The sequence below is a fragment of the Streptomyces sp. NPDC048353 genome (assembly GCF_055587165.1).
Genome location: NZ_JBVJGU010000006.1, coordinates 55449 through 113119, shown reverse-complemented (window position 1 = coordinate 113119; position 57671 = coordinate 55449). Strand labels below are relative to the sequence as shown.

The window sequence follows — 57671 nt, the reverse complement described above, 5'->3', positions numbered from 1 at the left end:
GTAAGCTCAGCTTATGCTCGATGTCCGACGTCTCCACCTGCTGCGCGAACTGGACCGACGCGGCACCATCGCGGCCGTCGCCGAGGCCCTGACCTTCACCGCCTCGGCCGTCTCCCAGCAACTGAGCGTGCTGGAACGCGAGGCGGGCGTACCCCTGCTGGAACGCAGCGGCAGACGGGTGGTGCTCACTCCCGCCGGCCGCACCCTCGTCACCCACGCCGATGCCGTCATCGAACGCCTCGAACGGGCGGTCTCCGAGCTGGCCGGGGCACGCGAGGGCATCGGCGGGCCGCTGCGGATCGGGACGTTTCCCTCCGGCGGCCCCGCGATCGTGCCCGCCACACTGGCCGAACTGGCCCGGCGGCATCCCGCGCTGGAACCCATGGTGAAGGAGATCGACTCGGCGCGGGTCTCCGACGGCCTGCGCGCCGGCGAACTCGACGTGGCCCTCGTCCACGACTACGACTTCGTGCCCGCGTCACCGGACGCCACGGTCGACCGGGTGCCCCTGCTGGAGGAGCCGGTGTACCTGGCCACCGGCGGCGCTCCCGCCACCGGTCGCACCGCCCCCGGCGAAACCCTGGCGGAGCTGCTCGGACCATGGGCCACGTCCCCGTGGATCACCGCCAGGGACGGCACGACCGGTCACGCGATGGCGGTACGCGCCTGTCAGGCGGCCGGTTTCCAGCCGCGCATCCGCCATCAGGTCAACGACTTCCGTACGGTCCTGGCACTGGCCGCCATCGGGCAAGGCGCCGGATTTGTACCGGAGATGGCCACCGCCCACGCTCCCGATGACGTGGTCCTGACCCGGCTTCCCCTCTTCCGCCGCTCGAAGGTCGCCTTCCGCGCGGGCGGCGGCACCCACCCGGCGATCGCGGCCTTCGTGGCGGCGGCGCGCACGGCGGTGGGCGCCACGGCCGTGGCTCCTCACTGATCGCTTCCGTGGTCACAGCCGTGTGCGCCCGACCGGTACGGCAGCCGCGCCGACCCGCCCCGGAAACCGAACGGCGGGGGCCCGTGGTGCACGGGCCCCCGCCGGAGAGCGGACGGGGTGGTGGATCAGCCGTTCCGTGGGGCCGTCGGCCCGCGGTCGGAGGAGCGGGGGGTCAGGGGGTGACGGTCAGCGGCGCGCAGGCCGGGTCGAGCCGCAGCCGGGCCAGATCGCGGCCCGCGAGCGCCCACGCCTTCCAGCCGCTCGGCTCGAACGCGAGCTGCGGATTGGTGTACCAGTCGTCACCGAGACCGGTGGCGAGCAGCTTCGGGTCCGCCAGCCCCGGGCCGAGCAGATGGACGTTGCCGCCGCCGAAGTACGTCGAGGTGAACACCTTGTCCTGGTGCACCTCGATCTCGCCATAGCCGGACAAGGTGCCCTTGTCGAGGACCTTGCGGGTCGCCAGGTCGAGCGTGAACCAGCCCGCGTTGCGCTTGAGGACGCCGTACAGGATGCCGTCGTGCACCTTGATGTCCTGCAGCGTCTGGTTGTTCGCGACCGGCAGGACCTCCCACTTCACGGTCCGCGAGGCCAGGTCGAAGGCGGCCACGGCCGCGGTGGTACGCGTCGGAGGCGTGCCGCCGCCGCCCCGGACGTCACCGCCGAGGTACACCACACCGCCGGGACCGAGGCTGAGGGTCATCAGACTCTGGTCCTTGATCACGTCGGGGTACACCTCGATCTGCGCGGTGTCGGGGTCCACGACCGACAGGGCGCCCTTCAGGGAGGCGCCGAGCGGCGCGCTGGCCACCAGCAGCTTGTCGGTGGCGGGGTCGTACTCGAGGTCCCAGGGGCGCTGCTGGCCGTGACCGAGGTAGCCGAGACTGCGCATCGCGTCGGTCTGCGCGTCGATCTCGACGATCTGACCGCTCGGATAGATCGCCGCGTAGATCTTGTCGCCGCGGCGGGTCAGCGCCTTCGGCTCGCCCGGCACCCAGATACGGCGCTGGGTTCCCGTGGCGGGATGGTGGACCGTCACGGAGAAGTGCCCGCCGACCCAGACCGCACCGCGCTCCGCGTCCAGCAGCATCGACTGGGGACGCTCGGCGCCGCCGGTGAGACCCGCGGCCAGCAGATCGGTGTACGCCGACTGCCCCGTGGTCACGTCCATCGTCCAGACCCCGCCGCTGCCGGCCAAACCGGTGAGCGTGGTCCCGTCCAGGACCATGCCCCGGGTCTCCTCCTGGGAGCGGGGCGTACCGATCTCGACCAGCGGCTCGGCGGTGCGGTAGCGGTACACGGTGCCGTGCGGGCGGGTGGAGAGGTAGGCGGTGTAGTCCGGCGCCAGGCCGATCGAGTCGACCGAGTTCCCGCCCAGGTCGACCTTGCGCAGGTCGGTGCCGTCGGTGCGGACGTCGTACAGCGTGTCGCCGCTGGCGGCCCGCACCCGGGTGCGGCCGACGGAGACCGCGGCGAAGCCGGTGTCCCCCTGCGCCAGGAGGCGCGTCGCGCCGGTGGAGCGGTTGACGGAGACCAGCTTGCCGGTGTCGAGCAGACCGGCGTAGACATGGGTCGCGTCGACGTCGAGGGAGCGGACGTAGCGCTCACCGGCGGCCAGGACACCGAAGTTGCGGACGGCTCCGTTGGCGGGGTTGTACTCCCACACCTTGCCGTCCGGGTACGTCCCCGCGTAGATCTTGCCGTCCGGCGCGGCGGCCATGCTCCAGATGAAGCCGCCGTTGACCCCGAGGGAGGCGAGGCGCTCGACCTTGCCGGTGGCGGGGTCGAAACGGTAGAGGTCGGGCACGGGATAGGTGCCGAGATACACCTTGCCGCCCGACACGGCGGTGGCCCACGCGCCTTCGGGAGAACCCTCGGCGGGGCCGTCGGGTATCGGCGTCTGGCGTACGACCCGGCGCGTGGCGAGGTCGTACTCCGCGAGCACCGGGGGCTTCAGACCCCGGGTCACGACATATCCGCGCCCCTCGTGCACGGCGGCGCCGACGATGGCGCCGGTCACCGAGGCGGCACCGAAGCGCTCCACCCCCGCGCCCCCGCAGTCGGCGGGATCGACGGCGGCCGCGGGTGCGGCGGGCACGACGGGCGCCAGGACGGCGAGCAGTGCCCCGAAAAGGGGCAAGAGCCAGCGGCGTTTCAACAAGGCCTCCAGTAAGGGGAAAGAGTCATCCGTACGGACCCGGTGGGAGTCCGGAAATCGGCGCCGACGCGCGACCGGAACCGAGCGGTGGGCGGCGACCGCGTGCATATTACGGGCTTGATCCTCGAGGCCTTGGCGGCCGGCGCCCGGTGCGGTCGGCGGCCGGCGGGCCGTCGACCGGTCGTCCCGGTCCCGCCACGGCCCGCCCGACCGGCCCGGACGGGCCCGAACCCGCGCCGGACGGTCGTGATCTGGTGTGTCATCATCGCCTGACGAGCACGGGGCGGGCCATCGGCGGGGGGCGGCAGTGGAAGCGCTGGACGGGGCGGACCCGCGGCAGGTGGGCCGCTATCGGCTCCTCGCCCGCCTGGGGGCGGGCGGCATGGGCCGGGTCTATCTGGGCCGCTCGACCAGCGGCCGGATGGTCGCCGTCAAGGTGGTGCGCTCCGAACTGGCCGAGGACCCGGAGTTCCGGCGGCGCTTCGCCCGTGAGGTGGAGGCGGCCCGCAGGGTCACCGGTTTCTTCACCGCGGCCGTGGTGGACGCCGACCCGGAAGGGTCGCCCGCCTGGCTCGCCACCGCCTACGTCCCGGGCCTTCCGCTCGACGCGGCGGTACGCGCCCACGGCGCCTGGCCCCGGCACTCGCTGCTCCTCCTGAGCGCCGGCCTGGTCGAGGCGCTCGAGGCCATCCACGGCGCGGGGCTGATCCACCGCGACCTCAAGCCGTCGAACGTGCTGATCGCAGCGGACGGGCCGCGGGTCATCGACTTCGGCATCTCCGTGGCCACCGAGGCGACCGCGCTGACCCAGGCCGGGATGGTGATCGGCACCCCCGGCTTCATGTCGCCCGAGCAGGTCACGGGGCGAGCGGTCGGCCCGGCCAGCGACATGTTCTCCCTCGGTGCCGTCCTGGCCTTCGCGGCCACCGGAGCCGGGCCGTTCGGCATCGGTTCACCCCACTCGGTCAACTTCCGCGCCGTCTACGAAGAGCCGGACCTCCGCGGCCTGCCCGCCGACACGGAGTTCGTCGCCCGCTGCCTCGCCAAGGAGCCCGGCCGGCGTCCCACCGTGCCCGAACTCCTCGCGGAGCTGGGGCAGCTGCTCGGCGAGGCCGGCGGACAGACCTTCTCGGGGCACCTGCCGCAGGAGACCGACTGGCTGCCGGGGGCGGTGGCCCGGGCCCTCACCTCCCGCCCCTCGGAGCCCCTGGCCACACCCGCCACCCCGGCCACCCCCGCAACGCCCGCCACACCCGACCCGCGCCTCGCCCACCGGGCGGCTCCGGCCGGTGCGGAGGACGACGGCCACGGCTCCGGCGGCGAGGCCGACCGCGGCGGCGAGCCCACGCACGGCGCCGTGGCCGCCCCGGAGACCGTCCCGGTCGACGAGCCGCCGGTCCGCCTCGGCAAGTCACCCGCGCCGGCGCCCACCCCCGCACCGCCGCCCCGGCCCGCCTTCCCGCCCGCCCCGCAGCCGGCCGCCGGACCCCACGCCCCCGCCGCGGAGACCCCGCCGGGCGCCGCCGGCGCGCCGCCCCTCGCGGTCATCGGCCGTCCGGCCGCAACGCCGTTCCCGGACACCACGGGAGCCGGGCCGGCGTCGACCCGGCCCGGGCACCGGACGGGCGCCGGACGCACCCGCCCCCGCGGCCGGCTGGTGGCCATCGCCCTCGCCGTGACCCTCGCGCTCGGCGGCGGCACCGCCGCCGCCCTGTGGGCCGCCCAGAACAAGGACAAGACCGACACCTCGAACGACACCTCGACAGGCGGCGGTTCGGGCGGCTCCACCACCGCCGCGGGCTTCGACGCCGCGGTCGGCAAGGTGGTGAACGCCTCCACGAAGAAGGGCGGCACGCTCCGCCTGTCGACCAGCTACGACGCCGACTCGTGGGACCCCGCCCGCTCGTACTACGGGTGGGTCTGGAACATGCAGCGCCTCTACGCCCGCACCCTCTACACCTACGACGCCGCACCGGGCCGGAAAGGCCGGACCCTCGTCCCCGACCTCGCCGAGGCCGCCCCGGTCTCGACCGACGGAGGCAAGACCTACACCGTCAAGCTGAAGCGGGGCCTGACCTTCGAGGACGGCACGGCGATCACCGCCAAGGACGTCAAGTACGGCATCGAGCGCGTCTTCGCGCAGGACGTCCTCGCCGGCGGTCCGCTCTTCCTGGTCGAGGCCCTGGACCAGGGCCAGGACTATCTCGGCCCGTACCGGGACCCGTCCCCGGACAAGCTCGGGCTGCGCTCGGTGCGGACCGTCGACGACTCGACGCTCGTCTTCACCCTCGCCAAGCCCGACTCCGACTTCCCGCACCTCCTGGCCATGGGCGCCACCGCCCCCGTACCGCGCGAACGGGACACGGGCGCCCGCTACGGCGAGAAGCCGGTCTCCTCGGGGCCGTACCGCTTCGACGCGTACGTCCCGGGGAAGTCGCTCACCCTCGTCCGCAACGACCGCTGGGACCCGGCCACCGACCCGCTGCGCAAGGCCCTGCCGGACAAGGTGGAGCTGACCGTCGCCTCCAGCGGCGACGAGCTCGACGCGCGGCTGCTCGCCGGCAGCACCGACCTCAGTGTGAGCACGACCGGCCTCATGCCGGCGGCCCGGGCGAAGGTGCTGCAGGACCCGCAGCTGAAGAAGAACGCCGACAACCCGCACACCGGCTTCGTCCGCTATCTCGCCCTCGCTTCGAAGGTCCCGCCGCTCGACAACGCGCACTGCCGGAAGGCCGTGGTGTACGCGGCGGACACCGCCGCCCTCGCGACGGTGCGCGGGGGCCCGGTGGCCGGCTCGCGGCAGACCACCATGCTTCCGCCGACGATCGCCGACTCCGATACCTACGACCCCTTCGGACGGGTGAGCGGCAAGCCGCGGACCGACAAGGCGAAGGAGGAACTGCGGGCCTGCGGGAAGCCCGGCGGCTTCACCACGAAGCTCGCCGCCCGGGCAGACCGGCCGGAAGAGCGGCAGTCCGCTGACGCCCTGCGGAACGCGCTCAAGGCGGTCGGCATCTCCGTCACGATCGAGACCTACGACCCCGCCCAGCGCGCCGGGGTCATCGGCACGCCCAGCGTCGTCAAGTCCAAGGGCTACGGCCTGACCTTCCTCGGATGGGGCGCCGACTACCCCACCGGCTCCGGGTTCCTGGAGCCGCTGGTCGACGGCCGCCAGATCCTGCCCGGCGGCAACTTCAACTTCGCCGAGGTGAACGACCCCCGGATCAACACCCTGTTCGACCAGGCCGCTGCCGCCGACGACCCCGCCGAGGCCGCGGAGATCCACCGGCGCATCGACCACCAGGTCGTCGACGGCGCCTACTACCTGCCGATCGTCGCCGACAAGGCTCTCTTCTACCGCAACCCCCGGCTCACCAACGTCTACGTCCACGAGGTGTACGGCACGGTCGACGTCCAGGCCCTGGGCACCGCGGACGGCGACTGACGGGCCGGGCCGGCGCTGCGGAAGCCGCGACGGGAGCGGACGCGCGGCAGAGGAGGGGCCGGCCCGGTGACGGGCCGGCCCCTCCGCCGTGCGCGTCGCGTGCGGGGACGGGGGAGGGGGAGGGGCTAGGGCGTGTTTCGAAAGTCCCGTCTGGCCGGGAACGCCTGGCACGCACTCCCCCGTAGCCCTTCGGGCACGGGAGGTGCCCCCACGCTGCGTTGTCGGTCGTCGGCGCAGCCCGCTGCGCTCTCTCCCCCTGCGCCTGGCGGCGCGGGAGGTGCCCCCACCCTCCGCCTGCGATCGCACGCACCAGACGCCCCCGACCCCGCCCTGCGGGCGGACGACGCTACTTCCGAAACACGCCCTAGAAGCCCTTGATCACCCAGTCCTGGACGTCGGGCGTCGGGCTGCCGTGGGTCCACAGCGTCAGCCAGACGCCGTTGCCCAGGGAGTTGCCCTTCGGCGTGATGGCCTTGCCGTAGGCGTTGACGGCGCTGCCGTCGGCCGACGGAGAGAACCTCTGCACGTCGCTCGACGGGTTGCAGGTCCACAGGGTCAGCAGCGCGCCGTTGGTGTTGGCGCCGTTGGCCTCGGGGGTGATGCACTTCCCGCTCGGCTTGTGGACGATCAGACCGTTCTCGTACTTCCAGCGCTGGGTCTCCGAGCCGGTGCAGGCCCACACGGTGATCGGGGTGCCGTTGGCGGTGCCGTTGCCCTGGGGCGTGGCGCAGACGGAGCCCGCCTGGTGGAAGTTGGTGAGCCAGCTCCAGCCGTCGACGGGCTTGCCGGCGTCGGGCTCGACGTTGAACACCACGCGGCGCGGTCCGCTGGAGTCCACCAGGGCCTCGTTGGCGCCCCAGAGCCGCTTGGCACGGGGGTCCCAGGAGAGGCCCTGGGTCAGCTGCGGCGCCTGGGTGAGGACGTGCGGCGCCTCGCCGGGCTTGGCCACGTGGATGCAGGAGTAGAGCTCGGTGCCGCCCGGCCAGTACGTCGGGCAGGTCCCGCTCATGTAGTAGCTGGTGCCGTCCGTGGCCGTGCCCTGGATGCCCCACACGGGAGAGGTGTAGCCCGTGGTCTCCGAGGCCACCGTGGTCGGCGTGCCGGTACCGAGGGCCGACAGCGGCCAGCGGACGATGCGGGCGCCGGCGCCGCCGCGGTTCTCGACCGAGACGAGGGCCGGCGTGGCGCCGGACCGGTCGATGCTGAGGCTGCTCAGGCACAGCTCGCTGTTGACCGAAGGACCGCAGGCGCGCGGGTTGCCGTTGACGTACGCCGTGGAGACGTTGTCGACCGCGGCGGTGCTGATGGTGCTGTAGCGGGCGACGAGCGGCATGGCCCAGAGGTGGTAGCGGGCGGAGGTCTTGCCCGCGGCCAGCCGGGTGAGGGCGCTGGTGGTGTCGTTCATGCGCCACATCCGCGTCAGGTCGAAGACCTGCAGCTCGGCGCCGTTGGCGACGAACAGGCGGTTGCCGTACCAGGCGACGCCGTCCGAGTGCGAGGGGTACTCCAGCGGCTTGAAGTTGCCGTCGACCGGTTCCACGAGCGCGATGTGCCCGTACTTCACCTGGCCGCCGGCCGACTCCGCGATCGAGACCCTGGCGTAGTCCTCGACGGTCGGCGGCGTGCGGCCCTTGACGTACGTGCCGTGGTACCAGGAGGTGACCGTCAGGGAGCGGCCCGCGTACAGCCCGTCGTCGGTGGCGGCGTGCGATCCCGCGAAGCCCTGCGGCATCCAACCGCCGCCGCTCTCGGCGTAGTTGGACCTGTCGTCGTCATCGTCCCAGCAGAACCCGTCGGGTTTGAGGGCGCCGTTCAGTCCGGTGGCGTGACAGAGCCCCGGACGTCCCGTACGGGTGCCCAGGACGTCGGTCACCGACGCCTTGGCGACTCCGGCGGCCTCGGCGGAGGTGATGAGGTTCGTCTTGTCCCCGTCGACGCGCGTCAGCGAGAAGTTCGCGGCGAACGGGTCCAGGCCGGAGGCGGCCTGGGCTGGCTGGACGGGAAGCAGGACGGAGGCGGCTACGGCCGCCCCGAGAGAGAGCTGGGCGAGGCGGCTTCTTCGTCCGAACATGAATGTCATTCGGCCAGACTAAGCGTCGGGGGAGTAGTCATGATCATCTTTTTCACCGGTTCTTCACGCATGCCGTCCACGTCAGGGGTGCGTCCTCGGGAGCCGAAGCGGATCACCGGGCTGGGCTAAAGCCGAGGCTACAGAAGGGGTTAAATTACGTTAGGGTCCCACGGGGAGGTGGCCGATGCCGACCGAGGAAGAACTGTTCAGCGCGGTGGACGCGCTCCTGGCGGGTGAGCCGGAGATGCCGTCGCCCAAGGAGAGGGCGCGGCTGCGGGAGGCCGCCGGGGTCACGCAGGCGCGCCTCGCGCAGGCGCTGGAGACCAGTACTCAGACCGTGAAGAACTGGGAGAGCGGGCGGAGCGAGCCGCGGCAGCCGCGCCGGCAGGCGTACCGGCGGCTGTTGGAGGGATGGGCCGCCAAGTACCCCGCGCCCGAGCCCGAGGTCATGCGCGCGCCCCCGCCGGAGACCGCCCCCGTCCCCGCCCAGGCCCCGGATCCCGCCCCGGCCCAGGCACCGGACCGCGCCCCGGCCCAGGCGCCCGCCCCCGCTCAAGCACCGGCCCAGGCGCCCGCCCCCGCCTCCGTTTCCGCCCAGGCTCCGGCCTCCGCCCCCGCCCTCGCGTCGCGCGCCCCGCGTCCCGCCGGCCGGAAGGGGGGCGCCCGGCGCGCCCCGGGCAGCGTCGCAGCCCCGGCGGCCGACGAACCCCCCTTCGCCAACGGGCCGCTCGCCGTCGTCGACGCCGACCCCGACGGGCACGTTCTCGCGTACTGCGTCGGCGGTCTCGTCCTGGACGTGCCCGCCACCACCCTGCCCGCCCTGGTCGAATGGACCCTCGCGGATGCGCGCCTCGGCCAGGAGAGGCTGCACGGCGCGGGCAAGGACGCCGACCCGCTGCTCGTCCTGACCGAGACGGCGCTCCGGCGCTACGGCCTGCCGCCCCGCCTCACCCCAGAGGAGCGTCTGGCGGGACGCCTGCCCGACTCCCACGAGGCGGTGCGGCAGATCCTGCGCGCCGACTGGCGGCTGACGCGCCGCGGCCTCGGCCCCTGGGCCTGGATCTACCGCCCCGCCGAGGAGTCCAGGCGCTTCTCCGTCCAGCTGTGCGTCCCCGCCTGGGACGCGCTCGACCCCCGGCACTGGCACGGCGCCGCCCACCTGCCCCCGGCGGACCTCGCCCGCCTCCTCGGCACGTACGCGACCCGCGTGATGACACCGCGCGGCTCCACCGCCGTGACCGGCCTGGCGTTGATGACCGCCCTGCGCCCCCCCACCCGGGCGAGCAAGCCGGACCCCACCGGCAGGCGCCACAGCGAGTACAACCCCGGCTCCCTCGGCACGGACCCCGTCACGTGCGCGCCCTGCGAGGCGCCCGACGGCCACCCGCTCCTCGCCGCCCTGCCCCGCTTCCACCAACGCGGCCCCGACGAGATGCTGATGGAGGAGGCGTACGACTGGGCACGCCCGCTCACGGACGCCGAATGCCTGCGGGGCCACGTCGTCGGCATCGACGTCAACCTCGCCTTCGGCGCCGCCGCCAACGGCGCCCTCGTCGGCCTGACGGGAGACCCCGTCCGCGTGGACAGCCCCGCGTTCGACCCCAAGGTGCCCGGCTCCTGGCTGGTCGACCTCTCCCACGTCGACCCTTCCCGGGTCAGGGTCGGCAAGGAGTGGCGGACCCTCGAAGGCGACCTGCTGCCCAGCCCGTTCACCCCCACCGGGGAACGGCCGGCCGGCCCGGCCTGGTATACCACCCCGACCGTCGCGTACGCGGTCGAACTCGGCTACGACGTCGCACCCCTGGAAGGCCGGCTGCGCCCCACGAGCGGCCGCTACCTCGACGACTGGTACAAACGGCTGCGCCACGCCTACGTCACCACCATGGCCGATCTCGGCGTCACCGAGGACATGACACCGGCCGAACTCCTCACCGCCATGGACGGATACCGGCGGCGTGACCCTGAGGCGGCGGTCGTGCTGTCCGCGATCAAGGCCACCGTGAAAGGCGGACTCGGCAAGCTCCGCGAACGGCCGCACGGCGGCGGCTGGCGCCCCGGCGAACCCTGGCCCGCTCTCGCCCGCCCCAGCTGGCGGCCCGACATCCGTGCCGCCGTCATCTCCCGCGCCCGCGTCGGCATGCACCGCAAGATGCTCGCCCTCGCCGCCGCCACGGGACGCTACCCCGTCTCGGTCCTCTCCGACTGCGCCGTCTACGCCGCCGAGGGCCAGAGCCCGCTCGACGTCCTGCCCTACGCCGCCGACGGCACGACCGTGCCCGGCTCCTTCCGGATCGGGGTCTCCCCGGGCATGGTCAAGCACGAGGGCACGCAGACCACCCTGTGGGCGGAGCACGTCCGCGAGACGTACGGACAGGAACTGAACCTGGCCCGCTACATCAAGACCGGCGAGGTCACCGCCCAGGACGACGGACGGTAGAGCCCACGGACAGCAGACCACAGCCGGCGGTCGAGAGCCGGCGGACGGCGAACGAAGGACAGGAGGAGGCGAGGGCGATGGCATCGGTCGGAGAGGGGCTCGACAGGGCCCTGGAGCGGGTGTTCACCCGCCCCGTTCCCAAGAGCGCGGGCGCGCGCATGCGTTACCTCGTCAAGCAGAGCAAAGGCAGCACCAAGACCGTCGCACAGCTGCTGCGGGTGTCCCAGCGCACCGTCGAGCGGTACGTGAAGGGGCAGCTCAGGACGCCGCGTCCCGATCTCGCCGACCGCCTGGAGCGCGAGGTGCGGAAGCGCTGGCAGCCCCAGGTCCGGGCGAAGGCGAAGAGGACGGCCGCCACCTCCGCCGGTCTCGTCATCGACACCCGCGCCCGCTTCGGCTACACCGCCGCGCCCGGCACCACCGACGACGCCCGCGTCCGCCACCTCACCGTCGCCCTGCCGCCCCGCCACGCCGCGCGCCTCTTCGACGCCCACGACCATGGAGCCGGCGAAGGACGGCTCCAGCAGCTCGCCGCCGAGGCGCTCGGAGAGGTGTACTTCCGCGACAACGGCCGCCGCGCGCACGGCCTTCTGGTGGAGTACACCGACCCCGAGCACATCGAGTTCGACCTCTAGACGAACTCAGGCTGGTGGGCGGGCGGGCGCCGAGGTGGAGGCGGGAAGGTGCGTCGCGGTGATCGCGGTAAGGGCCAGGGCGAACCCGAGGAGTTGGACCGGGCCGAGCGTCTGGCCGAGCAGCACGGCTCCGAGGGCGGCGGCGACCAGCGGGGAGAGCAGGACGAGGAACGCGACAGAGGTGACCGGCAAGGCCGTGATGCCGCGGAACCACAGCACGAAGGCGACCAGACCGCCGACCAGCCCGAGCCACCCGTAGCCCAGGGCCGCCGGCGCGTCGATCGCTGGAGGCGCCCCCTCGGCCAGGAAGGTGAGCGGCAGCAGGAACAGGCCGCCCGCCGTGAGCTGCCACCCCGCGAACGCCGCGGGCCCGGCCCCCGGGGGGCGCCCCCATCGCTTGGTGAGCGTCACCCCCAGCGCCATGGACCCCGCGCCGGCGAGGCCCGCCGCGACCCCCACGACGTCGAGGGCGGCGCTCGGGGATCACCACCAGGCCGACGCCGGCCATGCCGGTGACGCCCCAGCCGAGGCGGCGGACGGACAGCCGCTCGCGCAGGACCGCCACCGCCAGCAGGGCGACGACGAGCGGCTGGGCCGCCGCCAGGGTGGCGGCGACACCGCCCGGCAGCCGCTCCGCCGCGACGACGAGCAGCGGGAAGAGCAGCCCGATGTTCAGCACCCCGAGGACCGCGGCCTTCCACCACCAGGCCCCGCGCGGCAACGTCCGGCCGAGCGCCAGCGCGATCAGCCCGGCGGGCAGGGCCCGCAGCAGCCGGCGAAGAACGGGTGCCCCGCGGGCAGGAGTTCGGTGGTGACGACGTAGAACGTGCCCCAGGAGACGGGAGCGACCGCGGTCAGCAGGAGAAGGGGCGTCGAGCCCCCGGCGCTCCCGCTTCCGGCCGAAGGGAGGCGTACGGGTGGGGGAGAGGTCATGCCCACAGTCTCGATTCGGGGCGATCGATGAGTCCAACACATGCTTGTCATCCCATCGATCGCGAACGACGATGGATCGATGGAACTCCAGCAGATGCGGTACGTCATCGCCGTCGCCGAGACCCGCAGCTTCACGCGGGCCGCCGAGCGCTGCCTGGTCGTCCAGTCCGCCCTCAGCCACCAAGTCGCCCGCCTGGAGAAGGAACTGGGCGCCAGGCTCTTCGAGCGCACCAGCCGCCGGGTGCGCCTCACCCCGGCCGGTGCGGCCTTCCTGCCCGCCGCGCGCCAATGCCTGGAGGCGGCCGGACGGGCTGCCGCCGAGGTCGCCGCCGCGGTCGGTGAGGTACGCGGACGGCTCACTGTGGGCCTGATCCCCACCGTCGCCGCCGTCGACATCCCCGGCGCTCTGCGCGACTTCCGCCGACGCCATCCGGCCGTCCGCGTCGGCCTGCGCGTCGGCGCGAGCGAGGAACTCGTCGAACAGGTCGCGGAGGGCACCCTCGACCTGGCCTTCCTCGGACTGCCGACCACCGCGCGCCCTCACGGCGTGCACGGGCGGGAACTCGCGCGGGACCGGCTCGTCGCCGTGGTGGCCCCGGACCACCCCCTCGCCGGGGAGCGGTCGGTCGGCCTTCGCCGGCTCGCCGCCGAGGTGTTCGTGGACCTGCCGCCGGGCACGGCCGGGCGGACGCAGTCCGATCAGGCCTTCGCGGCCGCCGGCCTTGCCCGGGAGGTCGCCTTCGAGGTGACCACCGCCGACTCCCTGATGGCCCGGCTCGTCGGCGAGGGGCTCGGCATCGCCCTGCTCCCCTCCGCGTACGCACCCCGGCTCACCGGCGTCGTCACCGTCGAGGTCACCGACGCGCCGACCCGCGTCGAGTACGTGGTGTGGAGCCGCGCCGGCCGCACTCCCGCCGCGACCGCGTTCCTCACCTCGCTCGGGATCCCGGACGCGCCGGCCGACGACACCGGTCGCGAGGTCGGCGCTGAGGCGGACGACTCCGTCGGCGAGTGAGGCGGGCGCGAGACGTCGGCCTCGCGGCGGTGGCGGTCGACTCCGGCTCGAACTCGGTGGCGAACAGGTCGCCGCCCGGCGCGGCGGCGTTCGGAGGGATCAACCCGCGCCGACGCGCACGAAGCGCACGCACACGACCGGGGTGGTCGCGTCGACATGGCGGCCCTCGGTGTCCGTCCAGAAGCGGAGGTGGGCCCTTCGCCAGTGCTCCAGGTCGGTGTAGCCCTCGCCTTCCGCCCGGGCGAAGGACCAGGGCACCTCGAGGAAGGGGTGCGTCCGCACGTCCGTGACCTCGAGGACGGCGAGGGCGGCGCCGCCGTTGTCGAGGAGGGCGAGGCGTTCCCCCGGGGCCTCGAGCCCCTCGCCCTCCTCGGTGTACTCGGCCCGCAGGGTGGCGGTCGCCGTCTTCGCGCCGCCCAGGACGAGGGCGTTGAGTTCGTCGCGCAGGGCGCTGGGGCTCCCGAGCTCCAGCGTCCGCATACCGTTGATCCGAGGCCACATGCGGGCGAGCGTACCCGGGGCCCTCACCGCGACCTCCCCCTGTCCGCCGCGCTCACCGCCGCAGGACTCGCGGGTCAGCGCAGGTCGCGGCGCATCAGGATCCGGGGGTGGCCCGCCAGCACCGACGTCGTGTCGGCGGTGTGGACGAAGCCGGCCCGTTCGAAGTTCTTCCGCAGACCGGCGTACGCCATCGTGAGGTCGACCTTCGCGTCGCCGTTGTCCAGGGGGTACGCCTCGACGACCGGCGCGCCCTGGGCGCGGGCGAACGCGACCGCGCCGTCGATGAGGGCGTGCGAGATGCCCTGCTTGCGGTGCCGGGGCGGACGCGGACGCACCACAGGGACCACACCGGCAGGTCGTCGACGTGCGGGATCTTGCGGTTGCGGGCGAACGAGGTGTCCGCGCGCGGTGCGACGGCGGCCCAGCCGACCGGCTCGTCGCCGTCGTAGGCGAGCACCCCGGGAGGCGGCCCCTTCCGGCACAGCTCGGCGACGTACTCACCGCGCGCGGGCCCGCGCAGCTCGTTGTTGAGCTTGGACGGGATCCGGTAGCTCAGGCACCAGCAGACGTTGGCGCCGGGCGACTTCGGTCCGAGCACCGCCCGCAGGTCCGCGAAGTCCGAAGCCGGGCGCACATCGATGGCCATGTCCCCACGATGCCACGAGAAGCGGGGGAGGCGCCGGGACGCCCGACCGGGACGCCCGACCGCAGGCCCCAGCCGGGCGCGGTGTCGCTCACCGTACGGAGTCGCGGCCCTGCTCGTGCCGCTCGATCGCCTCGCGTACGGCGCCGACGAAGCCGTTCCAGAAGTGGGCCTGGTGACCGGTGCCCACGCCGGCGGTCCGCCGCCGGTTGGCGGCGCCGTCGAACTCCCCGAACATGGCCCGGCGCAGCTCGGTGGAGATCTCCAGCTGGGCGCCGGAACCCGTCCGCGTCCGGTTGACGATGTTCGTCGGGTCGTCGCCGTTCAGCGGGCTGTCGACGCCCGCGACGACCACCTTCACCACCAGGTCGGCGTCGCCGTTCTCCGGGGTGAAGCCGTGTGCGGCGAACGCCGCCGCCAGGTTCCGCATCAGCCGCTGGTCCCGGCCGCCGATGAGGATCTGCTTGGCCGGACCCGTCTCCGGACGGAATCCGTGCAGAGAGACCGCGTACAGGTTGTCGCCGCAGACGGCCAGCGCGGCCGGGTCGTCGCAGTGGGTCGAGGTCACGTGGAGGTCGTCATGGGAGACCAGCGCCTCGAACATCCAGTAGTCCCGCTGCGGCACACCCGCTTTCGGCGCGGGGAGAGTGGCCCCGGCGCCGGCGAGTTCGTAACCGGCGATGGCGAGGCACAGCTCGCTGGTGCCGGCCTCGATGCCGCCGCCGTGCGGGGCGATGACCGCCGTGCTGCGGACGGCCTCGCTCGTCCCGCTCGCGTTGTCGAGGAGACCGGGGCGGGCGCCGCTGCGGAAGCGGCGCGTCCAGTCGACGCCCTCCTGGAAGGCGCCGCTGCTGTACAGCGCGGTGTTGGAGGCGAACCGCTCCGCCGCGGCCGTCGTCCCGGACAGCGGCGCGGCGGCGGGCGCGGCGGCGGGCGTGGCGGCGGCGGCGACGCCACCCCCGGTGACGTCGCTCAGCAGCGGCAGGCCCGCGACGGCGGCGACGGAGGTCAGGACGGTACGGCGACTGGTCGGCTTCATCGGGTGATCATCTCCGATGGCCGGTCCGTACCGGAAGCCCCTCCCGGACCCGACCTCGATTCCCCGGTCCCGCCGTCCCGCCGCGGCCGGTGTTCCGCCGGGCGGGTGACTCGCCTTCCGGTGGGGTGGCACAACGGGCAGGCATGAGCGCATCCGGGTGCGAGCCGACAGCCGAAGTAGTGCGCGTGCGCGGAAACGGAACCTGAGGGGAGTGCCATGCTCCGTACGAGTGCGACGGCGGCGGGGAGGACGGCGGCCGCCGCTCCCGCGAACGGCGCCGCCCTCGCCGGCGCGACCGCCGGCGGGACGCGGACCTGCGGTCCACGCACCGCCGGGGAAGCGATCGCGGCCGTCGAGGTCGCCCTCGCGGACCATCTCGACCACCGGGTCCGGGAGGCCCGGGCGATCGACGACGTGTTCGCGGGGGAGGTCGCGCAGCGGGTGGCCGGGTTCGTTCGCGGCGGCGGGAGACGGCTGCGGACGGCCTTCGTGTGGTGCGGCTGGCAGGCCGCGGGCGCGGGCGGCGACCCCGACGGCCCGGTCCGGATCGGCGCGGCCATCGAACTGCTGCAGGCCTGCGCGCTGATACACGACGACCTCATGGACGGCTCGCCCGTGCGCCGCGGCGCACCGGCCGTGCACCGGCAGTTCGCCGAGCTGCACCGGACGGGCCGCATGAACGGTTCAGCGGACGCCTACGCCGCCACCGCGGCCGTGCTGGCCGGCGATCTGGCGCTGGCGTGGGCCGACGACCTGCTCACCGACACGGCCCTCGCGCTGCCCCCGCGCGCCGGACGGCAGGTCCACGGCGAATGGCGGGCGATGCGCGGGGAGATGGTCGCCGGGCAGTACCGCGACGTGCGCGCCCAGGCCACCGGCTCGTCCGCCCTCGACGAGGCCATCGGCATCGCGACACTGAAGAGCGCGCTGTACACCGTCGTACGGCCACTGGCCCTCGGCGCGCGCATGGCCGGCGCCGAGACCGACGACCGGGCCCTGGACGCGCTGCGGGCCGCGGGCCGGTGCGCGGGCCTCGCGTTCCAGCTCCGCGACGACCTGCTCGGTGTCTACGGAGACCCGGCCGAGACCGGCAAGCCCGCCGACGACGACCTGCGCGCGCGGAAGCTGACCTACCTCCTCGCGGTGGCCCTCAAGCGAGCGACGGAGGCGCGGGACGCGGACGCCGTCGACGCCCTCGCACCCGGCCGCGCGCCCCGCTCCGAACCGGACATCGCCCGCATGCGAGCCGCCCTGGAGCGGACGGGGGCCCGCGCGGTGGTGGAGGACGAGATCGCCGACCTGTGCGCCCGCAGCGGGCGCCACTTCGCGTCCACCGGAGCGGGCCCCCGCGTGCAGGCCGAGTTCGCCGCCCTGGTGGCCACGGCCGCGGGCCTGCGCCAGGCGCCGGAGAGGGAGACCAGGGCCGAGCTTCTGCGCCCGGCGGCGGACACGGAGAGCACGGCCGAGCTTCCGCGCCCGCCGGCGGAGAGGGAGACCCCGTGAAGACCGTGTCCGGACCCACGGACCACGTGGTGGTGGTCGGCGCCGGGCTCTCCGGGCTCGCCGCCGCCCTCCACCTCCTCGGCGCGGGCCGCCGGGTGACCGTCGTCGAACGGGACGCGGGGCCCGGCGGCCGGGCCGGCCGGCTCGACGCCGGCGGCTACCGCATCGACACCGGCCCCACCGTCCTGACCATGCCGCACCTCGCCGACGAGGCGTTCGCCGCCGTCGGCGACAGCCTGTACCGCCGTGTGGAACTGATCCCCCTGCACCCCGCCTACCGCGCGCGGTTCGCCGACGGCACCGGCCTGGACGTCCACACCGAAGGCGACGCCATGGAGGCCGAGGTCAGGCGTTTCGCCGGCCCCGCGGAGGCCGAGGGCTACCGCCGCCTGCGCACCTGGCTCGGCCGGCTGTACCGGGCGCAGATGCGCCGCTTCATCGACACCAACTTCGACTCGCCCTTCCAGCTCCTCCACCCGGACCTGGCCCGGCTGGCCGCCCTGGGCGGCTTCGGACGCCTGGACGCGCGGATCGGCGCCTTCCTCTCCGACGAGCGGCTGCGCAGGGTCTTCTCCTTCCAGGCGCTGTACGCGGGAGTGGCACCGGCCCGCGCCCTCGCCGCCTACGCCGTCATCGCGTACATGGACACCGTCGCCGGCGTCTGGTTCCCGAAGGGCGGCATGCACGCCCTCCCCCGGGCGATGGCGGACGCCGCGGCCGACGCGGGCGGGGCCTTCCGCTGGTCGGCCGAGGTGAACGCGCTGGAGACCTCGGCGGGACGGGTGCGGGCCGTGCGCCTGGCCTCCGGTGAGCGGATCGCCTGCGACGCGGTCGTCCTCACCCCCGATCTGCCCGTCGTCCACCGCCTCCTGGGGCGTGCCCCGAGACGCCCGGTGCCGCTGCGCCACGCACCGTCCGCCGTGGTCCTCCACGCCGGCACCGACCGCACCTGGCCGGAGCTCGCCCACCACACGCTCTCCTTCGGCGCCGCGTGGGAGGGGACCTTCGAGGAACTGACGCGTACGGGACGGCTGATGAGCGACCCCTCGCTGCTGATCACCCGGCCGACCACGCACGACCCGGGCCTCGCGCCGCCCGGGAAGCACCTGCACTACGTCCTCGCCCCGTGCCCCAACACCGCGACGGGCCCGTCGGCCGCCGACTGGCGGGACCTCGGGCCCCGGTACCGCGACAGCGTCGTCGCCGAGCTGGAACGGCGGGGGCTGGAGGGCTTCGGGGCCTCCCTCGACCAGGAGGTCCTGGTCACCCCGGCGGACTGGACGGCCCAGGGCCACGGGGCGGGCAGCCCGTTCTCGGTCGCGCACACGTTCGCCCAGACCGGCCCCTTCCGGCCCCGCAACCTCGTACGCGGCTACGACAACGTCGTCCTGGCGGGCTGCGGGACGACCCCCGGGGTCGGCGTCCCCACGGTCCTCATCAGCGGCCGGCTCGCCGCCGCCCGCATCACGGGCACCCCCCGCCCGACCGGCGCGGGCCGCCCCGCCCGGCCGCCGCGCGGCGCGGACCGGGCCGCCACCCCCACGCCAGGGCCGTCGAGCGGCCCTCCCGTGACCGCCCCCGGCACGCCGGGCGGCCCCGTCCCTCCCGTGCGCACCCCCGTCCCGGACCCGAAAGGCATCACATGACCCGTCGTGAACTCGACGCGGCCGGGGTCACGGACCCCGGCCTCCGCGCCGCCTACACCCGGTGCCGGCAGCTCAACGCCCGCCACGGCCGCACGTACTTCCTCGCCACCCGCCTCCTGCCGCTCGAACGTCGGTGCGCCGTCCACGCGTTGTACGGCTTCGCCCGCTGGGCGGACGACATCGTCGACGACCTCGACCGGGCGCAGCCCCCGGCGGAGCGCGACCGGCTGCTCCGCCTGCTGGAGAGCGACCTGGCGCGCGGCCTCCGGACCGGCCACGGCGACGAACCGGTCGTACGGGCGGTCGCGGACACCGCCGAGCGGTACGCCATCGACCCCGGCCTCTTCGCCGACTTCCTGGCCTCCATGCGCAGCGATTTGAGCGTCACCGACTATCCGACCTACGCGGACCTGCACGCCTACATGCACGGTTCGGCCGCGGTGATCGGTCTGCAGATGCTGCCGGTCCTCGGGACGGTCGTCGACCGGGAGACGGCGGCGCCCCACGCCGCGGCGCTCGGGCGGGCGTTCCAGCTCACCAACTTCCTCCGCGACGTGGGGGAGGACCTGGAGCGCGGCCGGGTCTACCTCCCGGCCGATCTGCTCGCCGCCCACGGCGTCCACCGGCCCCTGCTCGAGTGGAGCCGCCGCACCGGCGGGCGGGACGCGCGCATCCGCTCCGCGTTCGTCGAGTTCGAGGCCATGACCCGGGACGTCTACCGGGAGGCGGCGCCCGGGATCGCCATGCTCGAACCCCGGGTGCGGCCGTGCATCCGTACCGCGTACACCCTCTACGGAGGCATCCTGGACGCGATCGCCGCCGACGACTACGCCGTTCTGCACCGCCGGTCCGCCGTCCCGCGCCGGCGCCGGACGGCGACGGCCGCGGCCGGTCTCGTACGGATCCTGGCCGCGCGGCTCCGCCCCCGGGCCGGGAGCGCGCCGACGCGGTCCCCGCGGACGCCGTCCTCGCCCACCCCGGCGCCGCGCGAGGGGGTGCGCCCGTGAACCACGGGAACGGCGGCACGGAGAGTACGGGCGGACGGGGAAGGCCGGGCGGCGGGGGCGGGAGGAAGCCGTGGACCTCGCCGCTGCGGGTGCGCCGCGCTCCCGCCTGGGAGCGGCAGCCCTCCCCGTGGCGGGAGGCGAAACCGGCCCTGATCGCCGAAGCGCTCGAGCGCGCCACCGCCAGGCCGTCGGGGAACTGGTTCGTCGTCGGCGCCTCGCGCGAGATCGAGGCGGGCGGCCGGGCGTACGGCAGGACCGTCGGCGGTGTGGAGGTCGTCCTGTGGCGCGGCGAGGACGGCGGGCTGCGCGGCGGACCGGGCGCCTGCCCCCACCTGGGGGCTCCGCTGCGCGACAGCAGGGTCGTGTGCGGGACGCTCGTGTGCCACTGGCACGGGCTGGCCCTCGAAGGCGGTGCGTACGCCGGGTGGGAGCCGTTCCCCGTCCACGACGACGGAGTGCTGGTGTGGGTGCGCCTCGACACGGTCGGCGGCGAACCCCCCTCGGAGCGGCCGATGGTGCCGGAACGGCCGAGGAGCGCAAGCTCGGTCGACGCGGTGTTCACGGCGGTGGGACGGTGCGAGCCGGAGGACGTGGTCGCCAACCGGCTCGATCCCTGGCACGGCTCCTGGCTGCACCCCTACGCCTTCGTCAACCTGCGGGTGGCCGGGACCCCGCACGGCGGCGAGGACGACGACGCGTTCGCCGTCGACGTCTCGTTCCGGGTCGCGGGCAGCCTCGTGGTGCCGGTACGGGCCGAGTTCACCGCGCCCACGCCCCGCACGGTCCTCATGCGCATCACCGACGGCGAGGGCGCCGGGTCGGTGGTCGAGACGCATGCCACGCCGCTGACCCCGCGGGGGCACGGAGCCCCGCGCACCGCCGTGATCGAGGCGGTCGTCGCGGCCTCCGACCGGCGGGGCTTCGCCCTGGCCCGGGCCGCGGCACCCGTGCTGCGCCCGCTGATGCGCCGCACCGCCGGCCGCCTGTGGCGGGACGACCTCGCCTACGCCGAGCGCCGCTGGTCCCTGCGCAGCACCGGCCGCTTCCCTGGCTGACCACGCCCGCGACGGCGGGAGGCCCCAGGGCGTTTTGGGCGCCTCCCGCCGCCGTGCGGAACGCCTCGCCCGGGAGCGGCCTTCTTACGCTCCCGGCCGCGTATGCCGGTTCGTCCGGACAAGCCCCGGCCCCGGCCCGTCGTCCGTCTCAGCGGTCCCTCCCCAACGTGGCCAGTGCCCGCAGCGCGCGCGAGCGCCCGGCGCGCGGCACCGTCCAGAGCGCCTGGCCGCGCACCCCCCACCCGGCGAGCAGGGCGTTGGCCGCCAGGAAGCCGGAGGTCGCCGCGCGTTCCATCAGGGCCACGGGCAGCCCGGTGCGGACCAGGTCGCCCGCCACCATGACGCGCGGGTGCGGGGTGCGCACGGTCGGCCGGCGGTGGTAGCCGCCCACCGGGAACGCCGGGCAGTCGCAGCGCCATTCGTGATGGGCGTCCACGATCCGGGCATCGCGGGTCTCCGGGTACACCTCGTGCAGCTGGGAGACCAGACGCTCCTGCACCTCCTTCGGTTCGGCGTCCCCGTCCACGGCGTAGGCGTGAAGTTCGACCACGGAGCCGCCCGTACGCCCGGCCCAGCGGGCGGCCTCGCCCTCCCAGCGGTCCAGGACGCTGATGTTGTCGAGATCGCCGTAGCCGCTGGTGCCCAGGAAACCGGCCCGGTCCGCGCGGACCGGCCGGTCGAGCCAGAGGCGCGAGACGAGGAAGGGCGGTGCCGTGCGCAGGGCGGCGATGTCCTCCCGCCAGTTCGCGTCGCCGAGGCCCGGTGAGGCGCCGACCACCGCGCGCAGGCCCGCCGCGTCCAGGGCCAGGACGACGGCCTCGTGCCGGTCGGACGTCCCCTCGGCGTCGACGGCCAGCCCACCGTCGTCGAGCGGCCGGACGCCGCCGACCGCCGTGCCGGTCCGCAGCCGTACGCCCAGCCGCTCCAGCCTGCGGCCCAACGGCTCCCACAGCGCCTGCGGGAACGGCTCGCGCGGCACGTCGAAGAGCAGGCCCTCGGACGAACCGAGGAAGTAGATGTGGAACATCAGCAGCAGCTCGGCGGCGGACAGTTCGGCCGGGTCGACGAAGAAGCTGCGGGAGAAGACCTCGAACGCCAGGTGGTGCGCCGCCTCGGGGAAGCGGATGTCCCGCAGCAGATCGCGGGCGCTGACGCCGTCGAACCGCTCGTACACCTCGGGCACCCGGACGTCGAGCAGCGGCAGCGCCGCCCGGGGGTTCATCGACGCCAGATCGCGCCAGCCGAAGGTCGGACTGAGGGCGACGAATCCGAGCGCGCTCCACGGCGGCGTCCTCGGGACGCGGGCGAAGCTGTCGGTCAGCCCGTCGCGGTGCCGCAGCGGATAGTCGGGCAGCGGGGTGAGCGCGCGCAGACCGGGATCCGCGCGGCGCAGCAGACCGCGCAGGTTGTAGTACTGGCGGAAGAAGGCGTGGAAGCCGCGGCTCATCGTCGCGCCCGATCCGTCCGCCAGGTCGACGGGCCGGCCGGCGAGACGGCCGCCGAGCGCCGTCTCCCGCTCGTACAGCGTCACGCGGACCCCGCGTTCGGCCAGCGCCGTCGCGGCGGCGAGGCCGGCGATGCCGCCGCCGACGACGGCGGTACTCGGCGGCTCGCCGCTGACGTGTTCCCGTCCCGGCGCGGGCAGCAGGAGTTCGGCCCGGGGGTCGCGGCCGGGGCGGGCGGCGCGGGGCCGGTGCACGGCCCTCATCGGGCAGGGCCCGGGGCGGGCCGCACGGCGTCGCCGGCGACGAAGGTGTGGACGATGCCGGTCTGCCAGCCGGCCACGGGCAGCGCGCGGACGAAGGGGAACCCGGCGCGAGTGACCCGGGCCGCGAACGCCTCGGCGGTGTCGAAGTCCAGCACACTGCGCCACAGGTGGCGGTAGAGCCCCCCGTCGCCGCTCACCGTCCCCACCGGGACGATCACCCCCGCGCAGACCGCGTTCCACAGGGCGCGGTGCAGCGGTGAACCGCTGAGGCTGTATTCGTGCACCACGAGCCGGCCGCCGGGGCGCAGGAGCGCACGGACGGCGCGCAGCACGGCGTCCGGATCGGTGACGTTGCGGAACAGATAGGCGGCGAAGACGGCGTCGTACGGTTCCCGGTCCTCGGCGGTGAGCAGCTCCTCGGCGGCCAGGTGCCGGAAGCGCACGTTCGCCGGCCAGCTCTTCGCGAGGGCACGCTCCAGCATGCCGGCCGACGCGTCGACGGCCTCGATCCGCGCGCGGGGCGCGGCCCGCACCAGGGCCCGTGTCGACGAACCCGTACCGCAGCCGAGGTCGAGGACGCGCAGGCCGGCGCCCCCGCGGGGGAGGCCGAGCCGGTGCGCCGAGCGCAGCAGGTCGGTGCGGTAGCCGGGGTTGAGCGCGGTGAGGCGGTCGTAGGAGGGGGCGGCGTGGTCGAAGGCGCGGGCGAGGTCGCGGTCGCGCAGGAGCGTCATGTACGGCTCTCCTCGGGTCGGCTGGCGGCACGGCGGGGCAGGAACGGAAGCTCGGCGGCGGTGCGGAGCATCGGACCGACGGGGGTGCGCAGACCGATGCCGAACTCCTCCCACGGCGTGCTGCGGCCGTCGAGGAAACGCAGCAGCCGCTCCATCGGGACGCGGCGGAAGAGGCCGGTGAAGAACTCGGGTCCGTCGATCCGTCCGGTGTCGAGCGCCCGGAGCAGGACGGCGTCCATCGCGAGCGCCCGGCGGGCGTGGGGGCGGGGGACGTGCGCGGCGCCGTCGCGCAGCGCGGCGGCGATGGCCCGGCTCTGCCGCTGCACCGCCGCGAAGGTGTACCCGGTCGCGGGCCGGGTGGCCCCGCCGGCAGCCCCGATGCGGAAGACGGCGGGCCCGACCCGGCGCGGGAACCGCGCGTCGGTCATCGGGATGACCCCCTGTTCGGTGGAGTCCACCCCCAGTGGCCCCAGACGGAGCACGTTCCCGGTGTAGTGCCGCAGGGCCTCGTCGTACGCGGCCGTGGTCAGCGGCGTCCTGGAGAACTCGGTGTACTCGACGAGGGCCCGCTCCGGGCCGAGCGGCAGGACGTAGCCGAACGCGAGCCCGTGGCGGGGCTGGGGCACCCGGAAGTCCATGAGGTCGGCCACCCCGGTGTCGAAGCGCGGGGACGCGGTGCGCACGAACCAGCCGCGGAAGTGCTGGAAGAGGGTCGTGCGGGAGGGCGGCAGCCCGGGCGGGGGCCGCGAGTCGAAGACGTACCGGCCGCGCAGGGTCAGCGTCCGGCCGTCCCCGGTGGCGCACCGCACCTCGGCCCCCTCCGGCACGTTCCGTACGGTGTGGGCCGTGGCGCGCAGCACGCGGGCCGTCGGGTGCGCGGCCAACCGGGCGTGGACCAGCCGTTCGAAGTCCCGTGACCGCAGCATGCGGTACCGCAGCGGGGCGGGCGCCGCTTCGACGACGCCGCCGTCCGGCGCGCGGACCCGCATCCGCGGCCAGGAGGCGGCCACCGCCTCCTCGAACTCGCCGGGCCCGTCGTCCCAGGAGCACCAGGTGCGTTCAGCCGGCCGCAGCGGGCCGTCGGGGGCCTCCACCACGGTCAGCGCCGTCGTCCCCGTCCGGGTGAGCCAGTGCGCGAGGCTGAGCCCGGCCGCGCCCCCGCCCAGGATGACGACATCGTCCACCCGGTCCCGCCCGCCGCCGCCGGGCCCCGCCCGCCGGGACGTTCCGGCCTCGCGGCTCACCGGGCCCGCCGTTCCAGGACCGGGGAGTGGCCGTCCCACCGCACGCGCTCGGTCTCCGAGCCCAGCGCCTCGGCCACCGTCCGTACGGCGAGCGCCACATCGCCCCCCGCGGGCATCGGGGGAGGGCTGCCGCTGACGGCCCGGTCGGCGAAGCCGGTCTCCAGATGGCCGAGACGGATGTCGAGGACCCGGACGCCGTCGTCACGCACCTCGCGGCGCACGGCGTCCAGCCAGGCGCTCAACGCCGCCTTGGAGGCGCAGTAGTCGGCCATCGCCGGCTGCGGGCGCTCCACCACCACCCCCGTGACGGCGGCGAGGACACCGCCCCGGCCGAGGGGGTGTCCTGCCGATCTTGCCGGGTTCGCGGTGTCCGGCCCGATCGACGAAACACCCCCGAGGATCCCGAGCGCCGCCAGGAGCATCGCCGCGGGCGCCGCGAAGTTCACCGTCATCAGGTGCTCGGCCACGGCGTCCGTCACCTCGCCCGCCCGGCCGAAGGCGACCGAGCCGAACGCCGTCAGCACCGCGTCCAGGCCCCCGAGTTCCCGGGCCGCCGTCTCCATGGCGCGGGCGCACCCGTCGAGGTCGTACGCCTCGAAGGAGACCGTGGGGCAGCCGCCGTGCCGCGCGGCGGCGCGCGCCAGCCGGCCGGGGTCCCGCCCGGCCAGCGCCAGTCGGGCGCCCCGCTCGGCGAGCTCGCCCGCCACCGCGCCCCCGATGACGCCCGTCGCGCCCGCCACCAGCACACGCGCACCGTTGATGTCCACGCCTCACTCCCGTCGGGTGCCGCTCGACGCCGACTCTTCCGGGCCGGACCCGGCTACGGATGCGCGCGGCCTCCGCCGCCGTCTCGCGGACGCCCGCACACCCGGCCGCTCATTCCCCCCGCGTACGGTTCGCCGCCCCGGCCGCGACCGGCAGGTCGGCCAGCACCTCCCGGGCGGCCCGGCTGCCGGAGGCCAGCGCGCCCTGGACGGAGCCGGTGGCGCGGTGGTCGCCGCAGACGTACCGGCCGGCCGCGAAGCGGGTCGTCCGGCTCAGCGGCCAGGGCGGCCGCATCGCGGGCAGCGCGGCGTCCACGGTGTACGCGGCGACGGGCTCCCAGCCCCGCGTGTCGGTGCCGTACAGCGCCGCCAGGCGTTCCCGTACCGCGGGCTCACCCCCCGGCGGCCCGGCGCCGAGCACGGAGGTGGACACCAGGGAGGTGCCGGCCGGGGCGTACGTCGGAGTGACCTCGGAGAGGACGCAGGTGTTGAGGACGGCCAGGGTGCTGTCCACCACCAGGATCGGCTCGGGCAGCGGCGACGCCTCGGCCGCGTGGTAATACGTCGTCACCGTGCGGGTGTCCGGCACCGCGAGGCCGGGGAGCAGGCGGGCCGCGGTGAGGGCGTCCGTCGCCACGACGACCGTGGCCGCGGCCCGCTCCCGCCCGTCCGCCAGCAGCACGCCCGCCTCGGTGATCTCGGCGACCGGCGCATCGAGCCGGAGCACGCCGTCCGGAAGGCCCCGGGCGAGCTGGGCCGGCACGGCGCCGATGCCGTCGGCGGGCAGGCAGAGCGTCCCGCGCGCCATGCTGCGCCACACGAGGTGGAAGAAGCGGGCCGAGGTCTCCAGCTCCTCTTCGAGGAACACCCCGGCCAGGAACGGCCGCAGCAGGTCGTCGACGACGTCCGAGGAGAGTCCGACGCGGTCGAGCACGGCCGCCGTGGAGGTGTCGCCCCGCCGCCTGAGCCTGCCGACCGGAAGGAGGACGTCGCCGAGCGTCAGCCCCGCGAGGACGGCCAGGTCCCGGGCGGACAGGGCCCGCCCGGGCAGCAGGTTGGCCGCCTCGGCCGGGCGTCGCGTCGGATCCGTGAGGCGGACGCGGCCGGTGGGGGTGACGGCCACGAGCCCCGGAGTGAAGGGCCGCAGGCGCAGGTCCCGCAGGTCGAGCCGCGCCTTCACCTGGGGGTAGGAGGTGTTGAAGACCTGGAAGCCGCGGTCGAGGAGGAACCCGTCCCGGCGGTCCGTGCGCATCCGGCCGCCGACGCCGTCGGAGGCCTCGAGCAGTTCGACGCGCTGCCCTGCCCTGCCGAGGTCCAGGGCGCAGGCCAGGCCGGCGAGGCCGGCGCCGACGACGATCGTGTCGGCGGTGCCCGCCCCCGGCCGCGTCCCGTTCTGCTGGGTGGTCATCCGTGCTCCTCGCCCCGTCCCGTCACGCGCCCAAGGTGCGGAGCCCTGCCGCACCCGCCCAGCCGACCACGAGCGGTCCCGCGATGCCAGGCGCCGCCACGCGGCTGGACCGAACGGGGGACGGGGGAGAACGCGGGACGGGGAGAACGGGGGGGGCGGGGGAGCGGGCCCTCAGGCGAAGGGCCCGTCCGCGGCGGCCGCCGGGTCAGGCTCCCCCGCCGGGCGCCGCCGCGCCCGTGTCCTCGCCGGCCTCCGCCCGGCTGAGCCGCCCGGGCCACCACGCCTTCCGGCCGATGTCCACGACCAGCGCCGGTACGAGCAGCGACCGCACGACGAGGGTGTCGAGGAGGACGCCGAAGGCGACGATGAACGCGATCTGGACCATGAACGCCAGCGGGACGACGCCGAGGGCGGCAAAGGTCGCCGCGAGGACGACGCCGGCCGAGGTGATGACGCCGCCGGTGGCGGTGAGGCCGCGCAGGACCCCCTGACGTGTCCCGTGGGCCAGCGACTCCTCGCGGACGCGGGACATCAGGAAGATGTTGTAGTCCACGCCGAGGGCCACGAGGAAGACGAAGCCGTACAGCGGGACCGAGGCGTCCGTGCCCGAGAAGCCGAAGACGCCCTGGAAGACGAGGGCCGACACGCCCAGGGTGGCCAGGAAGTTGAGGGCGACCGTCGCGATCAGCAGGACGGGCATGACGAGCGACCTGAGCAGTCCGATCAGGATGACGAGGATGATCGCCAGGACGACGGGGACGATGAGCATGCGGTCGCGCTCGGACGTCTGCTGGGTGTCGTACTGCTGGGCGGTGTAGCCCCCGACGAGCGCGTCCGCGCCGGGGACCGCGTGCACCGCCTCGCGCAGGCGGGCGACGGTGTCCTTGGCCGCGTCGCTGTCGGCGGGGGCCGCGAGGGTGACGTCGATCCTGGCCCTGCCGTCCACGACCAGCGGGGCTCCGCCGCCCGGCCGCCCCGACGCGGTCAGGGGGGCGGCGGAGGACACTCCCGCGGTCCCCTCGGCGGCCTGCCGCACCTGCGGGAGCCGGTCGGCGTCGGTGAGGACGACGGCCGGGTTCCCGGAGCCGCCCGGGAAGTGCTCCGCCAGGGTGGCCTGCGCGGCGACGGAGGGTGCGTCGTTCACGAAGATCTCGTCGAGCGGCACGCCCCGGGAGTCCAGGGTGGGTGCGAAGGCGGCGCAAGCGAGCAGGGCGGCGAGGGTGACGGCCCAGACCTTGCGGGGGGCCCGGTCGACCAGCGCGGCCACTCGCCCCCACACGCCGTGGCCGTCCGCGGGCTTCGGCTTGGCCGGCCAGTACGCGCTCCGGCCGAGGAGGACCAGGACCGCGGGCAGGAAGGTGAGCGTGCTCAGCACGGCGCAGACGATGCCGATGGCACCGACGGGTCCGAGCGCGCGGTTGTTGGTGAGGTCGCTGAGCAGCAGCGCGAGCAGCCCCAGGGCGACGGTGGCGGCGCTCGCCGTGATCGGGCCGGACGACCGGCGCAGGGCGGCGCGCATCGCTGTGAACCGGTCCGCGTGGCGGGTCAGTTCCTCGCGGAAGCGCGCGGTGAGGAGGAGCGCGTAGTCGGTGGCGGCGCCGATGACGAGGATGGACAGGATGCCCTGGACCTGTCCGTCGACGCGCACGACATCGCGGTCGGCGAGCGCGTACACGACCGCGCAGGCCAGACCGAGGGCGAAGACGGCGCCGAGGATGACGACGAACGGCAGCAGCAGACTCCGGTACACGAGCAGGAGGATCACCAGGACGGTCACCAGCGCCACGACGAGCAGCAGTCCGTCGATCCCGGCGAAGGCGTCGGACAGGTCGGCCTGGCTCGCGGCCGGCCCGGCGATCCGGGCCATGGTGCCGGGCACCGTTTCCGTCGCCGTCCGGATCCGCTCCAGGGCGTCCGGCAACTGTTCACCGAGGTCGGGCCGGAGCGGTACGACTCCCTGGAGCGCCTGGCCGTCGGCGGACGGCAGCGCGGGGGAGGCCTTGCCCGCGGTGCCGGGCGTCCCGTCGAGGGAGGCGAGAGCCGCGGTGGCGGCCTGCCGTTGTCCGGTCGTGATCCGGGCGTCGGAGGAGGCGGTCCAGACGACGATCGCGGGCAGCGTCTCCTGGCGGCGGAAGTCCTTGCCGGCCTCGATCACCTGAGTGGATTCGGCGTTCTGGGGCAGGAAGGCGGCCTGGTCGTTGGTGGCCACCTCGCCGAGTTTCCCGGCGTAGGGGCCGAGGGTCCCGCCGATGCCGAGCCAGGTGAGCAGGAGCAGGACGGGCACCGTCCACCGGGCGACCGAAGCGAAGCTGAACATGGCACTCCATGAGAGGCGGGCGAAGGCGCGATGACTCAATCATCAAGTATCTCAATGATTGAAGTACTTTCTCACGCCGACGCGCCGTGCGACGAAGCGGGGTTACGGGATGCGGAGGTACGGGACGCGGGGTTACGGGATGCGCGGGTACGGGACCGGGGGTGCGCGCCAGGACTAGCGCGCTTCGCGCAGCTCTTCCAGCTCGTGGTTCAGGGCGGTGAGGAAGCGCAGGGCGACGGCCAGCTCCTCGTCGCTGAACCCCTCCTGCGCGCGGGCGGTCGCCGCCGCCAGCGGCATGAAGTGCGCGCGGGCGGCCGACCGGGCACCGGCCGCGTAATGCAGGTGGACGACCCGGCGGTCGGCGCTCTCCCGCGCCCTGCGGACGTGGCCGGCCCGTTCCAGACGGTCCAGGCAGGCGGTCACGGCCCCCGAGGTCAGCCCGAGGTGTTCGCGCAGCCGGCCCGGGGTCAGCGGGGTCTCGGCGTCCAGGATCGCGGCCAGCGCCGCGATGTCGGTGGCGTGCAGCCCCTGCGCGGCCGCGAAGGAGTGGGCCAACCGGTTCATCTCGCCGTTCAGGAACCGCAGCCGTACCGCGAAGGCCTGCAGCTCACGGCCCCCGGGGGCGGCACCCGCCGTCGCGTCCGGCCGCGCCGCCTTGTTCGTCCTCGCCATGGGGGCAGCCTATAGAGGGGGGACGCGATGTCCCCCCTCTGGGCGGGGCCCCGGCGGCGGGGCGGGCGGCGGCTGGCGTCACGGCTTCGGCATGAGGACCGTGTCGACGACGTGGACCGTCGCGTTGTCCGTCTCCACGTCACCGCAGACGATCTGCGCGGAGTCGTTCACCTTGAAGGAGTTCCCGGAACCGGAGGTGGTCACCGGGTCACCCTGCAGGGTGGTGAACGATCCGTTCGGCAGCTTGTCGCGCGTCACCGTCTCGTCCACGACGTGGTAGGTCAGGAGATTGGTCAACTGCTCCTTGTCGTTCAGGATCTTGTCCAGATCGGCCTTCGGTATCTTCGCGAACGCGTCGTTGGTCGGCGCGAACACGGTGATGTCCTCGGCGTTGTTCAAGGTGTCCACCAGACCGGCCTTCTGCACGGCGGCGGCCAGCGTGGACAGGGCGGGGTTGTTCGACGCCGCGGTGGCGACGGGGTCGTCGGCCATTCCGGCGGCGCTGCCCTCGCCGCTCGTCGGCAGCGAGGCGCAGGCGGGCCCGAACGGTTCCTGTACGGGCCCCGCGTGGGCCGCGGGCGCGAGCGCGAGGGCCAGGGGGAAGAGGAGCGCACCGGCTCCGGTGAGGGCGGCGACCCTGACGCGATGGGTGTTCATGAGGTGCACCTTTCCGGGAAACGCAGGTGGCGGGCGTCTGCCGTCGTGCCGCCTGCTCATGGGGTGTTCGCCGTTCGTGTGTCCTTCGGATGCCGGAAGCGGGATGTCGGGAGGCTGGTGTCGAGTGCCTGGGGCCGAGTGCCGGTTTTTCCGGGGTGCCGGTCTGGCGCGTGGTCGTGGACGTCGTACGGAAGGGGCGGCTAAGCCCGGTGGGCGCCGCCTTCCTCGATGCGGCGGCGCAGCACGTGCATCCCGCGGCGCGCGTGACTCTTCACGGTGCCGAGCGGCAGGCCCGTGCGCTGCGCGATCTGGACCTGCGTGAGGTCGCCGTAGAAGGCGAGGGCGAGGATCTCCCGCTGCGCCCGGGGCAGCCTGCGCAGCTCGTCCGTCATGACCACCTGGTCCAGGACGGTCTCCGGCCCGGGGCCGGACGGCAGGCGGGCCGGGGCGCTTCCCGCGGCGGCGGCCGCGATCTCGGCGCGGCGGGTCCGCGCGGCGAGCGCGTCGACGATCTTGCGGCGGGTGATGCCCGTGAGCCAGGCGCCCAGGGAGCCCCGCTCCGGACGGAAGCCCGCCCTGCCGCGCCAGGCGGCCAGGAAGACGAGCTGGGTGACGTCCTCCGCCTCCTTGGAGTCGCCGAGAGTGCGGGCGGCCATGGTGTGCACCAGGACGCCCCACTGGCGGTAGATCGCCGCGAACGCCTCCTCTTCGCCCCGCAGCAGCCCGCTCGCCAGCTCGTCGGACTCGTCGTTCTCGTGGACGGGCGGGCGGGGATCGGCGAGGAGACGCTGCTCCACCTGCGTTGCGGTCATGATGCGCTCCCTCCGTCCCGGCGGACCGGCGTCCTGTGTACGTGCGGTCTTCGCGGTCCGCGATCGTGGGCGCCGCCTCCGCTCCGGCGGCCGGTGGCGGTCGCGGGTGTTCGATGACCTCAGTGTCGGAGCTGAGAAACGACGCAAGCAACATGCGTCGTTTGTGCGTCGTATGGTGGGCGTGTGACCGACGCGGCACGGGGGAGCGAGGGCAAGGGGGCGGGGCCCGGCACGGCCGGGCTCACCACCGGCTCCGTGGCGCGCCGTTTCGGTGTCGCCCCGACCACCCTGCGCTCGTGGGACCAGCGGTACGGCATCGGGCCCGCCGCCCGCGTGGGCGGCAAGCACCGCCGCTGGACCGCCGCGGACCTCGCCCTGCTGGAGCGCATGTTCGCCCTCACCAACGCGGGCCTGCCCCCGGCCGAGGCCGCGCGGGTGGCCCGTGCCGAGGCCGCCTCCGGTGCCGTTCCCGCGCCGGACTTGTCGCCCGGCTCGTCGCCGGGCTCCGACCGCGCCGCCTCGCCCGGTGGCGCGCCCGCCCCCGCGTCCCCGCCTCCCGCTTCGGAGACGCCTGAGGAGCCGGAGGCGGCGTCACGCGGGGGATCCAACCCCGAGCCGGCGAGCACCCGGCGCACCACCCGCTCCGCGCCGCCCCGCCCGACCCGTGCCGGGGGCGGGCTCGGACTGGGGAACGCCCGGATCGAGTGCCGGGGCCTCGCCCGCGCCGCGCTGCGGCTCGACGCGATCGCCGTCGACCGCCTCCTCGAAGCGGCCATCGCCGAGCACGGTCTCGTCACCGCGTGGACGGAGGTCATCGTGCCCACCCTGCGGGCCGTGGGCCGCAAGTGGCAGACCTCCGGGGAGCGGTACGTCGAGGTGGAGCACCTCCTGTCGTGGCACGTCTCGACGGCGCTGCACCGCCGCCGGGGCGCACCCCCGGAGCGCACGACCGACGGCCTCGCGCTCCTCGCCTGCGTCCCCGGCGAGACCCACGCCCTGCCGATCGAGGCGCTGGCCTCGGCCCTGTACGAACGCGGCCTGCCCCTGCGGATGTTCGGCGCCGCGCTCCCCGCCGAGGCCCTGATCGAGGCCGTCCGCCGGACGGGTCCCGACGCCGTGGTCCTGTGGGCCCAGTCCCGGACCACGGCGAGCCGCCCGCTCGCCCAGCACGTCGCGCAGATGACCTGGGGCGTCCGGGGCGCCCGCCGCAGGCCCGTGGTGCTCACCGTCGGTCCGGGCTGGACGGCCCCGCGCGTGCCGGGCACGCTGCGGCCCCTCGCCCTGGCGGAGGCCGTGGACGCCGTGGAGGCGGCCCTTCACAGCTGAGTTGCGGTCAACCACCGCTGATGTCAGGGGTGTTCGCCGTGCAGCCCCTGACAGTCGGACGGTCGAGAGTGGTCAATATCCACCAGAAATCCCCATATTGACGAACAGTCAGGTGTTCATTTGCGATGATACGATCATCGCGTTTACCGGAGTGGCGGACAGGTGTACGACGCCATCGGCCACGGGGGACGACAGGGGGCACTCCGGTACGGACGGTCTGCCGGTCCGCCCGCATGGACGGAGTTTCGGCAGCCGACCGTCAGTCGTCTGAAGAGAGTCTTATGACGCATCACATACAAAGTCCAGTGCTCTGGGCCCTCCTCGTCGCCGTCCTCGGTGCAGTCGTCGTCATCGTCCGTCAACGCCGGACGGCACGGACCCTGCTGCGCGACATCGACGGGCTCAAGGCCCACTACGCCGAGCTCGAGAGCGGCTACGCGAAGTCCGTGGAGGCGGAGAAGGAACGCGCCCAGGAGTCGACGAAGACGGTCCTCAAGTCCGCGATGCGGACGCTCCAAGGGCTCGCCGCGGAACAGCAGTTGGTCATCTCCGGACTGCAGAACAAGTACGGCGAGTCGGTCATCCTCCAGGACCTCCTGGAGATCGACCACACCAACTCCCAGTTCGGCCGGCGCGCGCAGTCCATCGCCGTGCTGTGCGACGGCTGGCTGGGCAGGCAGCGTGAGGTCGCCTCCGTCTACGACGTAGTCCGCAGCGCGCAGGGCCGCGTCCGCCACTTCCGGCGCGTCGAGATCCTGTCGCAGGTCGACTTCGGCATCACCAGCCGGGCCGTCGAACCGGTGGCGCTCGCCCTCGCCGAACTGCTCGACAACGCCACCAGCTACTCCAGTCCCGACACCGTCGTCGAGATCAACATCCGCACCGTCCCCAAGGGCGTCTGCATCGTCGTCGACGACGCCGGCGTGGGCATGAACGACGAGGAGCGGGCCAAGGCCGCGAAGCTCCTCTCCAGTGAACGGGTCACCGGCGTCTCGGGGCTCGGCAGTCCGCCGCAGTTCGGATTCGCGGTGATCGGTGTCCTCTGCGAGCGCTACGGATTCGAGGTGTCGGTGGACTCGGACTCGCCGTACGGAGGTGTCCGCGCCGTGCTCCTCCTGCCGCACGAGCTGCTCACCGCCATGCCGGACAAGCAGGCGCCGGCTCCCGCCGCTCCCGCCGTCCCGGCCGTGCCCGCGGTTCCGGCCGGTGCGATGCCGGAGGCGGGCGGGCCCGAGCCCGCCGTCGTCGCGGCGTCGACCGTCGACGGCCTCCCGAGGCGCCGCCGCAAGCGGCCGATGGCGATCGTGCCCGGCACCGCGCCGGCCACGCGCGCGCCCGCGGCGACCCGCTCCGGTGCGGAGACCGCGGCGATCCTGGGCGCCTTCCAGCGGGGCACGCAGTCCGGCCGGGTCACCGGCCCGGACGCGGCGCACGACACAGGCAGCACACACGATGCGAGCAGCGAAGGGCATGAGTTCTCGTGAACGACGATCTGTCATGGATGCTTGACAGCGCCTTGGAGATCCCCGGTGCGCTGCACGCGGTGCTGATCTCCGCCGACGGTCTGCTGATGGCCCGGACCCGGGACTTCGACAAGGACAACGCGGACACCGTCGCCGCCGCGATGAGCGGCGTGCAGTCGCTCAGCCGCTCGCTCGGGTTCTTCGTCGACGGCAGCCAGGGGGGTCACGGCGGCCGGCTGCGCTGGCGGCAGACCCTGGTCGAGTTCGACGGCGGCTGGGTCTTCCTGATCTCCGCCGGGGAGGGCGCCTACCTCGGCGTCTCGGCCTCGCCGGACGTCGACATGCAGGACATCTCCTTCCGGATGCAGCAGCTCGTCGGCCAGCTGGGCAAGGTCCTGATGACGCCGCCGCGCGAGAACCTCGGCGTCCGCTCATGACCGGATTCGGCGAACCGGAGTCCGAGGCCGCGGAGTTAGTGCGACCGTACGTCATCACCAAGGGCCGCGGTCTGCCCGACGCGGAGCAGCTGACCCTGATCACCCTGGTCACCGCGGTCGACGACCACCAGCAGCGGCCGACGCGGCTCTCCCCGGAGGAGCAGGGCCTGCTGGACCTGTGCACCGCCGGCTACCTCTCCGTCGCCGAGATCGCGGGGCACACCCGGCTGCCCATGGGAGTGGTGAAGATCCTCCTGTCCTCCCTGACCGAGGCCGGCTACCTCATCACCCGGCCTCCCGTCCAGCGCGCCTCGCTGGCGGACAAACACATCCTCGAGGAGGTGCTGCATGGGCTCCGCGCCAAGTTTGGATGAACGGGCGTACCTCCGTGACGGCGCGACGCAGACCGCGGTGAAGATCCTCGTCGTAGGACACTTCGCGGTCGGCAAGACCACCTTCATCGGTGCGATATCGGAGATCCCTCCGCTGTCCACCGAGGAGACGATGACCCGCGCCGGCGAGACCTTCGACGACCTCAAGGGCGTCCGGAGCAAGACGACCACCACGGTCGCCATGGACTTCGGCCGCCTCACCATCAACGAGCGCGTCGTCCTCTACCTGTTCGGAACGCCCGGCCAGCAGCGCTTCGTCCAGATGTGGGAGGACATGGCGCGCGGCGCGCTCGGCGCGCTGGTGCTCGTCGACCCCGAGCGGCTGGCGGACTCCTTCGCCGTGATCGACCTGATCGAGCAGTACGGCCTCGACTACGCGATCGCCATCAACCGCTTCGACGGCACACCCGACCGCGAGGTGCGGGCGCTGCGCGAGGCGCTGGACCTGCTCGACGACACCCCGGTCGTCACCTGCGACGCGCGGGACGAGAAATCGTCCGCCGACGCACTGATCACCCTCGTCCGCTATCTGCTGGACCGCGCTCACTAGGAACAGACATGGACGCTCAACCCACCGCACCCGTCCCCCCGCCCGGGTGCCCCGCCCACGGCGACGGCGGCCGGGTGCCGCTGTACGGGCCGGAGTTCGCGGCCGATCCGCAGGCGTACTACGGCTACCTGCGCCACTACGGCCCGACCGCGCCCGTGGAGCTCGCTCCCGGAGTGGAGGCCACCCTCGTCACCGACTACGCCACGGCGCTGCAACTCCTGCAGAACTCCAGCTCGTTCCGCAAGGACGCGCGGCGCTGGCGGGACCTCAACGAAGGACGGATCAGCCCGGACAACCCGGTCGTCCCCGTCCTCGCGTACCGGCCCAACTGCATGTTCAGCGACGGCGCGGAGCACCTGCGGCTGCGCCAGGCGGTGACGGACAGCATGGCCCGCGTCGACACCCGCAAGCTCAGCCGCAGCACCGAGCAGGTCTCCGAGTACCTGATCAGCCAGTTCGGCTCCCGCGGCTCCGCCGACCTGCTCGGCGACTACGCCAAGCAGCTGCCGCTCTTCGTGTTCAACGAACTCTTCGGCTGCCCGGCCGACATCGGCGACCGCGTCGTGTTCGGCATCACCGGCATGTTCGACGGGGTCAACGCCGAGAAGGCGGTCGAGGTCCTGTTCGGGGCCGTCGGCGAGCTGGTGGCGCTCAAGCGCGCCCGCCCGGGCGATGACGTCACCTCCTGGCTGATGCAGCACCAGGCGAACCTGACCGACGAGGAGATGGTCCACCAGCTCGCCCTCCTCCTGGTCGCGGGCAACGAACCGCTGCGCAACCTCATCGGCAACACCCTGCACCGGCTCCTCACCCACGACGCGTACGCCCACCGGGGCGGCCTGATCGACGAGGCCCTCGACGACACGCTGTGGGAGAACCCGCCGATGCAGAACCTGGCGGCGCACTACCCGGCGACGGACGTGGAGTTCGCCGGGGAGAAGTTCCGGGCGGGCGACCTCGTGCTGGTGAGCTTCGCCGCCGCCAACAGCGGCCCCGCGCTGACGGCCGCCCGTCAGGCCGGCAGCAACCGTGCGCACCTGGCCTGGAGCGCGGGCCCGCACGCCTGCCCGTCCAAGGACCCCGCCCGGCAGATCACGGTGACCGCGATCGAGAACCTCTTCAACCACCTGCCCGACATCGAACTCGCCGTGCCCGAGGACAGCCTGACCTGGCGCCCCGGTCCCTTCAACCGCGGCCTCGCCACGCTGCCCGCCCGGTTCACCCCGGCCGGGACCGTACGCAGGGCGGCCCCGCAGGCGCAGCCCCAGGCGCCCGCGAACCCCGGCCCCGCGCAGGGCACGGCCACGCGCGAACGCGGCGGAAAGTGGAGCCAGTTCCTCAACTGGCTGACGAGGTGATCGTCACAACACCTCGCAGCCCCTTCCACACCGCATGAAACTCCAGCCTCACGGGTAGTGCACGCGGTGTTCCGTACCGCTACGAGGCAGAGGAGGTGTCGTGGACGACATAGTCGCCGACGCCGCTTTCGCGCAGGACCCGGCCGAATCCGACCCCCTCGATACCCGCCTCACCAGGCGGGTATCTTCTTGGGCGCCCCGGCCGCCGGTGGAGAGACGGCCGGGCGCCTCCGGGCCGGCCCGCCCGGAGACGCCCGGGGGCCGGACACTCGGCGGCCATACGGTGAGACAGGTGCTGCGCCTCTGCGAGGCGGCAGGGCTGGACGGAGCGGACTCCGCGGCCTACGCCCGGACGGTGCTCGCCGCCCTGGGTCCGGTCGCCGACCGGCCGCTCGACCTGCCGCCCCCCGACGACTCCTTCCTCTCCGACGACCACACCCCGGTGGAGTTCTCGCTCTCCTTCACCCCGCAGGGGGACCCGACCCTGCGGGTGCTGCTGGAACCGGGCTGCGGCGCCGGGGACATGGCACGGAACGGGCGCGCGGGCCTGCGGGTCGTCCGCGAGATGGCGCGGCGCTGGGGCTTCGGCACCAGGCCGTTGGACGAGGTGGAGGACCTCTTCTTCCCGCCGGATCCGCAGGGCCCCCTGGCGCTCTGGTGCGCGCTGGAGCTGCTGCCCGGCGGTGTCCCCAAGCTCAAGGTGTACCTGAACCCGGCGGCCTCCGGGCAGGAACGTTCCGCCGGGACCGTACGGGAGGCGCTCCGCCGGCTCGGCCACCACCGGGCGTTCGCCTCGCTGCCCCACGGCGACCGGCACCTCTTCCTCGCCCTGGACCTGGGTGCCTGGGAAGAGCCCCGGGTGAAGGTCTACCTCGCGCACCACGACCTGTCGGCGGGAGAGGCCGCCGGTCTCTCCCGCCTGGACGGCGGACCGGGGCGGCGCGCGATCACCTCGTTCTTCCACACGGCCGCCGCGCTCCCGGAAGCCGACGCCGCGGCCGGGCCCGACGCCCTCGACCTCGCCGCCCCGGACCTGCGGCTCGACCGCCGTCCCGTCCAGTCCTGCCACGCCTTCACCGGTACGGCGACCGGCCGCCCCAGCGGCTTCACGCTCTACGTACCCGTCCGTGACTACGCCGCCCACGACGGCGAGGCGCTCGACCGCGCGGTGTCCGTGCTCCGCGACCACGGGATGGACCCCGCCCCGCTCGTGCGCTCGGTCTCCGCCCTCACCTCGCGACGCCCGGAGGACGGCGTGGGGCTCATCGCCTACGTGGGCCTCGCCCACCACCAGGGCCGGCCGCCCCGGGTGACCGTCTACCTCTCCTCGGAGGCGTACGAGGTGAGGAAACCGGCCCCCGCACCGGCCGCCCGGACCGCGTCCGTCGCCGGGAGCGGCGGCCCGGGGCCGAGCTGACCCGGCGGACGCGTCCACACCTGCGCGTACCACCGCTGCCGCGGCTGCGCCCGAGGGCCGTAGGCGCCGCGGGAGCCGGTGTGCGCGCCTACCGCAGGTGCGCCGGGTTCTCCTCGCCGGGACGGCCGTCGAGCCTGCGCGAGGGTGCCCGGCCGCGCGAGATCGACTCAGCCGCCGCTCTTGCGCCTGAACGACCGCTGGCTCGCGGCAGGCCCGTGCGCCGCACGGACCTTCGACGCGCCCGGCTTGGCGGCGACATCGGCCGCGTCCGCCTGCGTACCGCGCTTCTGTGCCAGGGCCTCACGGAACTTGCGCTTCAGGTCGTCGTTGCCGTCGCCGTCCGGGACCAGAGGGGGCGTCTCGGGGTCAGCCGGCTCCGAACCTTCCGTGGACACGGGCTCTGCGGTCATGGTGACCTCCTGGGTTCGGGGGTGGGGGGCACAGCTTGTCATGCCGGGCGCGGTGCCGGGCGCCGGCACCGTCATCCTGCTCCGTTTCGGCGGGTATCCCTCTCGGGCGGCTCTCGGGAGGCAAGGCTCCCGTACACATGACGGACAAGAAGCTGTCACACGCGGACCGGAATGCGACTCCGGCGGGCGGCCGTTCTCACTGGCATGACGAGCCTCGCGTGACGAAGGAGAACGCATGACCACGGAAACCGGCACGACCGACCTCAAGGCCTTCACCGAGGAGTGGACGGAGTGGTATCGCGCCCAGGAGGCCGGGCTCGCCGACCCGCACGGGTTCCTGGCCGTCACCGGCCTGCACTGGCTGGACGACCGGCCGCAGCGCTTCCCCGACGCGCCCGGCACATGGCACACCGGCCACGACGGGGTCACGGTCCGGCTCGACGAGGGAGAGGAACTGGTCGTCGGCGGAACGCCGGTGCGGGGTGAACACCGTTTCGGCGTGATCGCCGAGCGCGGAAGCGTGGACGCGGTCTGGGGCGACGCCGTCATCGAGGTCGCCAAGCGCGGCGGCCATGACATCCTGCGCCCCCGGCACCCGGACGCGCCGCTGCGCACCGCCTTCGCCGGAACGCCCGCGTACGCCCCCGACCCGCGCTGGTCCCTGACGGGCCGGTATCACCCCTTCGACGAGCCGCGGCCGACCACCGTGGGCGCGGCCGTCGAGGGCCTTGAGCACGTGTACGACGCCCCGGGCAGGATCGAGTTCGAGGTGCACGGACGTCAGTTGTCCCTGACCGCGTTCCCCGGACAGGGCGCCGGCCGGCTGATGGTGCTGTTCACCGACGCGACCTCCGGGGTCACCACCTACGCCGCCAACCGGGCCCTGTCCGTCGGGCCGCCCGCGACCGACGGCACGGTCGTCCTGGACTTCAACCGCGCCGCGAACCTGCCGTGCGCCTACACGGATCTGGCCACCTGCCCGCTGCCGCCGGCCGAGAACCGGCTGCCGGTCGCGATCGAGGCGGGCCTGAAGATCCCCCGCGAGCGCGGCGGTTCCTGAAGCCGGGCTGCCGGCCGCGGTGGCGGCGGCCGGCGGCGGGCGCACCCGCCAGGCGCGGCCGGGAGGAGCCTCTCCGGCGGATGGTGCGACGCGCCCGCGACGCGCCCGCCCCTTCCCTTTGTATGATCACGTGTCGATCAGGGTGGGGGAGACAGTGACGCGAAGCGGTGAGCGCGGCCGGAGGAAGAACGCGGACGGCGAGGGCTGCTGCGCGGCCACCCTCGACACGCTGTCCCACCCGTGCTGTTGCGGCGGCGTGTGGACGCAGGCGGCTCTGCTGTCCGCCGTTCTGCGCCCTTCGCTCACGGCTGCCGGCCACGGCGCGGACCCCGTCGCGCCCCCTCCGGGCGGGTGGCTGGCCGCCGTGATGTACCGGTACGTACGCCACTACCGTGCCGAGGTCAGCCCGGCGCGGCCGGCGCGCTGCCCGTACACCCCGAGCTGTTCCACCTACGCGGTGCGGGCGCTCCACCGCCACGGCGCGCTTCGCGGCGGCGGGTTGATTCTGGGACGTCTGCTGCGCTGCCGGCCGGGTGCGGCCCGTCGCCGTGGCTTTCGTGATCCGGTCCCGCCCGCCCGCGACTGACCGCCCCCCCCACCGAGGAGCGCCGTGGTGGCGACGCCGGGTGGTGCGCCCCCGTGGGACGGGCGCAGACGTACGCGGCATGTGGTCGTCCCCCGCGACGACGCCGCGGGGGCGCATGAGACCATCGTGTCCGCAGACCCGTGCCTGTGCTGCCGGTTCCGCCGGCCAGGGACGGAGCGGATCGACCGCACACCGGCCAGACCGCACGGCGGCTGCTGCCGGGGGGATGAACGTGGAGAACAGCGGGATGCCGGGAGCGCTCCGGGCGGGTTCGCGTGCCGAGCGGGTGACCGAAGGGCTGACCGTCGCCGTGGCGTCGGCCCTCTCGGCCGGCCTGCTGGCCGGCCCGGCACTGATCTTCGGGACGACGGCCTGGCGTCTGATCACCGACACCGGCACCACCGCGTTCAGCCGGTTCTTGGTGCCGCTGCTCGTCCTCGCCCTGCTGGCGCTGCCGTTCACCTCGGGCCGCTTCGTGTTCCGCGCGGGCCGGCGCAAGGGCAAGGAGCGCCTGACGGCGGCGGTCCCGGCGGTGCTGACGCTGCTCGGCACGTCCGTCGTGCCGTTCGCGGCCCTGTGCCTGGTCTTCGTGTACGCGGACTGACCTCGGGCCACGGAAGCCTGCGCGGACGGCCCCGGATCAGAGGGCGACATCCGGGCGCTGCGTCGCGAGAGGCGCGGCATAGGGTCGGCCCATGAACGAGCCGGCCTCCGTCCCCTCCGCGCCGTCCTTGCACTCCTTCGACACGTGGGCGCCGCTCCTGCGGGAGTGGGCGGCCGGGAGCGAGGCGCAGGACGAGGACGGGACGGTGCACCTGTCCGGTGCGGTAGGCCGGGAGGCGTGGTCGTCACGGTCCCGTCCGCGCGGGAGGGCCTCGGCCGCGGAGCGGGAGGCCGTCGAGCGGGTGAGGGACGCCCTCGAAGGGGCCGGCGTGGAGTCCGTGACCTTCTCCGCCCGGGTCACCCCCTCGGGCAGGACCCGGCTGCGGGTGAGGGGCCCCAGCCCGGCCGTGGAGTCCGGACCGGCGGGCGGCGGGGCGCTCCTGCTGGTCGAGGGCGCGGTCCCCGAGCCCTGGCGCCGGCTGCCCTCCTCGGCCCCGGCCGCGCACCCGGCCCGGTCGGCTGACCCGGTGGCGCTGGAGCGGCGGTTGCGCGCACGGCTGCCCGGCGCCATCGGCGCCGGCGACGAGGAGATCGCCGCCACCGAAGCGCGTCTCGGCCTGCGACTTCCCGACGAGTTGCGGGCCCTCTACCGGGTCGTGCGGTGGAGGCGGGAAGACGCGCACGGCGACGACCGAGCCGGGGTGTACGACACCGTCGGATGCGAACCCTTCCCCTTGGACGACGTGTACGTCGCCGACTCGGCGTCCCGGCCGGCGCCCTGGAGGTTCGCGGCCTGCGAGGCCGCTGTCACCCCGCCCGACGCCGCCGTCCAGGGCCTCGTCGGCTCGCCCGGCTGGATCGTCTTCGGGGACAACGGCGGCGGCGACCGGCTCGCGGTCGACCTGACCCCAGGGCCGGCCGGCCACACCGGGCAGATCGTGCTGCTGAGCCACGAGTCGTTCCTCGGCGCCGAGCTGATCGCCGACTCGCTCACCGACCTGGTGCGGCGGGTCAAGCCGCGCGGCCGACGGCGGTCCGGCTCCCGCCGGCGGACCGAGGAACCGGCGGTCGCCCACGTCAACGTGGCCCACCTGCGCGGCGTCGAGGCCGCCGCGCACGCGGAGTTGGAGGTGCTCTGCATCGGGGTGTGGGACGATGCGCCGGTCGACCTCGCCCCTGTGGTCGGACTACCGCGCCTGCGCACCCTCACCGCCTACCCGGGCACCCTCGCCGACCCCCGGCAGATCGGCAGGCTCACCGGTCTGGAGTACCTCGACATCGGGCCGGCGGAGTGGCGGGCCCTCCTGGACGCCAAGGCCGTCCCCCGCAGCCTGGCGGCAGCCGGCATCACCACACACGGCCTACGCGACCACGGCCGGCTCGTCGACCTCTCCAACGAGATCCTGGCCCTCTGGGGACGGCCGCCGATCGTCCGCACCGTGCTGGTCGGCGAGCTGAGCCCCGGGCCGCACGCCTGATCACGCCCCTATCGATCGGGCTGTCTCACCCTGCGCCTCACGCACACGTAATGGCGTGGCGGTCGGAGCGTGCGTGGCTCTAGCCTGCACGTATGAGCCATGGAAAGACCTCGTACGTCTGTCTGCCCTGCCGGGCTTCGTACAAGCAGGCGTACGGCCCCGAACGCGAGCGGCGCTGTCCGCGCTGTGCGAAGGCGATGATCCACGCCGGTTCGGCGTTCGCCACGCCCCGGCGCCGTGACACGGACGCCTGGCGAGCCCTGTCGGTGGTCCTGAACGCGGGCATCAGGTTCCACAAGTCCTGCTGCGGCGGCCCCGGATGGCGCCCGCGGTGCGCGAGATCAAGGAACGCACGCTCTACGCGCACCGTACCGGGGAGCCCTTGGCGCGGGCTCTCCTCCGTTGGCAACTGCACTAACGCAGAGCTTCCGGCTCGGACCGCCCATGCCATCAAGATCGTTCGAAGTCAGTCAGGCAACGCCACGGTGAGATCCACCTCGACGAGCTGCCCCTGAAAGCCCAGTTGGGCGACGCCCAGGAGCGTGCTGGCGGTGGTGAACGCCGGGCCCAAGGCAGACTCGGTGAGCCGACGCCATGCGGCTCCGAGAGCGTCCCTCTCGTCGCTCCGCACGTAGATCACCGACCGCACCACATGTTCAGGCTGGGCACTCACCGCTGCCAGGGCGGCGAGCGCGTTGGCGACCACCTGGTCGACCTGCGTCTCGAGGGAACCGGAACCGACGAGGTCACCCTTCCGATCAAGCGGGCACTGCCCCGCCAGATAGGCGGTACGGCCTGCCTCCACCACGGTGATGTGGTGGTAGCCGGGTGTCTCATGCAGCTGCTCGGGGTTGATGCGGGTGATCTTCTCGTTCATGTCAGCGAGTCTGACCAGCGCGGTGCCGGCACGCACCGCATTTTCTCCGCCCCCTGAGCTGCTCGGCGCTCTGCCCTCCACGGGGTGGGCGTTGGTGACGTCGAATGACGAGCACCGGGTGCGCGGACGCTTCGCCCGGACCGGCTTGCCGGTGCCGGACGTCATCGTGGATGCCGCCTCCGTGGAGGAAGGCAAGCCCTCGCCCGTCCCGTATCTGCTGGCTGCCAAGCGGCTCGGTGCCGAGCCGGAGGACTGTCTGGTGATCGAGGACGCCCCGTCCGGGGTGTGGTCCGGGCTGCGTGCCGGCATGACGGTGTGGGGCGTCAACGCTCCCGTTGCGGTGGACGGCGTGCACCGTCACTTCGGGAGCCTGCGCTCGGCGGTCCTCGACATTCTTGCCTTCACCTCCGGAACCCACCCCGGCCAGCGGGAGGGCTCGTCGCCCGTGGAGTGATCTCGCTGTGGCTGGTGTGATCACGGCGTCGGAGTCGTGCGGGCAGGCCTGTCGTATGGTCTGTGCTGATGGCCGGTCGGAGATCGTGAGGGACTCGCGGCGATGGGGGGCGGGTCGGACAGGCCCCGGCCGCAGGCTCGGGTCTGGAGATGTGATGCCGTGTGCCCGCCCCCCAACTCCGCCGCCCCACGCCGCTGTCACCTCGCGCCGTCGGCGCCGCGCCAGCTGACGTGACACCCCGTCATGCACGTGCCTCCGCACGCGTCGACCGTCGCCCCTGACCCCTCCAGGGCGGGGTGACGGTCGACGGCTCCCACGAGAGGGCGAACCGGACGGTCAGGCGTCCTGCAACTCCCGCAGATCCCGCAGATAGGGACCGACGTCCACCTGGATGGAGGATCCCTCCGACCGTCCGTAACGCTCCTCGACGCCGCTCAGGTACGTGCGGATCTCCTCGCGCATGACGTCCGTCGACGGCAGGACGATGTCGTCGGCGACGACCTGCGCCACCCACCGTGCCTGGGCCTCCACGAGCCGGGTGATCGACCCGACCGGGCGGATCAGGCCGACGAAGAGCAGCCCGGGACGGTCGGGGGCGACCATGCGCCGGTACAGCTCGACCGCCCCGCGCCGCGGGTCCGAGGGGCAACCGTCGGGGAGGAAGGGGAAGGCCATGCGGAAGCCGGTGCAGTAGACGATCGCGTCGGCCTCGACCGAGGTCCCGTCGGTGAAGGACACCCCGCTGCCGGCCAGGGACTCGATTGCGGGCTTCGGCAGCACCGCGCCGTGCCGTATCCGGCTCAGGATCTCGTCCGAGATCGTGACGGCCGAGGAGAAGACGGGGTGGTCGGGCTCGGGCAGGCCGTAGTCCGACAGCCGGCCGCGCGCCACGAAGAGCGCCTGCTCGACGAAGCGCCGCTGTTCGGCGAGGGACATCGCGGCCCACCAGGGCGCTTCGGCGATCAGGTCGACGGACATGCCGAAGAGCTGCTTGGGCACGATGTGCAGACCACGGCGGACGGACAGCACGGTCCGCGCGGCGTGCCGGGAGAGGTCCGCGGCGATGTCGACGGCCGACGCCCCGAGGCCCACGACGACCACGCGCTGCCCGGCGAAGTCCTTCCCTGTCTGGTAGTCCATCGAGTGCAGAATCCTTCCTTCGAAGGACTCGGCGCCCGGCGGCAGCGGATCGGGCAGCGCGGGCTCGGTGTTGTGGCCCGAGGCGACGATCACGTGCGAGAAGCGGCGTTCCGTCACCTCGGCCGCCGCGTCCCGGCTGACGACCGTCCAGGCCCCGTCGGCGTCCTGCCGTGCCGAGAGCACCTCGGTGCGCAGTTCGATCCGCGGCAGCAGACCGGCCCACTCGGCGAAGGAGCGCAGATAGGCGGCGACGTCGTCGTGCCGGGGATAGAGCGGGAGGTCGTCGGCCATCGGGAACTCGGCGTAACCCGTCAGCTGTCTGGCGCTGTTGAGGTGCAGCGACAGATACGCCGGGCCGCGCTCGCCCGCCCCCGGCCGTCGCCAGAGCCCGCCCACGTCCGGCGCCTTCTCCAGGCAGACGAAGTCGATGCCCCGGTTCGCGAGCGCGCGGGCGGTCGCCAGGCCCGACAGGCCGGCACCGATGACACACACGGTCGCGGCGGTGAAAGCGCCGCCAGCACGTGACCCGCTCAAGAAAGCCCCCTCCACAGAAACACCCTCCGTCTTTGCGACGGGCGTTGACTTCCCAGTCGACTCCCGCCTCACACCCCACGTGAGCAACACGACGACACCGGGTCTCGCGCGGACGGCCCGGTCGTGGCCTGCGCAGACCCGGGAGGTGACCCTACCGACGGATCAGGTCGTCACGCGGTCCTGGAGGGCGGCCTGCCAGGCGGGGGCGGGGGTGATGGGCGCCGTCTCCGGGCGGCGGCCGCCCCGGGCGAAGAAGTCGGCCAGGGGCAGCAGGGCCGCTCCCACGGTGACCGCCTCCGGGCCGAGGGTGCCCAGGGCGATGCCGGTCCGGCTGGCCGGGTAGCGCAGCGCGTACTGCCGCGCGTACGCCGTCACGGTCTCCAGGAAGCGCGCGCCGAGCTGGAGGCCGGCCCAGCCGCCGACGAGGATGCGCTCCGGCTGGAAGAGGTTGATCAGATCGGAGAAGCCCGCCCCGAGGTATTCGGCGGTCTCCTCCAGGACGGCGAGCGCCGTCAGGTCGGGCTCCGTGCCGGGGTCGGGGGGGTAGGCGGCGGCGAGCATCGCCGTCAGGGCCGTCTCCTCGTCGGCGTCGGCCGGCGGCTGCCCGCCCGCCTCGCGCCAGCGCTCCAGCAGCGCCTCCGCTCCCGCGTACGCCTCCAGGCAGCCCTGCGCGCCGCAGCGGCAGCGGCGCCCCCGGACCCGTACGGTCAGATGCCCCCACTCCAGGGCCCGTCCCGGCCCCAGCGGGTCCGAGACCACGCAGGCGCCGACGCCCGAGCCGAAGAGGACGACCACCGCGCTGCGGGCGCCACGTCCGGCGCCGAACCACATCTCGGCCTGGCCGAGGGTCTTGGCGCCGTTGTCGATCCAGTACGGCACACCCGCCGGCAGTTCCACGGCGGAACGCAGCAGTCGCTCCAGCGGGACGGCGTGCCAGCCGATGGTCTGACCGTGCACCACCGAGCCGTCCTCACCGGTGCGGGAGACGATTCCGGGGACGCCCACGCCGACGCCGAGCAGGCGCTCCGGTGGTACGTCCGCGATCCGCAGCACCTCGGCGATGCCGTCGCGCAGGTGGCCGACGATGACCTCCACGTCGTAGCGCGCCGTGCGCGGCCCCGAGCTGGCCAGCGGCCGCTCGGCGCGCGCGAGCTCGGTGAGGGTGAGGTCGAAGAGTTCGATCCTGACGCGGGTCTCGCCGATGTCCACGCCGATCATGCAGCTGCTGGCGGGGGAGATGCGCAGGAGCGTACGGGGCCGTCCGCCGGCCGAGTCGACGCTTCCGGCCTCCTCGACCAGACCCTCGGCGACGAGTTCGGCGACGACGTTGCTGACCGAGCCCGAGCTCAGTCCGGTCGCGGGGCCGAGCACGAGGCGGCTCATCGGCCCGTCGAAGTACAGCCTGCGCAGCACCGCGGTGCGGTTCTCGCGTCGCAGGTCACGCACCGTGCGGCCACTTCTCGCGTGCACTTGGGTCCCCGTCTCTGCAGTCGTCCGGTGCAACATACCCGCATGACAGGCCTTGACGCGACCTTCTCATGGGGTTTAACTCACATCCTAAATTAAGCCGATGTGACGGAGAGCGGCCCGGGCGCCCTCACCGTGTCGGCCCTCCCGTCACCCCCGAAAGGGCCCAGGAGCCATGCGCAGAATCAGAGCCGCAGTCACCGGTGCCGTCACCCTGTCCCTCGTCCTCACCGCCACCGCGTGCGGCGGGGGAGGGGACAACGCCTCGCAGCCGAAGACCCTGACCTACTGGGCCTCCAACCAGGGCTCCAGCCTGGAGGTCGACAAGAAGGTGCTCCAGCCCGAACTCGACCAGTTCGAGAAGGAGACCGGGATCAAGGTCAAGCTGGAGGTCATCCCCTGGTCCGACCTGCTCAACCGCATCCTCACCGCGACCACCTCCGGCCAGGGCCCCGACGTCCTCAACATCGGCAACACCTGGAGCGCCTCCCTCCAGTCCACCGGCGCGCTGCTCCCCTGGGACTCGAAGAACTTCCAGGCCATCGGCGGCAAGGACCGCTTCGTCGACTCCGCGCTCGGCTCCACCGGCGTCCCCGGCCAGGACCCGGCCGCCGTCCCGCTCTACTCCATGGCCTACGCGCTCTACTACAACAAGAAGATGTTCAAGGACGCCGGTATCGAGAAGCCGCCGACGACCTGGGACGAGCTGATCGCCACCGGCAAGAAGATCAGCAAGGACGGCAAGTGGGGCATAGGCGTCGAGGGCTCCAACCTCTCCAACAACATCCACCAGGTCTTCGTGTTCGGCAAGCAGCACGGTGCCGAGTTCTTCACCCCCGACGGCAAGGCCGACTTCACCTCCGACGGCGCCGTCGCCGCCGTGAAGCAGTACGTCGACCTGATGGCCACCCAGAAGATCGTCGCCCCGGGCAACGCCGAGTACGCCCAGAACCAGTCGCTCAGCGACTTCGCCAAGGACCGGACCGGCATGGTCCTGTGGCAGACGCCGTCGCAGACCTTCGCCTCCCAGGGCATGTCCGAGGAGGAGTGGGGCGTCGCCCCCGCCCCCGTCCGGTCCGGCAAGCCCGGGCAGGGCACCCAGACCAACTCCATGGTTGCCGGCATCAACATGGCCGTCTTCAAGAACACCAAGAACCTCGACGGCGCCCTGAAGTTCGTGAAGTTCATGACCAGCGACGAAGAGCAGACCATGCTCAACAAGGCCTACGGCTCCGTCCCGCCGGTCAAGAGCGCCCAGAAGGCCCCGGAGTTCGCCGGCCCGTCGCTCGCCGTCATCCGCGACACCCTCGCCACCAGCGCCGCCGCCCTGCCGCAGGTCCCCGAGGAATCGCAGTTCGAGACCGTCGTCGGCACCGCGGTCAAGGAGCTCTTCGCCGACGCCGCCGCCGGCCGGGCCGTCACCACCGAGTCCGTCCGGGCCAAGCTCGACAAGGCCCAGCAGCAGATGCCCAAGAAGTAGGCAGCCCCTCCCATGACCAGAACCACCGCCACTCTCGAGAGTGAGCCGGCGGTGCGCGAGGCCGCACCCGGAGAGGCACCCGCACCACGCCGCTCCGGGCGCCGCCGCACCGCACTGCCGTACCTCCTGCTCCTGCCCGCCCTCCTCCTCGAACTCCTCGTCCACCTCGTGCCGATGCTCATGGGCATCACCATGAGCTTCAAGGAGCTCACCCAGTTCTACATCCGGAACTGGTCGGAGGCCCCCTGGTCCGGGCTCGACAACTTCGCCGTCTCGGTCGACTTCGACGCACCCGTCGGCCAGGCCCTGCTCGGCTCCTTCCTCACCACCTGCCTGTTCACCGTCCTCTCCGTGGGCCTGTGCTGGCTGCTGGGGACGGCCGCGGCGGTCTTCCTCCAGGAGAACTTCCGCGGCCGGGGCCTCCTGCGGACCCTCTTCCTCGTCCCGTACGCCCTGCCCGTCTACGCGGCCGTCATCACCTGGGCGTTCATGTTCCAGCGCGACAACGGCCTCATCAACCACGTCCTGCACGACCAGCTCGGCATCGGGGACAGCCCCGCCTTCTGGCTCATCGGTGACAACAGCTTCTGGGCCCTGCTCATCGTCTCCGTGTGGAAGGGCTGGCCCTTCGCCTTCCTCACCGTCATGGCGGGACTCCAGAACATCCCCCGTGACATGTACGAGGCCGCCGCCCTCGACGGCGCCGGCGTCTGGAAGCAGATCCGCCACATCACCCTGCCGTCCCTGCGACCGGTCAACCAGGTCCTCGTCCTCGTGCTGTTCCTGTGGACGTTCAACGACTTCAACACGCCGTTCGTGCTCTTCGGCAAGGCCGCTCCCGAGGCCGCCGACCTGATCTCCCTCCACATCTACCAATCGTCCTTCCAGACCTGGAACTTCGGCACCGGCTCGGCCATGTCCGTGCTGCTCCTGCTCTTCCTCCTCGTCGTCACGGGCGTCTACCTCCTGCTCACCACCCGGGGAAGGAAGGCCACCGATGCCTGAGCACGCACGCGGGCACCGGACCGCCCGGCCCCCGAGGTCCGTCCGCTCCCCGATGGCGGCGCCCCGCTCCTTCCTCTGGACCCGCCGGATCTTCCTCACCCTGCTCACCGGCTTCGTCCTGCTGCCGGTGTACGTGATGATCTCCAGCTCCCTCAAGCCGCTGGAGGACGTCTCGGGCAAGTTCGAGTGGATCCCCTCCGGCCTCACCCTCCGCCCGTACGTCGACATCTGGGACACCGTCCCGCTCGCCGACTACTTCGTGAACTCCCTGATCGTGGCGGGGGCGGCCACCGTCTTCTCGGTCACCGTCGCGATCTTCGCCGCGTACGCCGTCAGCCGCTACACCTTCCGCGGCAAGCGGGTCTTCACGGTCACGGTCCTCTCGACGCAGATGTTCCCCGGCATCCTCTTCCTGCTGCCGCTCTTCCTCATCTACGTCAACATCGGCAACGCCACCGGCATCGCCCTCTTCGGCTCGCGCGAAGGCCTGATCCTCACCTATCTGACCTTCTCGCTGCCGTTCTCCATCTGGATGCTGACCGGCTACTTCGACTCGATCCCCCGGGAACTCGACGAGGCGGCCAAGGTCGACGGCTGCGGACCGATCAGCGCGCTGTTCCGCGTGATCGTCCCGGCGGCGGTCCCCGGAATCATCGCCGTCGCCGTCTACGCCTTCATGACCGCCTGGGGCGAGGTCCTCTTCGCCTCCGTCATGACCAACGACACCACCCGCACCCTCGCCGTCGGCCTCCAGGGCTACGCCACGCAGAACGACGTCTACTGGAACCAGGTGATGGCCGCCTCCCTCGTGGTGAGCCTCCCCGTCGTCATCGGGTTCCTCCTGCTCCAGCGCTATCTCGTCACCGGCCTCACCGCGGGTGCGGTCAAGTGACGCCCTTCACCACATCGATCACGAAGAGGTTCCCTGTGTCCGAATCCACCGACTCCCGCCCGCTCGATCTGGAGGCGTTCCCCCCGGACTTCTCCTGGGGGACGGCGACCTCCGCGTACCAGATCGAGGGCGCCGTCGACGAGGACGGCCGCGCTCCCTCCATCTGGGACACCTTCAGCCGCGTGCCCGGAGCGATCGACAACGGCGACCACGGCGACATCGCCTGCGACCACTACCACCGCTGGCCCGAGGACGTCGCCCTGATGAAGGGCCTCGGCACCGACGCGTACCGCCTCTCCGTCGCCTGGCCGCGCGTCGTCCCCGGCGGTGACGGCCCCGTCAACGCGGCCGGGCTCGACTTCTACGACCGGCTCGTCGACGGCCTCCTCGACGCCGGCATCACGCCCTCCGTCACCCTCTACCACTGGGACCTGCCGCAGGCCCTCCAGGACCGCGGCGGCTGGACCGAGCGCGAGACCGCCGAACACCTCGCCGCCTACGCCACCGTCGTCGCCGAACGGCTGGGGGACCGGGTCACCCAGTGGGCCACCCTCAACGAGCCGCTCTGCTCGGGCTGGATCGGCCACCTGGAGGGCCGGATGGCCCCCGGGCTCACCGATCTGACGGCCGCCGTCCGCGCCTCCTACCACCTCCTGCTCTCCCACGGCCTCGCCGTCCAGGCCGTACGCGCGGCCGCGCCGGACGCGCGGATCGGCCTGGTCACCAACCACTCCACGGTCGAGGCCGCGTCCACCCGGCCCGAGGACATCGCCGCCGCCCTCCGCATGGACGGGCACACCAACCGCTGGTGGCTGGACCCCGTCTACGGCCGCGGCTTCCCCGCCGACATGCGCGAGCTGTACGGAGTCGAGCTGCCCGAACGCCCCGGCGACGCCGAGACCATCGCCGCCCCGCTCGACTGGCACGGCCTCAACTACTACTTCCCGGTCACCGTCGCCGACGACCCGGCGGGCTCCGTCCCGTACGCCCGCGAGGTCCGCCTCCCCGACGTGCCCCGCACCGGCATGGACTGGCAGATCGACGCCGACGGGCTGGAGTCCTTCCTGCTGCGCCTCACCGAGGAGTACGGCGTGCGCCGGCTCTACGTCACCGAGAACGGCTCGGCCTTCCCCGACACCGTCGGCCCCGACGGCGCGGTCCACGACCCCGACCGCACCCGCTACCTGGAGGGGCACCTGGCCGCCTGCGCCCGCGCGGTGCGCAAGGGAGCCCCGCTGGCCGGCTACTACGCCTGGTCGCTCCTGGACAACTTCGAGTGGGCGTACGGCTACGACAAGCGCTTCGGCCTCGTCCACGTCGACTACGCCACGCAGCGCCGGACCGTGAAGACGAGCGGGCACCGGTACGCCGACATTATCCGGGCCCACCGGGAGGGGAGCCGCTGACGCACCGGCCCCCGCGGGGGCCGCGGGTCACGCGGACTCGCGTACCACGAGCACCGGCTCGAACACCTGCGAAGGAGGTTCGGGCCGGCCGCCGTCCCGCACGGCCGGGAGCGGCGAGGGGAGAGGCCGGCCGCCGTCGAGCTGTGCGGCCAGGAGCCGGGCCATGGCGGCCGCCATCCGCTCCACCGGCTGGCGCACGGTGGTGAGCGCCGGCCGGCTCTTCCGCGCCGCCAGGGAGTCGTCGAACCCCACCACGGCCACGTCCTCGGGGACGGCCACCCCCCGCTCGCGCAGGTACTGGCAGGCACCCTGCGCCATCAGGTCGTTGGCGGCGAACACGGCGTCGATCCCCGGGTTCTCCTCCAGCAGCCGGGCCATCGCCTGCCTGCCGGAGTCCACCGTGAACCGCCCCCGCACGACGGGTACGGACGTCACCCCACGGGCCGCGAGCGCCTGCCGGAACCCGTCGAGGCGGGCGCGGGCCGTCGGAGCGGTCACGGGCGCCGCGATCGTGGCCGGCCGCCGCCGGCCCGTCGCCCAGAGGTGCTCGGCGGCCAGCCGGGCGCCCGCCTCGTTGTCGCAGTCGACGTAGCCGCAGGGCACGGCGCCGTCCGGGCGGCCGAAGAGCACCGTCGGCAGGCCCGCGGCCACCAGCATCGCCGGCAGCGGATCGTCCTCGTCGAGCGACACCACCAGCGCCCCGTCGGCGCCCCCCTGTCGCAGGTACTCCACCAGCTGGGTCCTGGCCTGCTCCGACTCGGCCACCAGCAGCACCGGCTGGATCCCGCTCTCGCGCAGCGCCGGCAGCACGCCGTCGACCACCCGTCCGAAGAAGGGGTCGGAGAAGACCCGGGCGGCGAACGCCTCCCCCGTCGCGGAGAAGACGAGACCGACGGTGCCGCTGCGCCGCGTCACCAGGGAACGGGCGGCCTGGTTCGGCGCGTAGCCGATGCGTGCGATGGCGTGGCGCACGGCCTGCTGGATCTCGGGCGCCACGTTGCGTACGCCGTTGACGACGCGCGACACCGTCGCCCGTGACACCCCCGCCTCACGTGCGACGTCCTCCAGAGTCGGCCCTCGATTCCCCACCCGTGCACCTTAACGGGGCCGCGGACGGGGCGGGCGCGCGACCCGGACGGGGCCCCGGAACATGCTGTCGACACTTAATGAAAGCCAAAAGAAAAGCCATGTCCTACTCCTTGACCGCTCACTCGCAGGGCGGGCATGGTTTCGGAGAGCGCTCTCCCACGTTTCCGTTCCGTATACCGAGGAGCCCCCATGCCATCCGTCGGGTCCCCGCCGGCCTTCCGGCGCCCCGCCTCATCCGTCAGACGGGCCACCGTCGGCGCACTCGTCTCGTCCATGGCCGCCGCCCTGCTCGCCGTCACCCCGGCGACCACGGCACACGCGGCCCCCGCCCTGCTCTCGCAGGGCAAGACCGCCACCGCCTCGTCGAGCGAGGGGGGCGCCTTCACGGCCGGCGCCGCCGTCGACGGCAACCTCACCGGAACCCGCTGGGCCAGCCAGTGGCAGGACTCCCAGTGGATCCAGGTCGACCTCGGCCAGAGCGCCACGCTCGACCGCGCGGTCCTCACCTGGGAGGCCGCGTACGGCAAGAGCTACCAGATCCAGGCCTCCGACAACGGCACCGACTGGCGGACGCTGACCACCGTCACGGCCGGCGACGGCGGCACCGACGACGTCTCCCTCTCCGGCTCCGGCCGGTACGTCCGGATGAACGGACTGACCCGGGCCACCGGATACGGTTTCTCGCTCTGGGAGTTCCAGGTGTACGGCACCCCCGGCGACGGCGGTGGCGGCCCGCAGCTGCCGGGCGGTGGCGACCTGGGCCCGAACGTCCACGTCTTCGACCCGTCCACACCGGGCATCCAGGGCAAGCTGGACGAGGTGTTCCGGCAGCAGGAGTCGGCCCAGTTCGGAGCGGGGCGGCACGCCTTCCTGTTCAAGCCCGGGACGTACAGCGGCCTGAACGCGCAGATCGGCTTCTACACCCAGATAGCCGGCCTCGGACTGCGCCCCGGCGACACCACGATCAACGGCGACGTGACCGTGGACGCCGGCTGGTTCAACGGCAACGCCACGCAGAACTTCTGGCGCGGCGCCGAGGGTCTGACCCTGAACCCGGTCAACGGCACCAACCGGTGGGCCGTCTCGCAGGCGTCCTCCTTCCGCCGCATGCACGTCAAGGGCGGGCTCAACCTCGCCCCGAACGGCTACGGCTGGGCCAGCGGCGGCTACATCGCCGACTCGAAGGTCGACGGCCAGATCGGCAACTACTCCCAGCAGCAGTGGTACACCCGGGACAGCGCCATCGGCGGCTGGTCCAACAGCGTCTGGAACCAGACCTTCTCTGGCGTCCAGGGCGCACCGGCCAACGCCTTCCCCGAGCCCCGATACACCACGCTGGAGACCACCCCCATCTCCCGGGAGAAGCCCTACCTCTACCTGGACGGCAACGAGTACAAGGTGTTCGCGCCCGCCAAGCGCGTGAACGCCCGCGGCACCAGCTGGGCCAACGGCACCCCGCAGGGCGAGTCCATCCCGCTGAGCCAGTTCTACGTGGTCAAGCCGGGCGCCACCGCCGCGACCATCAACCAGGCGCTGGCCCAGGGCCTCCACCTGCTGTTCACCCCGGGCGTCTACCACGTCGACCGGACCATCAACGTGAACCGCGCCAACACCATCGTGCTCGGCCTCGGCCTCGCCACGATCATCCCGGACAACGGCGTGACCGCGATGCGCGTCGCCGACGTCGACGGCGTCCGGCTGGCCGGCTTCCTGATCGACGCCGGAGCGGTCAACTCCCCGACCCTGCTGGAGGTCGGACCGCAGGGCGCGGGCGCCGACCACGCCGCCAACCCCACCACCGTGCAGGACGTGTACATCCGTATCGGCGGCGCGGGGGCCGGCAAGGCCACCACCAGTATGGTCGTGAACAGTGACGACGCCATCGTCGACCACACCTGGGTCTGGCGTGCCGACCACGGCGAGGGCTGGGGCTGGGAGACCAACCGCGCCGACTACGGCGTCCGGGTCAACGGCGACGACGTGCTCGCCACCGGCCTCTTCGTCGAGCACTTCAACAAGTACGACGTGGAGTGGTACGGCGAGCGCGGCCGCACGATCTTCTACCAGAACGAGAAGGCCTACGACGCTCCCAACCAGGCGGCCATCCAGAACGGCTCCACCAAGGGGTACGCCGCCTACCGCGTCGACGACTCGGTGAACACCCACGAGGCGTGGGGTCTCGGCAGCTACTGCAACTACAACGTGGACCCGACCATCGTCCAGGACCACGGCTTCAAGGCACCGGTCAAGCCGGGAGTGAAGTTCCACAGCCTCCTGGTGGTGTCCCTCGGCGGCATGGGCCACTACAACCACGTCATCAACGACACCGGGGCCTCCACCATCCCGGCCGGCACCTCCACCGTGCCGTCGACCGTCGTCTCCTTCCCCTGAGACGCCTCGCCCTCACCGCCCATCGACGGTGAGGGCCTCGATCCCCTTCCGGGCCGGGTGATCACGTCCCCGCGGCCCGGCCCGGAAGGGCCCGCACGATCAGACCGTGCATCCCCCTCCACACGGAGCGCCGCACGCGAGCCGGCCCGCGGGCCCGGTCCACCGTGCCCGGCGTCATGAATCAGCCAGGAGCACATGTGTCCAGTCCCCCCTCCGCGCCCGCTCGTTCCCGTGGGCGCCACGGAATGTCCCTCGTGACGCTCGGCGCCCTTCTCGCGTCCTCGCTCACCCTGAGCCTGGCCCCGCAGGCACAGGCCGCCGAGACGCTTCTCTCCCAGGGCAAGACGGCCACCGCCTCGTCGACCGAGGGCGACGCCTATGGTGCGGCCGCCGCGGTCGACGGCAACCTGACCGGTACCCGCTGGGCGAGCCAGTGGACGGACTCCCAGTGGATCCAGGTCGACCTCGGCGCGCGCAAGGACCTCAGCCGCACCGTCCTGACCTGGGAGGGCGCCTACGGCAGGAACTACGAGATCCAGGCGTCCGACAACGGCACCGACTGGCGCACCCTGAAGACGGTGACGGGTGGCGACGGCGGCACGGACGACCTCGCCGTCTCCGGCTCGGGCCGGTACGTGCGCATGCAGGGCCTCGCCCGCTCCGGCGGCTACGGCTACTCCCTGTGGGAGTTCCAGGTCTACGGCTCCGACGGCGGAACCACCCCACCGCCGGGCGGCGCGGTCAAGGTGACCGGATCCCAGGGGAACTGGCAACTGACCGTCGGGGGACAGCCGTACACGGTCAAGGGCCTCACCTGGGGCCCGGCGATGGCCGACGCTCCCCGCTACATGCCGGACCTGAAGTCCATGGGCGTCAACACCGTGCGGACCTGGGGAACCGACGCCTCCAGCAAACCCCTGCTCGACGCCGCGGCCGCCCAGGGGCTCAAGGTCATCAACGGCTTCTGGCTCCAGCCCGGCGGCGGTCCCGGCGCCGGCGGGTGCGTCAACTACGTCACCGACACGACGTACAAGAACACCATGCTCACCGAGTTCGCCACGTGGGTCGACACCTACAAGTCCCACCCGGCGACGCTCATGTGGAACGTCGGCAACGAGTCCGTCCTCGGCCTGCAGAACTGCTACGGCGGCGCCGAGCTGGAGGCCCAGCGCAACGCGTACACGACCTTCGTCAACGATGTCGCCAAGAAGATCCACTCCATCGACCCCGACCACCCCGTGACCTCCACGGACGCGTGGACCGGTGCCTGGCCGTACTACAAGCGCAACGCCCCCGACCTCGACCTGTACTCGATGAACTCCTACGCCAACCTCTGCAAGGTGCGCCAGGACTGGATCGACGGCGGCTACACCAAGCCGTACGTCATCACCGAGGGCGGCCCCGCCGGCGAGTGGGAGGTCCCGAACGACGTCAACGGCATCCCGGACGAGCCCACCGACGTCCAGAAGGCCGACGGCTACACCAAGGCCTGGGGCTGCGTCACCGGCCACCAGGGCGTCGCCCTCGGCGCCACCCTCTTCCACTACGGCCTCGAACACGACTTCGGCGGCGTCTGGTTCAACCTCCTGCCCGACGGCCTGAAGCGGCTCTCCTACTACGCCGTCAAGAAGGCGTACACCGGCTCCGCGGGCGCCAACACCCCGCCCGTCATCACCAACATGACCGTCAGCCCGGCCTCCGCGGCCCCGGCGGGGGGCGAGTTCACGGTCCGCGCCGACATCCGTGACCCCGAAGGCGACCCGATCACACCCAAGATCTACCTCAGCGGAAACTACGCCAACGGCGACAAGCGTCTCGTCGACGCGCGGTACCGCTCCCTGGGTAACGGCACCTTCGCCGTCACCGCTCCCGAGAAGCTCGGGGTCTGGAAGGTCTACATCCAGGCCGAGGACGGCCGCGGCAACGCCGGAATCGAGACGAAATCCGTCAAGGTCGTCGCCCCGCCCGTGAACGGAACGAACCTCGCCCAGGGCCGGCCCACCACCGCCTCCTCGTCCCAGGCCTCCTACGGCGACTGCCCCTGCCCCGCCTCCAACGCCACCGACGGCAACACCGGCACCCGCTGGGCCAGCGACTGGAGCGACCCCCAGTGGATCCAGGTGGACCTCGGCTCCGCCAAGCCGATCCGCACGCTCCAGCTCGTCTGGGACCCCGCCTACGCCAGGTCCTACGAGGTGCAGGTGTCCGACGACGGAAACGCCTGGCGGACCGTCCACACCACCACCACGGGCAACGGGGACATCGACACCATCCAAGCCGCCACGACCGCCCGTTACGTGAAGCTCCAGCTCACCGCGCGGGGAACCGGCTGGGGTTACTCGCTCCACGAGTTCGGCGTCTACAGCTGACAGGCACCGCCTGAGCCGCACCCGCCGCAACCGGCGCGGGGGCGGGGGGGCCCCCCCCCCCCGCCGCCCCCCCCCCCGCCCCCCCCCGGCCCCTAAGTATAATAAGAGTCTTGCACCCCTGACCGGGGCGAGAAAGCCCACCCCACGGGGTG

General features: G+C 73.3%; 44 protein-coding genes and 4 pseudogenes. 28 read left to right on the top strand and 20 right to left on the bottom strand.

Going from position 1 to position 57671, the window contains the following annotated elements; all coding sequences use genetic code 11:
* The first annotated feature begins 13 nt into the window (after positions 1–13).
* Positions 14–937 carry a LysR family transcriptional regulator gene (locus ACZ6RC_RS22425; protein WP_469585993.1) on the top strand — a complete coding sequence of 308 codons (924 nt, stop codon included), beginning with the start codon at positions 14–16 and terminating at the stop codon, positions 935–937.
* 172 nt (positions 938–1109) lie between these two features.
* Here ACZ6RC_RS22425 and ACZ6RC_RS22420 read toward each other — a convergent pair whose 3' ends face one another.
* A complete protein-coding gene (locus ACZ6RC_RS22420; RefSeq protein ID WP_469585990.1) occupies positions 1110–3074 on the bottom strand; it encodes an NHL repeat-containing protein in 1965 nt (654 codons plus the stop codon).
* A gap of 325 nt (positions 3075–3399) precedes the next feature.
* On the opposite strand from ACZ6RC_RS22420, the gene ACZ6RC_RS22415 reads away from it, so the two are divergent.
* Positions 3400–6537 (top strand): ABC transporter substrate-binding protein, encoded by a 3138-nt coding sequence (locus tag ACZ6RC_RS22415; protein WP_469585987.1) that lies wholly within the window; start codon positions 3400–3402, stop codon positions 6535–6537.
* A 364-nt stretch (positions 6538–6901) separates the two neighbouring features.
* Here the strand turns inward: ACZ6RC_RS22415 and ACZ6RC_RS22410 are convergent, their stop codons facing one another.
* Positions 6902–8608, bottom strand: a complete 1707-nt coding sequence (locus ACZ6RC_RS22410) for an RICIN domain-containing protein (RefSeq protein ID WP_453617737.1) — start codon at positions 8606–8608, stop codon at positions 6902–6904.
* A gap of 184 nt (positions 8609–8792) precedes the next feature.
* Here ACZ6RC_RS22410 and tap point away from each other — a divergent pair, with 184 nt between their 5' ends.
* Together tap and tpg are read left to right on the top strand one after the other, a co-directional pair.
* Entirely contained in the window at positions 8793–11045 is a 2253-nt protein-coding gene (gene tap / locus ACZ6RC_RS22405) for a telomere-associated protein Tap (RefSeq protein WP_469585981.1), read from the top strand.
* 77 nt (positions 11046–11122) lie between these two features.
* Positions 11123–11680 carry a telomere-protecting terminal protein Tpg gene (gene tpg / locus ACZ6RC_RS22400; protein WP_469585978.1) on the top strand — a complete coding sequence of 186 codons (558 nt, stop codon included), beginning with the start codon at positions 11123–11125 and terminating at the stop codon, positions 11678–11680.
* 6 nt (positions 11681–11686) lie between these two features.
* Here tpg and ACZ6RC_RS22395 read toward each other — a convergent pair.
* Positions 11687–12613, bottom strand: a pseudogene (locus ACZ6RC_RS22395) (EamA family transporter).
* 79 nt (positions 12614–12692) lie between these two features.
* Here ACZ6RC_RS22395 and ACZ6RC_RS22390 point away from each other — a divergent pair.
* Entirely contained in the window at positions 12693–13628 is a 936-nt protein-coding gene (locus ACZ6RC_RS22390; RefSeq protein ID WP_469585976.1) for a LysR family transcriptional regulator, read from the top strand.
* 99 nt (positions 13629–13727) lie between these two features.
* On the opposite strand, the gene ACZ6RC_RS22385 is transcribed toward ACZ6RC_RS22390, so the two are convergent.
* From ACZ6RC_RS22385 to ACZ6RC_RS22375, 3 genes and pseudogenes are all read right to left on the bottom strand, one after another.
* Entirely contained in the window at positions 13728–14129 is a 402-nt protein-coding gene (locus tag ACZ6RC_RS22385; protein WP_469585971.1) for an ASCH domain-containing protein, read from the bottom strand.
* A 74-nt stretch (positions 14130–14203) separates the two neighbouring features.
* A pseudogene (locus tag ACZ6RC_RS22380) lies at positions 14204–14775 on the bottom strand (GNAT family N-acetyltransferase).
* 88 nt (positions 14776–14863) lie between these two features.
* Positions 14864–15811 (bottom strand): poly-gamma-glutamate hydrolase family protein, encoded by a 948-nt coding sequence (locus ACZ6RC_RS22375; RefSeq protein ID WP_469585969.1) that lies wholly within the window; start codon positions 15809–15811, stop codon positions 14864–14866.
* A 216-nt stretch (positions 15812–16027) separates the two neighbouring features.
* Here ACZ6RC_RS22375 and ACZ6RC_RS22370 point away from each other — a divergent pair, with 216 nt between their 5' ends.
* From ACZ6RC_RS22370 to ACZ6RC_RS22355, 4 genes are all read left to right on the top strand, one after another.
* The gene (locus ACZ6RC_RS22370) at positions 16028–17314 is read left to right on the top strand and encodes a polyprenyl synthetase family protein (RefSeq protein WP_469585967.1); all 1287 of its coding nucleotides are present in this window, start codon (positions 16028–16030) and stop codon (positions 17312–17314) included.
* Positions 17311–18960, top strand: a complete 1650-nt coding sequence (gene crtI, locus ACZ6RC_RS22365) for a phytoene desaturase family protein (protein ID WP_469585964.1) — start codon at positions 17311–17313, stop codon at positions 18958–18960. Before ACZ6RC_RS22370 ends, crtI begins: the two co-directional genes overlap by 4 nt.
* On the top strand, positions 18957–19967 hold the full coding sequence (locus ACZ6RC_RS22360) for a phytoene/squalene synthase family protein (RefSeq protein ID WP_469585960.1): 1011 nt from the start codon (positions 18957–18959) through the stop codon (positions 19965–19967). Before crtI ends, ACZ6RC_RS22360 begins: the two co-directional genes overlap by 4 nt.
* Before the next feature lie 83 nt (positions 19968–20050).
* On the top strand, positions 20051–21022 hold the full coding sequence (locus ACZ6RC_RS22355; RefSeq protein WP_469586737.1) for a DUF5914 domain-containing protein: 972 nt from the start codon (positions 20051–20053) through the stop codon (positions 21020–21022).
* Positions 21023–21170: 148 nt separating this feature from the next.
* Here the strand turns inward: ACZ6RC_RS22355 and ACZ6RC_RS22350 are convergent, their stop codons facing one another.
* From ACZ6RC_RS22350 to ACZ6RC_RS22310, 9 genes are all read right to left on the bottom strand, one after another.
* Positions 21171–22730 (bottom strand): FAD-dependent oxidoreductase, encoded by a 1560-nt coding sequence (locus ACZ6RC_RS22350; protein ID WP_469585957.1) that lies wholly within the window; start codon positions 22728–22730, stop codon positions 21171–21173.
* Entirely contained in the window at positions 22727–23461 is a 735-nt protein-coding gene (locus ACZ6RC_RS22345; protein ID WP_469585954.1) for a class I SAM-dependent methyltransferase, read from the bottom strand. The genes ACZ6RC_RS22350 and ACZ6RC_RS22345 overlap by 4 nt, the downstream gene beginning before the upstream one ends.
* A complete protein-coding gene (locus ACZ6RC_RS22340) occupies positions 23458–24705 on the bottom strand; it encodes a lycopene cyclase family protein (RefSeq protein WP_469585952.1) in 1248 nt (415 codons plus the stop codon). The genes ACZ6RC_RS22345 and ACZ6RC_RS22340 overlap by 4 nt, the downstream gene beginning before the upstream one ends.
* Positions 24702–25472: an SDR family NAD(P)-dependent oxidoreductase gene (locus tag ACZ6RC_RS22335; protein WP_469585950.1), complete on the bottom strand. Its 771-nt coding sequence runs from the start codon at positions 25470–25472 to the stop codon at positions 24702–24704. Before ACZ6RC_RS22335 ends, ACZ6RC_RS22340 begins: the two co-directional genes overlap by 4 nt.
* 109 nt (positions 25473–25581) lie before the next feature.
* A complete protein-coding gene (locus ACZ6RC_RS22330) occupies positions 25582–26877 on the bottom strand; it encodes an NAD(P)/FAD-dependent oxidoreductase (RefSeq protein ID WP_469585948.1) in 1296 nt (431 codons plus the stop codon).
* Between the two features lie 205 nt (positions 26878–27082).
* Positions 27083–29194 (bottom strand): MMPL family transporter, encoded by a 2112-nt coding sequence (locus ACZ6RC_RS22325; RefSeq protein WP_469585945.1) that lies wholly within the window; start codon positions 29192–29194, stop codon positions 27083–27085.
* Positions 29195–29368: 174 nt separating this feature from the next.
* A complete protein-coding gene (locus ACZ6RC_RS22320; RefSeq protein ID WP_469585941.1) occupies positions 29369–29866 on the bottom strand; it encodes a MarR family winged helix-turn-helix transcriptional regulator in 498 nt (165 codons plus the stop codon).
* 78 nt (positions 29867–29944) lie between these two features.
* On the bottom strand, positions 29945–30523 hold the full coding sequence (locus ACZ6RC_RS22315) for a fasciclin domain-containing protein (protein WP_391133097.1): 579 nt from the start codon (positions 30521–30523) through the stop codon (positions 29945–29947).
* A gap of 200 nt (positions 30524–30723) precedes the next feature.
* Positions 30724–31335 carry an RNA polymerase sigma factor gene (locus ACZ6RC_RS22310; protein WP_469585938.1) on the bottom strand — a complete coding sequence of 204 codons (612 nt, stop codon included), beginning with the start codon at positions 31333–31335 and terminating at the stop codon, positions 30724–30726.
* Between the two features lie 183 nt (positions 31336–31518).
* Here ACZ6RC_RS22310 and ACZ6RC_RS22305 point away from each other — a divergent pair, with 183 nt between their 5' ends.
* The 7 genes from ACZ6RC_RS22305 to ACZ6RC_RS22275 all read left to right on the top strand — a co-directional run bounded on the left by ACZ6RC_RS22305 (position 31519) and on the right by ACZ6RC_RS22275 (position 38278).
* Positions 31519–32661, top strand: coding sequence for a MerR family transcriptional regulator (locus tag ACZ6RC_RS22305; protein WP_469585935.1), 1143 nt, complete (start codon positions 31519–31521; stop codon positions 32659–32661).
* Positions 32662–32942: 281 nt separating this feature from the next.
* A complete protein-coding gene (locus ACZ6RC_RS22300; RefSeq protein WP_453617708.1) occupies positions 32943–34145 on the top strand; it encodes an ATP-binding protein in 1203 nt (400 codons plus the stop codon).
* Positions 34142–34561 (top strand): roadblock/LC7 domain-containing protein, encoded by a 420-nt coding sequence (locus ACZ6RC_RS22295; protein ID WP_391133085.1) that lies wholly within the window; start codon positions 34142–34144, stop codon positions 34559–34561. The genes ACZ6RC_RS22300 and ACZ6RC_RS22295 overlap by 4 nt, the downstream gene beginning before the upstream one ends.
* Positions 34558–34935 (top strand): DUF742 domain-containing protein, encoded by a 378-nt coding sequence (locus ACZ6RC_RS22290; protein ID WP_391133082.1) that lies wholly within the window; start codon positions 34558–34560, stop codon positions 34933–34935. The genes ACZ6RC_RS22295 and ACZ6RC_RS22290 overlap by 4 nt, the downstream gene beginning before the upstream one ends.
* Complete coding sequence (locus ACZ6RC_RS22285; RefSeq protein ID WP_391133079.1) at positions 34910–35503, top strand: GTP-binding protein; 594 nt, start codon at positions 34910–34912, stop codon at positions 35501–35503. Before ACZ6RC_RS22290 ends, ACZ6RC_RS22285 begins: the two co-directional genes overlap by 26 nt.
* Before the next feature lie 8 nt (positions 35504–35511).
* Complete coding sequence (locus ACZ6RC_RS22280; RefSeq protein WP_469585927.1) at positions 35512–36861, top strand: cytochrome P450; 1350 nt, start codon at positions 35512–35514, stop codon at positions 36859–36861.
* Positions 36862–37153: 292 nt separating this feature from the next.
* Positions 37154–38278 (top strand): tryptophan dimethylallyltransferase family protein, encoded by a 1125-nt coding sequence (locus ACZ6RC_RS22275; RefSeq protein ID WP_469585924.1) that lies wholly within the window; start codon positions 37154–37156, stop codon positions 38276–38278.
* Positions 38279–38445: 167 nt separating this feature from the next.
* Here the strand turns inward: ACZ6RC_RS22275 and ACZ6RC_RS22270 are convergent, their stop codons facing one another.
* Positions 38446–38688, bottom strand: coding sequence for a DUF5302 domain-containing protein (locus tag ACZ6RC_RS22270; protein ID WP_453617705.1), 243 nt, complete (start codon positions 38686–38688; stop codon positions 38446–38448).
* Positions 38689–38923: 235 nt separating this feature from the next.
* Here ACZ6RC_RS22270 and ACZ6RC_RS22265 point away from each other — a divergent pair, with 235 nt between their 5' ends.
* From ACZ6RC_RS22265 to ACZ6RC_RS22245, 5 genes and pseudogenes are all read left to right on the top strand, one after another.
* Positions 38924–39748, top strand: a complete 825-nt coding sequence (locus ACZ6RC_RS22265; protein WP_469585920.1) for a DUF1684 domain-containing protein — start codon at positions 38924–38926, stop codon at positions 39746–39748.
* A gap of 367 nt (positions 39749–40115) precedes the next feature.
* On the top strand, positions 40116–40334 hold the full coding sequence (gene yidD / locus ACZ6RC_RS22260) for a membrane protein insertion efficiency factor YidD (RefSeq protein WP_469586734.1): 219 nt from the start codon (positions 40116–40118) through the stop codon (positions 40332–40334).
* A 232-nt stretch (positions 40335–40566) separates the two neighbouring features.
* A complete protein-coding gene (locus tag ACZ6RC_RS22255) occupies positions 40567–40938 on the top strand; it encodes a hypothetical protein (RefSeq protein WP_469585917.1) in 372 nt (123 codons plus the stop codon).
* A 91-nt stretch (positions 40939–41029) separates the two neighbouring features.
* On the top strand, positions 41030–42415 hold the full coding sequence (locus ACZ6RC_RS22250; RefSeq protein ID WP_469585914.1) for an SMI1/KNR4 family protein: 1386 nt from the start codon (positions 41030–41032) through the stop codon (positions 42413–42415).
* Positions 42416–42507: 92 nt separating this feature from the next.
* Positions 42508–42833: pseudogene (locus ACZ6RC_RS22245) on the top strand (deoxyxylulose-5-phosphate synthase).
* Positions 42834–42881: 48 nt separating this feature from the next.
* On the opposite strand, the gene ACZ6RC_RS22240 reads toward ACZ6RC_RS22245, so the two are convergent.
* Positions 42882–43292 (bottom strand): RidA family protein, encoded by a 411-nt coding sequence (locus tag ACZ6RC_RS22240; RefSeq protein ID WP_469585910.1) that lies wholly within the window; start codon positions 43290–43292, stop codon positions 42882–42884.
* 37 nt (positions 43293–43329) lie between these two features.
* On the opposite strand from ACZ6RC_RS22240, the pseudogene ACZ6RC_RS22235 reads away from it, so the two are divergent.
* Positions 43330–43746: pseudogene (locus ACZ6RC_RS22235) on the top strand (HAD family hydrolase); the annotation flags it as partial.
* Between the two features lie 336 nt (positions 43747–44082).
* Here the strand turns inward: ACZ6RC_RS22235 and ACZ6RC_RS22230 are convergent.
* Positions 44083–45378 (bottom strand): flavin-containing monooxygenase, encoded by a 1296-nt coding sequence (locus tag ACZ6RC_RS22230; protein ID WP_469585907.1) that lies wholly within the window; start codon positions 45376–45378, stop codon positions 44083–44085.
* Positions 45379–45582: 204 nt separating this feature from the next.
* Positions 45583–46926, bottom strand: coding sequence for an ROK family transcriptional regulator (locus ACZ6RC_RS22225; protein WP_453617691.1), 1344 nt, complete (start codon positions 46924–46926; stop codon positions 45583–45585).
* 136 nt (positions 46927–47062) lie between these two features.
* Between ACZ6RC_RS22225 and ACZ6RC_RS22220 the strand changes: the two genes are divergently transcribed.
* From ACZ6RC_RS22220 to ACZ6RC_RS22205, 4 genes are read left to right on the top strand one after another with little or no spacing between them, the layout of a single operon-like run.
* Positions 47063–48367 carry an ABC transporter substrate-binding protein gene (locus tag ACZ6RC_RS22220; RefSeq protein WP_453617690.1) on the top strand — a complete coding sequence of 435 codons (1305 nt, stop codon included), beginning with the start codon at positions 47063–47065 and terminating at the stop codon, positions 48365–48367.
* Between the two features lie 12 nt (positions 48368–48379).
* The gene (locus tag ACZ6RC_RS22215; RefSeq protein WP_391133042.1) at positions 48380–49372 is read left to right on the top strand and encodes a carbohydrate ABC transporter permease; all 993 of its coding nucleotides are present in this window, start codon (positions 48380–48382) and stop codon (positions 49370–49372) included.
* A gap of 52 nt (positions 49373–49424) precedes the next feature.
* Positions 49425–50264: a carbohydrate ABC transporter permease gene (locus ACZ6RC_RS22210; RefSeq protein ID WP_391135831.1), complete on the top strand. Its 840-nt coding sequence runs from the start codon at positions 49425–49427 to the stop codon at positions 50262–50264.
* A 35-nt stretch (positions 50265–50299) separates the two neighbouring features.
* Entirely contained in the window at positions 50300–51670 is a 1371-nt protein-coding gene (locus ACZ6RC_RS22205) for a GH1 family beta-glucosidase (protein WP_391133039.1), read from the top strand.
* 27 nt (positions 51671–51697) lie between these two features.
* Here the strand turns inward: ACZ6RC_RS22205 and ACZ6RC_RS22200 are convergent, their stop codons facing one another.
* Positions 51698–52759 carry a LacI family DNA-binding transcriptional regulator gene (locus tag ACZ6RC_RS22200; RefSeq protein WP_391133036.1) on the bottom strand — a complete coding sequence of 354 codons (1062 nt, stop codon included), beginning with the start codon at positions 52757–52759 and terminating at the stop codon, positions 51698–51700.
* Positions 52760–52948: 189 nt separating this feature from the next.
* Between ACZ6RC_RS22200 and ACZ6RC_RS22195 the strand changes: the two genes are divergently transcribed.
* Together ACZ6RC_RS22195 and ACZ6RC_RS22190 are read left to right on the top strand one after the other, a co-directional pair.
* Complete coding sequence (locus ACZ6RC_RS22195) at positions 52949–55150, top strand: galactose-binding domain-containing protein (protein WP_469585900.1); 2202 nt, start codon at positions 52949–52951, stop codon at positions 55148–55150.
* A gap of 245 nt (positions 55151–55395) precedes the next feature.
* A complete protein-coding gene (locus ACZ6RC_RS22190; RefSeq protein ID WP_469585897.1) occupies positions 55396–57519 on the top strand; it encodes a discoidin domain-containing protein in 2124 nt (707 codons plus the stop codon).
* The last annotated feature ends 152 nt before the right edge of the window (positions 57520–57671 follow it).

Coding starts and splice junctions, on each gene's coding strand:
- ACZ6RC_RS22280 (WP_469585927.1), top strand. CDS start 35,512: ATGGACGCTCAACCCACCGCACCCGTCCCCCCGCCCGGGTGCCCCGCC.
- ACZ6RC_RS22350 (WP_469585957.1), bottom strand. CDS start 22,730: ATGAGGGCCGTGCACCGGCCCCGCGCCGCCCGCCCCGGCCGCGACCCC.
- ACZ6RC_RS22345 (WP_469585954.1), bottom strand. CDS start 23,461: ATGACGCTCCTGCGCGACCGCGACCTCGCCCGCGCCTTCGACCACGCC.
- ACZ6RC_RS22195 (WP_469585900.1), top strand. CDS start 52,949: ATGCCATCCGTCGGGTCCCCGCCGGCCTTCCGGCGCCCCGCCTCATCC.
- ACZ6RC_RS22320 (WP_469585941.1), bottom strand. CDS start 29,866: ATGGCGAGGACGAACAAGGCGGCGCGGCCGGACGCGACGGCGGGTGCC.
- ACZ6RC_RS22240 (WP_469585910.1), bottom strand. CDS start 43,292: ATGAACGAGAAGATCACCCGCATCAACCCCGAGCAGCTGCATGAGACA.
- yidD (WP_469586734.1), top strand. CDS start 40,116: ATGTACCGGTACGTACGCCACTACCGTGCCGAGGTCAGCCCGGCGCGG.
- ACZ6RC_RS22250 (WP_469585914.1), top strand. CDS start 41,030: ATGAACGAGCCGGCCTCCGTCCCCTCCGCGCCGTCCTTGCACTCCTTC.
- ACZ6RC_RS22325 (WP_469585945.1), bottom strand. CDS start 29,194: ATGTTCAGCTTCGCTTCGGTCGCCCGGTGGACGGTGCCCGTCCTGCTC.
- ACZ6RC_RS22310 (WP_469585938.1), bottom strand. CDS start 31,335: ATGACCGCAACGCAGGTGGAGCAGCGTCTCCTCGCCGATCCCCGCCCG.
- ACZ6RC_RS22385 (WP_469585971.1), bottom strand. CDS start 14,129: ATGTGGCCTCGGATCAACGGTATGCGGACGCTGGAGCTCGGGAGCCCC.
- ACZ6RC_RS22225 (WP_453617691.1), bottom strand. CDS start 46,926: ATGTTGCACCGGACGACTGCAGAGACGGGGACCCAAGTGCACGCGAGA.
- tap (WP_469585981.1), top strand. CDS start 8,793: ATGCCGACCGAGGAAGAACTGTTCAGCGCGGTGGACGCGCTCCTGGCG.
- ACZ6RC_RS22410 (WP_453617737.1), bottom strand. CDS start 8,608: ATGTTCGGACGAAGAAGCCGCCTCGCCCAGCTCTCTCTCGGGGCGGCC.
- ACZ6RC_RS22215 (WP_391133042.1), top strand. CDS start 48,380: ATGACCAGAACCACCGCCACTCTCGAGAGTGAGCCGGCGGTGCGCGAG.
- ACZ6RC_RS22315 (WP_391133097.1), bottom strand. CDS start 30,523: ATGAACACCCATCGCGTCAGGGTCGCCGCCCTCACCGGAGCCGGTGCG.
- ACZ6RC_RS22390 (WP_469585976.1), top strand. CDS start 12,693: ATGGAACTCCAGCAGATGCGGTACGTCATCGCCGTCGCCGAGACCCGC.
- ACZ6RC_RS22285 (WP_391133079.1), top strand. CDS start 34,910: ATGGGCTCCGCGCCAAGTTTGGATGAACGGGCGTACCTCCGTGACGGC.
- ACZ6RC_RS22360 (WP_469585960.1), top strand. CDS start 18,957: ATGACCCGTCGTGAACTCGACGCGGCCGGGGTCACGGACCCCGGCCTC.
- ACZ6RC_RS22375 (WP_469585969.1), bottom strand. CDS start 15,811: ATGAAGCCGACCAGTCGCCGTACCGTCCTGACCTCCGTCGCCGCCGTC.
- ACZ6RC_RS22330 (WP_469585948.1), bottom strand. CDS start 26,877: ATGACCACCCAGCAGAACGGGACGCGGCCGGGGGCGGGCACCGCCGAC.
- ACZ6RC_RS22210 (WP_391135831.1), top strand. CDS start 49,425: ATGGCGGCGCCCCGCTCCTTCCTCTGGACCCGCCGGATCTTCCTCACC.
- ACZ6RC_RS22290 (WP_391133082.1), top strand. CDS start 34,558: ATGACCGGATTCGGCGAACCGGAGTCCGAGGCCGCGGAGTTAGTGCGA.
- ACZ6RC_RS22300 (WP_453617708.1), top strand. CDS start 32,943: ATGACGCATCACATACAAAGTCCAGTGCTCTGGGCCCTCCTCGTCGCC.
- tpg (WP_469585978.1), top strand. CDS start 11,123: ATGGCATCGGTCGGAGAGGGGCTCGACAGGGCCCTGGAGCGGGTGTTC.
- ACZ6RC_RS22370 (WP_469585967.1), top strand. CDS start 16,028: ATGCTCCGTACGAGTGCGACGGCGGCGGGGAGGACGGCGGCCGCCGCT.
- ACZ6RC_RS22425 (WP_469585993.1), top strand. CDS start 14: ATGCTCGATGTCCGACGTCTCCACCTGCTGCGCGAACTGGACCGACGC.
- ACZ6RC_RS22220 (WP_453617690.1), top strand. CDS start 47,063: ATGCGCAGAATCAGAGCCGCAGTCACCGGTGCCGTCACCCTGTCCCTC.
- ACZ6RC_RS22265 (WP_469585920.1), top strand. CDS start 38,924: ATGACCACGGAAACCGGCACGACCGACCTCAAGGCCTTCACCGAGGAG.
- ACZ6RC_RS22190 (WP_469585897.1), top strand. CDS start 55,396: ATGTCCCTCGTGACGCTCGGCGCCCTTCTCGCGTCCTCGCTCACCCTG.
- ACZ6RC_RS22270 (WP_453617705.1), bottom strand. CDS start 38,688: ATGACCGCAGAGCCCGTGTCCACGGAAGGTTCGGAGCCGGCTGACCCC.